The sequence below is a fragment of the Kangiella sp. M94 genome (assembly GCF_054926195.1).
Genome location: NZ_CM142903.1, coordinates 627801 through 685471 on the forward strand (window position 1 = coordinate 627801; position 57671 = coordinate 685471).

The window sequence follows — 57671 nt, forward strand, 5'->3', positions numbered from 1 at the left end:
AGCCTGAATTTTGCAATTTGAATATTTCAGCAGCTTCATTTGTGGTTGTTTTGAAAGCAAATAACTGATGGTAGCTGTCGAGGTAGCTCTTTCCAATGAAGGTTTCCCCGGATGGTGATATGACAAAGTTATTAAACTGACTATTAGTGAATATTTCGTTGCTTTTAACTAATTGGGCATTTGCACTTACTGTGAACAAACAAAGTGCGATGAAATTTAATATGGACTTATATATCATTATTCTTCTCCCTGAATGTTTTTTATATAATCAAAAAAGTCATCTCTAGGACCGTCTTTGGCATAGACGACAGGATACCTGCTCATGAGAGAAGGGTAATTTTCTTGTAGAAAAATTAAGGCCTCTGTTGACTCGTTTTTAGTTTGAACTTTATATCCAGAACCGATTCTATCAATATTGAAGTGCCCTATGTAATTGATTTTATTAGGCACTATATTTACTTTCCAGTTTTCGTCCCTATCACTTCCCAGGTTGATGTAGTTATGGCGGTTATAGATTTTTGTGCGAATAATATCGTAAGTTCCTGCAGGCATTGTGGTTACAACAAAGTTATGCTTTTCATCATATAATTTATGCTCAATAGCGACCTTTGTTGGGCCGTTAAATATTAAGCTATGGATTGCAGTGTCAGATTCATAAGCGATGACAACAATTCCTTTGCCTTCGGCAGGATTTAGAGTTGAGTTGTCTTTAAATTGCTCTAGTTTGGTTGCGCAGCTTGTTATCAATAACGTAAGTAGTAGTGTAGAAATAGCGATAATTCGCTTCATTATTATCCCCTCCATTTTATTATATTGGTATACCCAAAATGTGGAAGTATACATAAAGTAGCGATGCTTGTTGAGCGTTTATAGCAATAAAGACAGCTAGAATTAGCCTCGCTCGGTGTATTCAGGCATAGCGTTTTGATTCGATATAGTTATAATGGGCAGTCTTATTATTTTTACTATTTCGACATAATTATAAGGGTATTTCATTGAGTTCTATTACTGTTGGCCAGAAGCGCGTTCTGTCTGGGATGCGACCTACCGGCCCTTTGCATTTGGGACATTATCACGGGGTTTTAAAGAATTGGGCGCAAATGCAGCATGAGTATGAGTGCTTTTTTATGGTTGCCGATTGGCACGCTCTTACTACCAATTATGATGATACTGCTAGCATTGAAGAATATGTGTGGGATACCGTGTTGGATTGGTTGGCTGCGGGTATCAGCCCAACAGCTGCGACGATCTTTGTGCAGTCAAAAGTTCCTGAGCATGCTGAATTACACTTATTATTGTCGATGGTGACGCCTTTGGGGTGGCTGGAACGTGTTCCGACCTACAAAGAGCAGCAAGAAAAGTTACAAAACAAAGACTTATCCACTTATGGCTTTCTTGGCTATCCATTACTGCAGGCCGCTGATATTCTGGTTTACCGTGCTGGTAATGTGCCGGTTGGCGCGGATCAGGTGCCGCATGTTGAAATGACCCGTGAGGCAGCTCGACGTTTTAATCATTTCTATGGTAAAGAGCCTGGCTTTGAAGAGAAGGTAACTGAAGCCATTAAGAAGATGGGTAAGAAAAACGCTAAGCTATACAATAGCTTGCGAAAAAAATTCCAGGAAGAAGGAGAGCAGTCGGCGCTTGAAACAGCACAAGCCTTGGTCGAGTCACAGGCCAATATATCGATTAATGATCGCGAGCGTTTATACGGTTACCTGGATGGTGAGGGTAAAGTTATCTTACCAGAGCCTCAGGCGTTACTAACCCCTGTGTCAAAAATGCCCGGCCTGGATGGTCAAAAAATGTCCAAGTCGTATGGCAATGCTATTGCCATGCGCGAACCTCGTGAATCAGTGGAAAAGAAAATTAAGACCATGCCGACAGATCCTGCGCGAGTGCGTCGTACCGACCCTGGCACTCCAGAAAAATGTCCGGTATGGGAGTTCCATAAGATATATTCTTCCGATGAAGTTAAAGACTGGGTGCAGAAAGGTTGTACAACTGCGGGTATTGGTTGTATTGATTGTAAAGGCCCAGTGATTGATGCCGTGTGTGCTGAGCAGCAGGCTTTTGTTGAACGTGCCAAAGAATACCAGGAAAGCCCTGAAATCGTCCGTAACATTGTTTCTGAGGGTTCGGAGCGAGCGCGTGACGTGGCGCGAGAAACCATGGATGATGTGCGCCAAGCCATGGGTTTGTCCTATAAATAGGCGTATAAATAGTCTTGTGAATAACATGATAAATAAGGTAATTGAGAAGAATCTATGAGCGAACCAAGCAGCGAACAGCTTTCGAATGCCAATGAGCATTCAGCCGAAGCAGGGCATTTGCAGGAAGAAATGCCTTTTGCGCTGATTGATGGTGAGCAACTCGCAGATTTTCCAAAGGATCTTTATATTCCTCCCGATGCGCTCGAAGTCTTCTTAGAGGCTTTTGAAGGGCCGCTCGATTTATTGCTTTATCTTATCAAGCGTCAAAATGTGGATATTCTTAATATTCCGATTGCTCATATCACTGAGCAATACATGGAATATGTTGAGTTAATGAAGGTTCTGCATCTTGAGCTGGCTGCCGAATATCTGGTGATGGCAGCTATGCTGGCTGAAATTAAAAGTCGGGTGCTATTGCCTCGTCCCAAAGATGAGGACGATGATGAAGATGATCCTAGAGCTGACCTCATTCGCCGTTTGCAGGAATACGAGCAGTTTAAGCAGGCCGCTGAAGATATTGATGAGTTACCGCGCATGGGGCGCGACAACTACGCGGTCAGTGCTAAAAAGCCAGAATTGAATATTGTCAGACCTGATCCTGATGTGGATATGAAAGAACTTTTATTGGCTTTGCGCGATGTTTTACGCCGCGCCGAAATGTTTACCAGCCATCATATTCAGTTTGAGGCCCTGTCAGTCAGAGAGAAAATGGGCTTTGTTCTAGAGCGTTTATCGGCACAGAGCTTTTGTGACTTTTCGCAGCTCTTTAATGTTGAAGAAGGCCGCATGGGTGTGGTGGTGACTTTCCTGGCGATTATGGAGCTGGCGAAAGAATCTTTACTGGAAATTATTCAAACCGAAGGTTACGGACCTATTCATGTCAGAGCTAAGATTAGCTCTGGGCTAGAAGGCGAGGATGCTTCGGAATCTGTTGAGGACAAGTTGGCTGATATAGAACCAACGGTCGATTAATTGGATTAATTGTGAGTATGAATCAAGAAAAAATCGTTCGTATTGTTGAAGCTTCGCTTTTAGCTGCCGGTAGCGCCTTGTCGAAAGATAAGATACTGGAGCTTTTTGCTGAAGATGAAAAAATTAAGCCGGACCAAATAAAGTCTGCGCTTGAGCAGCTACAGCAGGAAGCGGAGGGTAGAGGTATCGAATTGGTGGAAGTGGCTAGTGGTTTCCGGTATCAGGCTCGCCAGGACTATGCTGAGTGGATTGCTCGTCTTTGGGAAGAACGCCCTGCCCGTTATTCGCGTGCATTACTGGAAACTCTTTCACTGATTGCTTACCGCCAACCAACTACGCGAAGCGACATTGAGCAAGTGCGTGGCGTTAGCGTGAGTTCGTCAATTGTTAAGACTTTACTTGAGCGAGAGTGGATTCGTGTTGTAGGGCATCGTGATGTACCCGGAAAGCCAGCGCTTTATGCCACTACTAAGGGGTTTCTTGATTACTTTAACCTGAAAAGCCTTGATGAACTGCCATCATTATCCGAGTTGAAAGACTTGGATAACCTGAATCCAGAGTTTAAGTTTGATGGTGATGATGAGTCGGAAGCTTCTTCTGACTATTCAAGTGAATCTGAAGGGCGTGATGACAGATCGTCAGATCCCAATACTGACGGATCAGTGCCAAGCGCTCCAGAGACTGTTGAATCAGACACTGACGATCCTGAGACCGTTGATCCAGACGCTATCAATCCCGAGGTTATCGATCCTGACTCTGGTGAAGAAGGCTACGAAGGCATAGAACAGGCTGATGAATCGATTGAAGATGATCGTCATCCAGAAGGGATTGAGACTGTTGAAGACGATCAAACAGATTTTGACGGTACTGAACTGGATAGCACTGAGTTCGAAGACACAGATGACGATGACTTTGAAGATGAGAGCTCTGACACAAATTCAGAACAAAAAGCAACTTATCCGGTTCATTAATTAGGCTAACTGATAATTAGATCTAAGTTTTTCATATTTCTAAAAATTATAATAACCGAAAGTTTTACAGCCACTTTCAAAGATGCTAGTGGCCATGTAAGCCAAGTCGGGGGATACATTGAACATTATAAATAGATTGCGCACATTGGTAGACCATCGCCAGATTAGTGGTTTAGGGCGCAGTGAAGATTCCAATAATCAACAAGTTTTAAAGCAAGGTTCTGACGGCAGTTTGACCGTTGAACGTCGCACTAAGCGTCGCCGTAGCGCAGCTCCCGGCAGTAAAATTCTTGTCATTGATGACTCAAAGACCATTCAAGTTGCTTTACGCAAAATGCTTTTGCAAAATCACTATGATGTACACCCTGCATTGGATGCTGAGAAAGGAGTGGAAGTTGCATTACGTGAAAAGCCTGATCTTATCTTCCTGGATATCGTCCTTCCTGGCATGAATGGTTTTGCTGCATTACGTCAATTGCGTAAAGATCCACGTACCCGTGATATTCCTGTAATCATGATCAGTGGAAATGTTCAAGCAACTGAAACTTATTATGCAGAACGCATCGGAGCTGATGATTTCATGCGCAAGCCCTTTAATCGCCTTGAAGTATTCAAGCGAATAGAACGATTGCTGGATGAAGACTGTGTCTTAAGACGCACTGGATTTAGAGCAAAAGCCGCTGTTTAAGCGGCTTTTTTGTTTATGGGCTAAAATCTTAACTGCTATTCTTAATGATTTCCTGATATTCCTCGACTGATCCCTTTCTAGCCCTTAAAATGCGGCTATATTCTTGAAGTGGTAACATCATGTCTGAAAAGCTACAGAAAATTCTTGCTAATGCCGGTCTTGGTTCTCGTCGCGAGCTTGAGAAATGGATTGAAGACGGGCGCGTTAGTGTCAATGGGTCGATCGCTAAGCTCGGCGAGCGAGCGACTGCAAACGATACGATTCGCGTTGATGGTCGTATCATCACGATTAAATCTCCAGAAGAAACCTATACACGAGTTCTGGCCTATAATAAGCCATTGGGCGAGGTTTCAACTATGAAGGATCCGGAAGGGCGAGCTACTGTTTTTGATAATCTACCGAACACCAGTTTTGGTCGCTGGATCAGTATTGGGCGATTGGATATTAACACGACAGGACTCTTATTATTCACCAACAACGGTGAACTGGCTCATCGCTTGATGCATCCTTCTTATCAAGTCGAACGTAAATATGCGGTTCGTGTGCACGGCGAAGTGACCCCAGAAATGATTGCCAACCTGAAAAAAGGTGTCTTGATTGAAGGTGATATGTGTCAGTTTACTTATGTTCAAGATAAGGGTGGCGAAGGCGCCAACCATTGGTACGAAGTTGGTCTTGCGGAGGGTAAAAACCGTGAGGTTCGTAAGCTATGGGAGTCTCAAGGCGTGGAAGTTTCGCGGTTAATGCGGGTCCAATATGGACCTATCGCCCTGCCACAGCGTTTAAGTCGTGGTCGTTGGATGGATTTGGAGGAGCAGGAAATTATTGATTTGGCTCAATTGGTTCAATTAGAGGTTACTCCTCGTCGCGCTCACCCAGAAACCCAAAAGCGTCAGAAAAAAAACATCTGGAAGAAACGTTAGCATTTTCCTTTCATCATATTAGCGGTTGGACTTGTGCCAGAACGAATTCAACCGCCATTAAATTGTCATAGAGTCCCCTAGTCTTAATAGCTTTTAAAGGATATTATTGAGAGGTTAGAGCCTAATTAGACCACTCAAGGAAAGCTATGGGATCCGCCGCAGACAAGTCATCTACTGTTACTTTAGACGAGAAGCCACAAGAGTCGGCTTTGTCGATGGATGATTTGAACAAAATGTCTTTGAACCTTCCGGAATATTATCTTAATCGCGAATTGAGCTTGCTGGCTTTTAATTGGCGGGTTTTACAGCAAGCACTCGACCAATCAATTCCTCTGCTGGAACGGATGCGGTTTATTTTCATTTGCAGTAATAACCTTGATGAGTTTTTTGAAGTGCGAGTAGCTGGGTTGCGACATAGCCTGGCTCGAGGTGAAGCCCGTTTTGGTCTCAATGGTCTTTCGACAGAAGAGGTACTACGTCAGGTAAATGAGCAAGCTCACAAACTGGTTGAAGAGCAGTATCGAATCTTCAATCAAGAGTTATTGCCGCGACTTGCTGAAGAAGATATTCACTTCTTATCGCCTAAGCATTGGGATGATGAACAATACAAATGGCTGAAGAAATACTTTAAGCAACAGGTTACCCCGGTCATCAGTCCGATCAGTCTTGATCTGACTCATCCATTTCCTCGTCTGGTTAATAAAAGTTTGCACTTCTTATTGCACTTGCATGGCAATGATGCATTTGGTCGCGATCTTGAGTTTGCTGTATTGCACATGCCGCGTTCTTTACCTCGAATTATTGAACTGCCTGAAAAAATCGGTGGTAGTGATGGGCATAACTTTGTCTATTTATCGGCGATCATTTCCGAATTTGCAGAAGACTTATTCCCTGGCATGGAGATAAGCGGCTGTTACCAATTTCGATTAACTCGTGATAGTGATTTACTACTAGAGGAAAAGGGAATCGAAGATTTAGCTAGCGCGCTGAAACGCGAACTACAGTCTCGCAATTTCGGAGCTGCGGTCCGTCTGGAAGTTGGAGAATCTTGCCCCAACAAAATCGTCAATTTTTTATTACAAAAATGTAATTTAACGGCAGACGATTTATATCGTGTTAATGGGCCTGTTAATTTAAATCGATTAATATCGCTTCCTGACTTGGTGGAGCGGCCTGATTTAAAGTTTGCTGGTTTTACGCCAAAGGTTCCTGATGATATTCACCGTCGTGGAGTTTTTGATGTGGTATCAGAACGAGATGTACTTTTACATCATCCGTATCAAAGCTTTCAGCCAGTGATTGACTTTGTTCGTCAGGCGGCTAGCGATCCAGAGGTGCTTGCGATTAAGCAAACATTGTATCGAACTGGTAGCCAATCTGCGATTGTCGAAGCTTTAATTGAGGCCGCTCAATCGGGTAAAGAAGTGACTGCTGTGGTGGAACTACGTGCTCGTTTTGATGAAGCCTCTAATATTGAGCTGGCCCAGAAATTACAAGAGGCTGGAGTGTTGGTCGTTTATGGGGTTGTGGGTTATAAAACACACGCCAAAATGACGTTGATAGTGAAACGAGATAAGAAGCACTTAACACGTTTTGTTCACCTTGGCACCGGCAATTATCATGCGGGCAATGCACGGCTTTATACGGATTACAGTTTATTAACCAGTGACCCTGAAATTTGCGAAGATGTGCATAAAGTTTTTCAGCAGCTCACAGGAATGGGAAAGGTATATCAGCTGCATAAATTGTGGCATGCACCTTTTACACTGCATGACAATATTATGAAGTCCATTCAGACAGAAACAGAGAATGCATTGGCTGGCAAGAAAGCAGCAATTATCATTAAAATTAACTCACTGACCGACCAGTCATTAATCGAGGCGCTTTACCGAGCATCAATTGCTGGTGTAACTATTAAATTGATTGTGCGAGGTGTCTGCTGTCTGCGACCAGGTATTGAGAGTGTCTCAGAAAATATTGAAGTGATTTCTATTATTGGACGTTTTTTAGAACATTCTCGAGTGTATTATTTCTATGCAGACGGAGAAGAGCATGTATATGCAGCGTCTGCTGATTGGATGGAGCGTAACCTTTATTATAGAGTTGAAACTTGCTTCCCAATTTTATCTAAGTCAGCAAAGCAGCAAATGATAAAAGAGCTCAAGCTGATGACGTCAGAAAAAATTCAGAGTTGGCATTTGCATGCTGATGGGGAGTATCGTTTTAGTGATATCAAGAATAGTAAAAAATTACATGATCTTTTGTTAGCAAAATTGTCCTGACTAAAAGAAACTGTCGTAAGCTAACCTTAACTAGTTTCTTCTATAGCCCAGTTTAATTGAATGTTATGGTACTCAAGATAGGCCTTCTCTTTACACAGTTCAGCCAATAGCAGTTGATGTTTATAGGCCCACTGTTTTGGTATATGAATGGTCAGTTGGTTGTTACTTTTAGCTTCAAACTTCAATCCAGAAATATCAACATGATCGCGTTTAATATTCAATAGAATGGCGAGGCGTAACACTTGAGTAATAGCGAGTAATGCTTTGGCTGGATCGTATTTATTATCAAATTGTTCGAGAAATAGCTTCTTTCGTTGGTTAGCAATGATTGCTGCCAAGGACTCTTTTGTTTGCTCACTAAATCCGGGCATGTCGCCATATTGAACAATATAGGCGCTATGCAGTCGTAATTTCGAAAAGCTGATCGACAAACCGATTTCATGCAATAGGCAAGCCCAGTCCAGATAGTTTTTATAAATCGGATGGTTAATTTCCCATATATCAGCTATCTGATCAAAAATATGCTGGGCTGAATTTTTAACCTGAATCGCGTACTCCTGATCAACATTGAAACGACTCATCAGTGATAGTGCAGTATGATGTCTGTTATCGTTCCCTTTTAGCTCCTCTGCTAGCTCAATTAAAATCCCTTCACGTAAAGAGCCATTGGCTACATACATTTTATCAATATTGAGTTCTTGAAATAGCGCAATAAGAATTGCCAATCCGACAGCAAAGGTGTTTTGACGACTAACCGATAAACCACTAAAAGTTATCTGATCGACATGACCCATTTGTATGAGTTGGTCTTTAATTAATTGCAAATGGGTAGGCTTGATAAAACCTTCATCAAAGCCTAACTCAACTAAGACCTTATAGATCGCTTCAATACTGCCGGAAGAACCCAGGCAATGCTCCCAGCGTGAGGACAAGTAACGTTTTTCGATGCGAGAGATTTCAGCCGCTGCGGTGAGAATAGCATTATTGAAATGTTTTTCGTTGATCTCACCATTAGGAAAGTAGCGTTGGTAGGTTACACAACCGATAGATAAGCTATCCAGATTAATTGGTTCGAATTTATCACCTAAAATAATTTCGGTACTACCGCCGCCGATGTCGACTACCAAGGCTGTTTCAATATCGGGATGGTTATGAGACACCCCTTCATAAATCAAGCGAGCCTCTTCTTTGCCGGGCAAAATTTCAATGGGGTTATTAAGAATGACTTCTGCGGGCTCAACAAAAGCTTTGGCATTTTTAGCCTCACGCAGTGTGTATGTTGCTACGACTTTAGTATATTGAGCTGGAATGTTTTTTATTCGTTCCTGAAACAGCTTGAGGCAGTTTAAACCACGCTCAATGGCTTCTTGCGAGAGAAAGTCGTTGTCATCGAGACCATTGGCGAGCTGAACTTTTTCCTTCAGGCGGCCAATAACACGAAATGAATGGCCATCGTATTCTGCAATGGCCAGATGGAAACTATTTGAGCCTAGATCGATTGCGGCATATTGAACGGTTTGTGCCAGTTCTGCAGCCTCAAACTGTTCCTTGATAGCATTCTCTGTCAATCCCGCGTAATTCAAATTAACGATTTCCTGTTAATTACTTTATAAAATCTCTAGCATTGATAGCTTGTCCTGATTTGGGGCACGCTTCACGATCCATCAGCCACAGATAAGCTGGCATCAGGTCGGCTGGAGTTGGTAATGTATTCGGATCTTCACCAGGATAAGCATTGGCTCGCATTTTCGTGCGGGTTGCACCCGGATTGATACTGTTTACTCGAATTTTGGCGCTTTCCAGTTCGTCGGCTAGCACTTGCATCAGGCCTTCGGTTGCGAACTTGGATACCGCATAAGCTCCCCAATAGGCTCGGCCCTGGCGGCCAACGCCGGAGGAAGTAAACAGAATCGAAGCATTGTCAGATTTGCGAAGTAATGGAATACAGTATTTGGTTAATAAAAATTCTGCGTTGACGTTGACTTGCATGACTCGAAACCAGGTTTCTTCATCAAAATGTTCAATGGGTGACAACAAACCTAAATCACCCGCGTTGTGCACTAAAGCATCAAGACGGCCAAACTCTTTTTCAATAACTTCAGCAACCTGTTGATACTGTTGCGGGTCATTGTTTTGTAAGTTCACTGGAAGGAAAGCAGGTTGTGGGTAGCCAGCAGCTTCAATTTCATCGTAAACCTTTTCCAATTTGCGCGTGTCACGAGACAGGAGAATGACTGTGGCCCCATATTTGGCATAGGTCATGGCAATTTCTTTGCCAATACCAGCAGTTGCACCAGTGACTAGAATCACTTTATCTTTTAACAAATCGGGTGCGGCTTGATAATCTTGCATGAAAACTTCTTACGATAGATTGGTTTAAGGAATTCAGGTATTCTACCTTACTTAATGATTAACGAATAGCCCACAGTAGCAGGCGAAAATAAGGCTTAATGCATTATGGCAAAACGAATCGCTTTAGTTGAAGACGAACCCATTTTACAACAAAATTACAGCATGGCTTTGAAGAAGGCTGGTTATGAGGTCATGGTTTACGGTACCAAGAAAGAGGCCAACACAGCCTTTAGTACGCGTCTTCCTGATCTGGTTTTGCTGGATATAGGGTTGGGGGACGATCCTGAAGCGGGCTTTGAGGTTTGTCGTAGTTTGCGTCAGCAATCATCGCAGTTGCCAATTATTTTCCTGACTGCTTTAGATAGTGATTTCGACATTATTTCGGGCTTACGCTTGGGAGCTGATGATTATTTAACCAAAGACATCAGCATGCCGCACTTATTAGCGAGAATATCAGCGTTATTTAGGCGTCTTGACAGCATTAACTCGCCTGGTGCGGGCAATAATGTACAGACGGTGGGTGACCTGGAAATTGATAATGAAAGGCTAGGCCTTAGTTGGAAAGGCTCTGCGGTTGATTTGACCGTTAGTGAGTTTTGGATTGTTAATGCATTGGCACAAAAGCCCGGGCATGTTAAGAACCGAGATCAACTGATGCAGGCGGTTAAAGCAGTCGTCGATGACAGCACTATTACTTCTCATATCAAGCGTATTCGTCAGAAGTTCCAACGAGTTGATCAAGAGTTTGATGCCATTGAAACGGTTTATGGTATGGGGTATCGCTGGAATCATCGTTAATGAATTCATTGTCTTTAACAGGTCGTTTACTACTGCTGAGTTTTGTCTTTATCCTAATTCCGCTCATAAGCTGGTTGTTATTAGTAAAGTTTGAGAAAGACATAGAGCGTAATGCCTTGGCTCAAAGTAAAGAGCAGGCGCAAATCCTTGCTGGCTTTGTCAATCAATTGCTGCAAACCGATAAAGCTCTTCAGCAAAAATTTCTCAATACAACCCAACAAAAACAGTTTCCCATAGCGCTGAAAGAAACCGCAGTCTTAGTCGATGGATTTGCGGATGAATGGTATCCCTATCAGTCGGCAACCAGCAAAATCCGAAATTTTGGTCAGGATGCCAAGCTGACATTGATTGAAGATAAAGATTACGTATATGGGTTGTTTGAGGTGGAGGATAATTCTATTGCCTATCGCCAGCGCCTGGATATCGCTGACCTTTCGGACAAAATAACTTTGGTGCTTGGCTCTTATCAAATGCAGTTTATTCCACAGGCTCCAGGTAAGGTCCCTGCGTTACGACAAACAGCCGACGGTTATCGAGAGGTGACTCCGGTTTATGCGGTTTGGCAGGAGCGTACCGAAGGTTATCAGTTGGAATTTCGTATTCCACAAAGCTTGGTCGGTAAGACCCTCTCGGCTGAGATTACCGATATAGATCATACGCAAAGTGGTGTGCAGCTTCAGGGGATTTACTCTTTTACTGACTTTGAGTCGGTAAGTTTGCATAGCCGTTTACAAAGTGGTGTTCTGAGCTTACTTGAGCCGGAGTTATATCGTTTAACCCTAACTAACATACAGGGTGAAGTTTTATACCAGTTTGGCCAGCTCCATACAGACATACGAAAAAATTGGCGTAATCGCATATGGTCATCCGCAATTGATGGCAATACTACCGATAGCTTGCTTGGCAAAAAAAGTGTATCAACCGTGGGCCTTGATCTGGCTTTTACCGGTAGAACACAAAGCAAAACGGTCAATGCAACTGAACTGTCTGCTTTCTCTAGAGTGTATAAGCCACTATACAATAGCCAGCAACTGGTGGGGGTGATGATTCTAGAATCTTCACCCATCAATGAAAAACTACAACTACGAGACTTCTGGTTACGGTTCTTATTGTTGCTGGGGCTAGTCTGGAGTCTTTTCGTCTGGTGGCTGGTCAAACAAACTCGGCGCTATAGTCAGCGCATTATCGAGTTGCGAGATTTGACGGAAGGGTCCATCAATGAACAAGGACAAATTCGCTATGTCATTGATATGGATGAACAATTTGATGATGAAGTGTCAGATATGACCAATAGCTTTTCAATTTTGACCAACCGTCTAAAGCAGTATCATGATTATCAGGAAAAGCTCGTTTCTCGTCTGAATCATGAGTTAAGAACTCCTATCGCGATTATTCGAAGCTCATTGGATAATATCCATCGGGAACATTTATCAGTAGACGAATTGCAATTGATTGATAATGCTCAATCGGGCGCAGAGCGTATGAGCCAGACCATTAGTCGTTTGAGTGAGGCCAATAAATTGGAGCAGGCGGTTCGGAGTGCCGACAAAGAACCCTTTGATATGGTTCCAGTTTTGAAAGACTTGATCGTGGCGTACCGAATCAACTGGCCAGAGCATACTTTTGAGCTGACAAAGGAACTTGAGGAGGCTCGTATACTTGGCTCTAAAGATTTGTTTGTGCAGATGTTGGATAAGTTGATTTCTAATGCGGTAGATTTTGATAATAAGTCAAAACCTATCACTATCTCGCTTAGACGTAGAGAGCGCCAATTGGTGCTAAGCGTTAGTAATGCTGGCCCACTAATTGCCAAAAAGAACCTGCATGATGTGTTCAGTTTGATGCATTCAAGCCGTAAGCACAGCAACCAGCATTTAGGTTTGGGCTTATATGTTGCAAGATTAATAGCCAGTTTTCATGCTGCCAAAGTGTATGCTGAAAATGAGCTTGACCAATCTGGTGTCTCCATTAATATCGTCTGGAGAAATAAACATTTTACCGCATCTCCTTAAGGTATTATGATGGGGATGAGGGTAGGTTATGGAATTTGAATCGATTAAAGTCAATCATTTAACATCAATTCAACAGCTTGCAGTAAGTATAGCGAAAGCTGCTGACTTACAGGAGTTGCTTGATGGTATCGTTGAGCATATATTTTCTCAGTTACAAAGTTTTGATTGTGCATTATTTCTTTATGAATCTTCCCATCAAGAGCTTATCTGCTATTCCTATCGTAAACGAGGGGTAAGCGAGCAAGAGTCCTTCAAACTTAAAACCGTAAAAATCGGTTCAGGTATCATTGGCCATACAGCCAAAAAGAAGCAAACCATACGGGTTGATGATACGGATCAAAGTAATATATTCGTTCAGGACTTACAGAAAAACTATTCAGAGTTGTGCGTGCCGATATTATTGGATGATGAGCTGATTGGGGTGATTGATATGGAGCATCCTGATAAAGCTTTTTTCACCGAGGATGATGCTCGTTATGTTGAAACCATCACCTCTATGATCGCCTATCTGATCAAGCAACATCAAACCAATGAAAAATTGCACCTGACTATCGAAAAATTGAAATTCGATGAGAAGAAATTGCGTGATAATGAATTGTTTTATCGCAATTTAATGGAGCAGGCCAGTGATAGTATATTCATCCATGATCAATCAGGAAGGTTTTTGGATGTTAATCAACAAGCCGTCTTAACTTTAGGTTACTCTCGTGAAGAGTTGCTTCAGATGCGAGTCAAAGATATTGATGTTGAAAATGGACTAAAAAGCACTAGCGGTGCTGATTTTTATAGAAGTTTACGACCAGGTGAACCAGTCATTGTTGAAGGCAAACACCAGCGCAAAGATGGAAGCGTTTTTCCGGTTGAAGTTAAAGTAGGATTGTTAAACGATAATAATGTTATTGCTGTAGTCCGCGATATTTCAAAGCGCCAACAAGTAATGAAAGAGCTGGATACCTCGAAAAGGTTCATGCAGGATATTATTAATACCTCCCCTGATGTGATTTATGTATTTGATTTTGCACAAGATGTCATCATAGATGGTGCTGATCGCTTTTCACGCTACCTTGGCTACGAGGACACTATCTTCAATAGTTGGACTGAAGTATTGCATATTGTCCATCCTGAAGATCTGAGTCTTATACAAAAACGTGCTGATAATGTCATCAAGTCACAAGCTGATGAGTTGATCAAATCTGAAGCACGCTTTAAGAATGCACAAGGGGAGTGGGTCTGGCTTAAAAACCATTGTAAGGTAGTGAAGCGCAACGAGCAGGGTAAGCCCCTGATTGAAGTTGGTACCATCACCGATATTACTCACCGAAAAGCTATAGAGCAGCAGCTCATCAATAAAGAGGAGTATTATCGTGCATTGGTAGAGAATGCTTTCGATGGCATCGTTCTTTATGATGAAAAGGGACGAGTTCAGTTTCTCTCAAACAGTGTCGAAAAACTCCTGGGTTATAGAGCAGAAGATGTCACGACAAAAACTGGTATAGACTTTATTTTTCCTAGCGATCAGGAGCTTGTTCGAAAGGCTTGGCGCTGGGTAATGGCGCATCCTAATCAAATATATCGCATCCCTGATTATCGTTTGGTAAAGAAAGATGGTGGTATTATCTGGGTTGAGAATACGTTAATTAATTTGCTCAATGATCCAGTAGTCAATGGCGTGATTAGTAACTTCAGAGATATTAGCCACAAGAAAAGTGCTGAGCAATCGATTTATAAAATTTCCAATTACGATACCTTAACTGAATTACCTAATAGACATTTTTTACGCCAACAAGTTGAGCGTCAGATACAAAAGTCTAAAAAAGAACCGCAATCCATCAGTCTGGTGTATTTTGATATTGTTCAGTTGAATAGCATTAATAATGCAATGGGGCACTGGGTCGGTGATCAAGTCTTACACTATGTCGCACGAATCATACGAGAAAATCTGGACGAGTTTGATTTAATCGCCCGCTCTGGTAATGATGAATTCGCTGTAGTTCTGACTCAGCAGGAACCATTCGAAATATCACAGGTTGTTGAACGGATACTTTCAACATTTGAAAATATCATACGCATTGGCGATCTCGATTTAAAAGTCTCCTTGAGGGCTGGCATTGCACGCTTCCCGGAAGACGCTGATAGCGCTGAGGATTTATTGAGTCGTGCTGAAATTGCTGTTGGCCGTGTCAAGGGTCTGAGTACCCAATATACTTTTTTCCAACCGCAAGATAGCGATAGTATTCGTTATCGTATCAATCTGGAACGTGAGTTGGTACAGGCTATTGATGATGAATCACTGGAATTGTTTTATCAGCCCAAAGTGTGTTTAAGGACTGGTGTTATTGAGTCGGTAGAGGCTTTGTTGCGTTGGAATCATCCCGAAAGTGGTTATATTTCTCCTCAGACAATTGTCAATATTGCTGAAGCTAATAGCTTGATCTACAAACTAACCAGTTGGGTAGTTGAAAATGCGATTAAGCAGATTAAAGATTGGTCACAAAAAGGATTGAATACGCGAATTGCTGTTAACTTGTCTGCACGAGATATTCAGCGAGCAGGATTTGAAGCTGATATTCGGCAGTCACTGGAAAAATATCAGGTCGATAGTACCTTGCTTGATATTGAAATTACAGAGAGTGCTGCGATGGCTGATATGGAGCACTCAGTACAGACATTACGCCAGTTATCTGACCTTGGCATTGGCATTAGTCTTGATGATTTTGGCACTGGTTATTCGTCAATCAGTTATCTGGCAAGTTTACCTGTTGATTTAGTGAAAATTGATCAGACTTTTATTCAAGGCCTCAAACAGGCATCGGTTCAGGCTGTTAAAGATAATCAGCTTATTATCAAAAACATTATTCGCTTGGCGGAAAGTTTCAAATTAGTGTCTTTAGTGGAAGGTATTGAAACTATGGAGCAGTGTCGTCTGTTGCAAAAATATAATTGTGACTTAGGGCAGGGCTTTTTATTCAGTAGGCCGAAGTCAGCAAAAGACATTGAGCCACTGTTGCGCAAGGGTTACATTGACATGGACATGTTTAAAATCGCTAAACCCAGCGTTAACGATTAAGTAGCAGGCTTTTCAAATCAGTTGAATCTTTCACCGTAGCGTCTGCTAGCCATTCAAGAATTATATCTTCTGGTTGAATATAACCATACTCGGCAACTACTGTTTTCATTCCGGCAGCGCGACCTGCCGCGATATCACGCCAGGCATCACCAACATAAACCGATTGAACCGGCTTGACCCCAGCTTGCTGTGCAGCAGCAAAAAGCGGGTTTGGATGAGGCTTGGTGGGCTTGACGGTGTCGCCACAAACCAGCGCACTGCAAGAGTGCCGTAGGTTCAAGGCTTCGAGTAGTGGTATGGTTAAAAATTCAGGTTTGTTGGTAGCAATGCCCCAGGCAATATTGGCTTTGTGGAGGTCTTCGAGCAATTCTTGCAAGCCATTAAAAAGCACAGTGTGCACAGCGATATTTTCTGCATAAATATTCAGGTACTGTTTTCGAAACTCATCAAACTCTTTGTGCTGTGGTTCTAAGCCGAATCCAATTCTTAACATGGCAGCAGCGCCATGCGAAACAAATGGACGAATTTCTGAAAAAGGGAGCGGCGGCTTGCCATGGACCTCACGCTGAATATTTAATGCCAAGGCCATATCTGGCGCAGTATCTAATAAGGTGCCATCTAAGTCGAAGAAAACTGCGCGCGGTTGGGTACTCATTGATATGCTCACTATTACTCTGGTCGAGTATGAACCAAGTAGTTCACATCAACATTATCGCTAAGCCAATACTTTTTGGTCAGCGGATTGTAATGCATACCAGTAATGCTGTGGAAAGGAAGTCCTGCTGGACGACTCCATGCTTCTAGTTCCGATGGACGAATAAACTTCTTAAAGTCGTGCGTACCCTTAGGTAGCATTTGTAAAAGATATTCAGCACCAACAATCGCAAACAGGAAGCTTTTCGGGTTACGGTTTATAGTTGAGAAAAACACATGACCATCTGGCTTAACCAGCTTGCGGCAGGCTTTAATAATGGAGGATGGGTCGGGAACATGTTCGAGCATTTCCAGACAGGTCACCACGTCATACTCGCCAGCATGTTGTTCAGCAAACTCTTCGGCGGTGATTTTTTGATAATCAATTTGCAGCCCTGACTCAAGCATGTGTAGTTTGGCGACTTCAAGCGGCATATCGCCCATATCGATACCGGTAGCTTGAGCACCTTCTTTGGCCATTGCTTCGGTTAAAATGCCGCCGCCACAACCAATATCTAACACCTTCTTACCCTGCAAGCCGTTGGCGTTATCTAGAATGAACTGTAAGCGTAGTGGGTTAATATCGTGCAGCGGCTTAAAGTCGCCTTCTTTATCCCACCAACGCGAAGCCATCTGTTCAAATTTGTTAATTTCGTGTTGATCGACGTTGGCTTGCTGTTCAGTTGTTTTACTCATGATTAGGCTTGACCTTGAATTGCTTTTTTCCAGTGGTTAGCTCGTTGAATCAGTTCATCAATATCGATTCCAACTAGCTGTTGATTGTTGAGTTTTATCTCGCCATTAATCCAGACATGGCTGACCTGTTCTCGGCCAGCAGTATAAACGATTTGTGAGACGGGGTCATAAACCGGTTGTGACTCAATGGTGTTTAAGTTGATGGCGGTTAAGTCGGCTGCTTTGCCGACTTCAATGGAACCGATAGTGTCTTCCTGTCCTAACGCTTTAGCGCCGCCATAAGTTGCCGCATGCAGAATATCGTGCGCTGAGCAGGCCTGAGCCGAGCCAGTAAAGACTTTGCCCAGCAAGGCAGCGGATTTCATCTCTGCGAGCATATTTAAGTCATTGTTACTGGCGTTACCATCGGTGCCAATCGCTATATTGACACCAGCAGTCATCAGCTCTTGCACGGGGCAAATGCCGCTGGCGAGCTTCATATTGGATTGAGGGCAGTGCGCTACCGATACACCGTTTTGTACCAGCAACTCTATTTCACCTCGTTGCATTTGTGTCATATGTACTGCAATCAGGTTTGGGGTAATCAACCCAAGCTCCTGTAAACGCTTGATAGGGCGCTTACCAGTGGCCTTTAAGGCTTCTTTAACTTCGTGCGCCGTTTCATGCACATGCATGTGGACAGGAATGCCCAGTTCATTACTTAAAGTGGCGATTTTCTTGAGCGGTTCATCCGAAACGGTGTAGGGCGCATGTGGGGCGAAGGCAAATTGAATCATATCGTGATGCTTGTAATCATCACGCAGTTGCAGGCCTTTTTTGAGATAATCCTCTGGGCCATTACCCCACACTGAAGGGAAATCAAACATCAACATGCCTACCGTTGCACGCATCCCCAGATTATGGGCGACTTTGGCGGTCATATTCGGTTGGAAATACATGTCATTAAATGTGGTGGTACCGCAGCGAATCATTTCGGCAATTGCCAGCTTAAGGCCATCTTCACAAAATTCATCACTGACCCACTCTCGTTCAGCGGGCCAGATATGGTTTTCAAGCCAAATCATCAGCGGCAAGTCATCGGCCAAACCTTTGAACAGGCTCATGGCTGCGTGAGTGTGGATATTGACTAAGCCGGGAATAAGAGCATGGTCGGTGAGTTGATAGTGATGATCAGTCGCGTATTTCGATAATACTTCAGTAGTTGGTATCAGCTCGAGAATGATGCCTTTGTCCACCACAACAGAATAATCGTTGAGAATTTTGTTTGATTTTTGACCATCGCGACTGACGGGAATGACCCATTTGGCGCTAATGATTTGTTCAACAGTTTGACTCACAGTCAGCTCTACAATATTTCAATGACTTAGGGTTGATGATTATACCTAACAAGTGACAAAAGCTCACCTTTTAGTCAGTTTGTTTCATCGAGAGTGAAAAGCACGTCAAAGTCCAGCCATGGCGGGGCTTTTAGCTGGATATTTAGTGGAATAAAATTAGCTTGAAAGAGGGCGTTGTGTTACAATTTTGCGCTTAAAAACATAAACCATACTGTTTGTGATAATTAATTATAACTATCAGATTTTAAAGGGTTTTTACAATGGGTGAACTTGCCAAAGAGATCCTCCCGATCAATATTGAAGATGAACTAAAAACTTCCTACCTTGATTATGCAATGAGTGTCATCGTCGGACGTGCTTTACCAGACGTCCGCGACGGTTTAAAACCGGTTCACCGCCGTGTTTTATACGCCATGAACGTGCTTGGAAATGACTATAATAAAGCCTACAAAAAATCCGCTCGTGTAGTGGGTGACGTCATCGGTAAATATCACCCGCATGGTGATACCGCCGTTTACGACACTATCGTGCGTATGGCTCAACCTTTCTCCTTACGCTACATGCTGGTCGATGGTCAGGGTAACTTCGGTTCGATTGATGGTGACTCGGCAGCTGCAATGCGTTATACCGAAGTCCGCATGGATAAATTGGCCCATCAGTTATTGGCCGATCTGGAAAAAGAAACCGTAGATTTCGAAGACAACTATGACGGTTCCGAATCAGAGCCAACGGTTCTTCCCACGCGCGTTCCTAATTTATTGATCAACGGCTCTTCCGGTATCGCTGTCGGTATGGCGACCAATATTCCCCCTCATAACTTAACGGAAGTTATTGACGGTTGTCTGGCATTGATTGATAACCCTGATATTACGATTCCTGAGCTGATGGAATACATTAAAGGCCCAGATTTCCCAACCGCCGCTATTATCAATGGTCGTGCTGGCATTATTGATGCTTACCATACTGGACGCGGTAAAATTTACCTGCGTTCACGTAGCCACGTCGAAACCGATGATAAATCAGGTAAACAATCTATCGTTGTGACGGAGTTGCCTTATCAGGTCAACAAGGCGCGTTTGATCGAGAAGATTGCTGAGCTGGTCAAAGAAAAGAAGATTGAAGGTATTACCGGTTTGCGTGACGAGTCTGATAAAGACGGTATGCGTATGGTGATTGAGTTGCGTAAAGGTGAAGTGCCGGAAGTGGTACTTAATAACCTGTATGCACAATCGCAAATGCAGAATGTTTTTGGTATCAACATGGTGGCGTTGGATAACAACCAGCCACGCTTGTTTAACCTGAAAGACGCTATCGATGCTTTCGTCACTCACCGACGTGAAGTGGTCACAAGACGTACCATTTTTGAATTGCGTAAAGCGCGTGAAAAAGCTCACGTGTTAGAAGGTTTAGCGATTGCTCTAGCCAATATTGATGCAATTATTGAGCTAATCAAAGAGTCACCAACACCGAAAGAAGCGAAAGAAGGATTGATGGCTCGCGGCTGGGAGCCAGGTCAGGTTAGCACTATGTTAGCGCGTGCAGGTACCGAAGCCTGTCGTCCCGAAGAGCTGGCTGCCGAGTTTGGTTTTCACGATGGTTTCTATAAGCTTTCTGATGCGCAGGCGCAAGCCATTCTTGATTTGCGTTTACACAAGCTGACTGGTCTTGAGCACGACAAAATTCTAGGTGAATACAAAGACTTACTAGGTCTTATCGAGGAGTTGTTGCGTATTCTTATGAGCACTGAACGTTTACTTGAAGTGATTCGCGAAGAGCTTGAAGAAGTAAGAGAAAACTTTGGTGATGAGCGTCGCTCAGAAATTCTTGATAGCAAATTAGATTTAACCATTGCTGACTTGATCACCGAAGAAGATGTTGTGGTGACTTTATCGCACGAAGGATATGTGAAATATCAAGCCTTGTCAGAATACAAGGCGCAGCGTCGCGGTGGTCGTGGCAAGTCTGCAACCAAGATGAAAGACGAAGACTTCATTGAAAAATTATTAGTCGCTTCGACACATGACACGATTCTTTGTTTCTCCTCAACCGGTAAAGTTTACTGGTTGAAAGTGTTTGAATTACCGAATGCCGGTCGTGGCTCACGTGGTAAGCCGATTGTTAACGTCTTGCCATTGGAAGAGAATGAAAGAATTAACGCTATCTTACCAATTCGTGAGTTTTCTGAAGATAAGTTTGTCTTTATGGCAACCGCGAACGGTACCGTTAAGAAAACATCGTTGGAACAATTCTCGCGTCCTCGTTCGAACGGTATTATCGCGCTGACAATTGCTGCTGATGATGAGTTGATCGGCGTAGTAGAAACTGATGGCACTAACCACATCATGATGTTCAGTGATGCCGGTAAAGTGATTCGTTTTGATGAAGCAAACGTGCGTGGCATGGGTCGTACGGCTCGCGGTGTGCGCGGTATGAAATTACCTGAAGGCGCCAAAGTTATTCAGATGATTGTTGCCGAGGAAAATGGTTCGGTATTAACTGCTACTGAAAATGGTTACGGTAAACGTACTGCGATGGAAGACCATCCACTGCGTGGTCGTGGCGGTCAAGGCGTGATCTCAATTCAAATGAGTGATCGTAATGGTGCAGTTGTCAGTGCGGTTCCAGTGATTGATGGCGACGAAGTTATGCTGATCAGTAAAGGTGGAACTCTGATTCGAACCGGTGTTGATGATATTCGCATCATGGGTCGAAATACCCAGGGCGTTCGCTTAATTAAGTTAGATGATGGTGAAACATTAGTCGGCCTACAACGTATCGTTGAAATCGAAGATGATGAAGATGAACTTGAAGGCGTTGAAGCTGTTGAAGCCTCCGACAATGCAGATAATCTTGACGAAGTTGATGGCCAAGAGGCTGCTCGAAAAGAGACCGATGAAGACGAGTAAGCTGATAAAGCTTACTCACCCTTTTCCAAAGAAGTAGAGATCTCAACGATATGAATCGCGGTTATAATTTTAGTGCTGGCCCAGCCGCCATACCGACCGAAGTGCTTGAGCGTGCGCAAGAAGAGCTTTTAAACTGGAATGGTCATGGATGTTCAGTGATGGAATTTGGCCATCGCACGCATGAGTTTGAACAGCTTCTTGAGCAAACTGAAGCCGATCTTCGAAAGCTACTCAATGTCCCAAATCACTACCGCGTATTATTTATGCACGGTAGTGCTTCTCACCAATTTGCTATGGTTCCCATGAACTTCCTGGCACCGGATGATACCGCAAACTATCTGGAGCAAGCCCATTGGTCTAAAAAAGCGATTAAAGAAGCTCAGGGCTTTGGCAACATCCATGTTCAGCAAGGTTTTCAGCAAACAGAAGAAGGCTTAGCGATTGTCCCTGAGTCCGAATGGCAATTGGATGAGGCTGGAAAATATCTTCACTTTACCTCTAATGAAACCATTGTCGGAGTACAGTTCAAAAAGGAACCCAAAGCATTTGCCGGAAAGTTAGTGTGTGACATGTGTTCCGATATTCTGTCTCGCCCGATTGATGTCGAGAAGTACGCTTTAATTTACGCTGGTGCACAAAAAAATATCGGACCATCGGGTATGACGGTGGTGATTGTGCGTGAAGATTTATTCGAACAAATGCAAACCCATCGTGTGCCTTCGCTATTTCAATATCCATTGATGGCAAAGCATAAATCCTTGTTCAACACACCTCCAAGCTTTGGCATCTATCTGGCCGGCCTGGTATTCGAATGGTTACTAGAGCGAGGTGGAGTCGAAGCGATTGAAAAATCAAATCAACAGAAAGCCCAGCTACTTTATGATGCGATTGATGCCTCTGATTTTTATCATTCGCCCGTCGCAAAAGATTCGCGCTCGATAATGAATGTGGCTTTTACGTTAAAGGATCACAGTTTGGATTCAGCCTTTTTACAGCAGGCACAAGAGCAAGGTCTGCTTGCCCTGAAGGGGCATCGCGATTTTGGCGGTATGCGAGCGAGTATCTACAATGCAATGCCATTAGAGGGAGCTCAGGCTCTGGTAGATTTTATGAAAGAATTTGAGCGCAAAGTTTAAATTCAACTGAGCATAAAAAAGGGCGACTGCCAGTCACCCCATAAATATCTTATTGTGTAGGGGCGAACTGCGTTCGCCCTGTTGATGCATAATGATTGTGTTAATCATTAATTCCCAGTAAGTCAAAAAAGAACGCATATTCCATTGCGGTTTGTTCAAGTCTCTTAAATCGACCTGACGCTCCACCATGACCTGCTTCCATATTGGTGTGGAAAAGCAGTTTGTTGTCATCCGTTTTATAGTCACGTAATTTAGCAACCCATTTCATCGGTTCAAAATATTGAACCTGTGAGTCATGTAATCCGGTGGTGACTAACATGTGTGGGTAGTCTTGGGCTGTGACGTTATCGTAGGGTGAGTAAGACAACATATATTCATAAGAGTCTTTATTGTTTGGGTTGCCCCATTCGTCATACTCATTGGTGGTTAACGGAATGGATTCGTCAAGCATGGTGGTTACCACATCCACGAAAGGCACATGAGCAGCAACACCTGCGTATTTTTCTGGAGCCATATTAATGACGGCACCCATCAATAAACCACCGGCACTGCCACCTGCGATAAAGACTTTATCTTTGGCTGCATACTTTTGATTAACTAAACCATCGGTAACATCAATAAAATCATTAAATGTGTTGATTTTATTGAACATTTTCCCATCTTCATACCATTGACGTCCAAGCATCTGACTGCCACGAATATGAGCAATGGCAACCACAAAGCCGCGATCAAGCAGTGATAACCAATTGGAGCGGAAGTTGGCATCCATGGTTGCGCCGTAGGAACCATAACCGTATTGATATAGTGGACTGGTGCCATCCTTTTTAAACATATCTTTACGATAGACCAAGGACACAGGAACTTGCACACCGTCCCTGGCTTCAATGAATAAGCGCTCACTCTGATAGTCGTTACTGTCGAAGTCCCCTAACACTTTGTCCTGTTTAAGCAAAGTACTTTCACCAGTGACCATATTGAAGTCATAGATCGAGTCAGGGGTGGCTAAGCTAGAGTAGGTATAACGTAAAGTGTCGCTATCAAAGTTTTTGTTAGTAGAAAAACGTGCGGCGTAGGCGGGATCATCAAAGTTCACAGATTTAAAGCTACCATCTTCAATGTTCATGACACGAACACTGGTTAAGCCGTTGCTGCGTTCAGTTAAGGCAATAAAATCTTTAAAGGCTTTAACGCCGGTAATTTGTGTGTCCTCGCGATGTGGAATCACTTCTTCCCAGGCAGAAAAGTCATTGTGTTTACTTTGATGCACTTTCATCAAACGGAAATTCTTGGCCTCTTTATTGGTTTGCACATAAAAATGTTCACCCGATTTGTAGGTCGAATATTCATGTCCGGTTTCTAATGGGTAGAATTTTTTGAACTCACCTTCAGGCGCGTTAGCATCAAGAATACTCTCACCTTTGGTTTCAGTGCTGTAGTGTCCAATCTTTATGAAGCTGCCATCCAATGACTTGGTTAGCCCAGTGTAATAACTGGTATCGCTTTCTTCGTAAACTAAAACATCGTCAGTTTGCTCTGTGCCTAGTTTATGACGGAAAACTTGGTAACCCAATAGTGTTTGCGGGTCTCTGCGGATATAAAAAATGGTTTGGTTATCATTGGCCCAAACAACTCCACCGTCAGTCTCTTCCAGTGTGTCTGGCAATAGTTTACCAGTAGAGAGATCCTTAAAGCGTAGAGTGTAGACACGGCGGCCAATACTGTCGTCTGAATAAGCTAAGATAGTGTGATCGGGGCTGACTTCAGTGGAGGCTACATTAAAGTAATCATGGCCTTTAGCCAGCTCATTCACATTAAGCAGAATTTCTTCATCGGCTTCCAGCGAACCTTGTTTACGTGCATAAATAGGATATTCACTATCTTCCTCAAAACGAACATAGTAGAAATAGTTACCTAAACGATAAGGAACCGTCGATTTATCTTTCTCAAGACGGCTCACCATTTCGTTGTAAAGCTTTTCCTGCAAGCTCTTGGTATCCGCCAACATAGCTTCTTTATAATCATTTTCAGCTTCAAGATGCGCCAGCATCTCAACATCTGTTCGGCTATCGTCGCGCATCCAATAATAGTTATCCACGCGGGTATCACCATGAATAGTCATTTCATGAGGTACTTTCTTAGCTACTGGTGGTTTTAATGCGTCGTCTGCTTGAGAGTCATTCATAGTGGTTTCAGTGATTGAGGTCTGTTCTACTTGAGAAGGCTCTTTGTCGCTGGTGGCGAAATATATACCGACGCCAATTAAAATAAGACTAATTAATACAAGAAGGTACTTCATTTTAAGTCTTCCTTGGTAACAGGTTATAAAAATTTTGAAGGCACTAACTATATACCATTAAATTAACGAAAATCCAGCGCAAGCTAGTGTGGTTATGTTTTAAGTCTTAAGGGGTGAAAATCTGGTGAGTTTCAAGGATAATGGCGGCCATTTCTAAGAATTGACCGAGACGCCCAAGGTTCGGGTGTATTTAAAGTTTAAGAGACTGGAGTAAGTTATGAGTTGTGATTTTATCGCTTTGGCCAATAAAGGTGTTCAGGAATTACACCCATACCAACCGGGAAAACCTATTTCTGAGTTGGAGAGAGAGTTGGGCATTACAAATATTGTCAAGCTGGCAAGTAATGAAAACCCTATTGGTATTAGCGCTAAAGCAAAAGCAGCCATGGAGAAAGAGTTTTCCGATTTGGCTCGCTATCCTGACGCCAATGGATATTACCTGAAAGCCAAGTTGGCTGAGCGCTTGGGTGTGGGCATTGGTCAGATTACGCTAGGCAATGGCTCGAATGATGTACTTGAGCTGATTGCGCGCGTATTTGTCGCTCCTGAGCATGAAGTGATTTATTCGCAACACGCGTTTGTGGTTTATCCGATTGTGACGCAAGCGATTGGCGCTAAGAAAGTAGTTATCCCGGCAAAAGACTGGGGCCATGACCTCGAAGCGACCGCCGCGGCAATTACACCGAACACACGCATGATTTTCATTGCCAACCCAAATAATCCTACCGGCACCTGGGTTAATAAAACTGACCTGAAAGCTTTTATGGACAAGGTTCCACAAGACGTGATTGTGGTGGTTGATGAAGCCTATTACGAATATGTCGAAGATGCCGAGTACCCTCAAACGATCCCATGGATTAAAGAATATCCCAACTTGATTGTGACCCGTACTTTCTCAAAGGCTTACGGCCTGGCGGGAGTTCGCGCCGGTTATGCGGTAGCCAATGAAGAAATTACTGGTCTGATTAACCGTCCACGTCAGCCATTCAATATGAACTCTTTGGCATTAGCAGCGGCAGAAGCTGTGTTAGATGACCATGCGTATCTGCAAAAAGCGTTGGATGTCAATAAATCTGGCATGCAGCAATTGATCTCTGCGTTTGATGAGCTTGGATACGACTATATTCCTTCAGTAACTAACTTCATTACAGTTGATATGAAACAGGCTGCGGGTCCTTTGTATCAGCAAATGTTGGAGCAGGGGGTGATTGTTCGTCCAGTGGGCAATTATGAAATGCCGAATCATTTGCGTATCAGTATTGGCCTTGAAGAGGAAAATGCTAAGTTTATCCGTGTCTTACGCGAAATGACTAAGTAATCATCTATGAATGCAGACAATAAACATGTGCCTGTCATTGCCATTGATGGGCCCAGTGGTTCCGGTAAAGGCACCATTAGTCAAATTCTTGCAACAAAGCTCGGCTATCATTTATTGGATAGCGGCGCCTTGTACCGCTTAACGGCTTTGTCGGTAATTCAGCAGGGGATAGAGCCTGAAGACATCAAAGCGGTTGCGCAGGCGGCTTTGGAGCTGGATGTGGTATTTGAGCCACAACCTGATGGCGAACAGAAAGTTTTACTAAATGGCGAAGACGTGGGTGTCAAATTACGATTGGACGAAACCAGTGCCATGGCTTCTAAAATTGCAACGATACCCGAAGTCAGAGAGGCCTTATTGACGCGCCAGCGTAAGTTTAGACAAGAGCCCGGCCTGGTGGCAGATGGGCGAGACATGGGCACAGTCGTTTTTACTGATGCCGAACACAAGGTTTTCTTGACCGCAAGCCCCGAAATACGGGCGGAAAGACGCTATAAACAGTTGATCGAAAAGGGCGTAGATGCTAACATTTCGCACCTTTTAAAAAGCATCATCGATAGAGATGAGCGTGATCGCACTCGGACTGTGGCCCCATTGGTGCCGGCAGAGGGTGCTTTTGTTATTGATAGCTCAGACTTGACCATCGATGAGGTGGTTCAGCAAATTCTTGATTTTATAGGGTTTTCTGAATAATTTTTTTACGCTAGCTTGCACGGATGAATGAGTTAGCTTAACTAACTGACCCATGACTATAGGACCATAGTGTGGTGATTTAAACAAGCCTTTGTTCGATTTCCCGGTATTCGGTTTTTCGGCAAAGATTATCAGGTACTAACGAATGAGCGAAAATTTCGCACAACTTTTTGAAGAAAGTTTAGCAAACGTAGAAATGCGTCCAGGTGCAATCATCACTGGTGTGGTGGTTGATATTGACAACGAAGTAGTTGTTGTAAACGCTGGTTTGAAATCAGAAGGCGTTATCCCACGTAATCAATTCTTGAATGATTCGGGTGAGCTTGAAGTTTCTGTTGGCGACGAAGTACAAGTTGCTTTGGATGCGGTTGAAGATGGTTTTGGTGAAACACGCCTATCACGTGAGCGCGCGAAGCGTTTTGCGGCTTGGGGTGTTCTGGAAGCTGCCCATGAAGCGAATGAAACAGTTAAAGGTGTTATCACTGGTAAAGTTAAAGGTGGTTTCACAGTTGACGTTCAATCGATTCGTGCGTTCTTGCCAGGTTCATTGGTAGACGTTCGTCCAGTACGTGATACAACACACCTTGAAGGTGTTGAGCTTGACTTTAAAGTTATCAAACTAGACCAAAAGCGTAACAACGTAGTGGTTTCTCGTCGTGCTGTTATCGAGTCTGAAAACAGTGCTGAGCGTGAAGAGCTTCTTGAGAACCTGGAAGAAGGTTCAGAGCTTAAAGGTATCGTTAAGAACCTTACTGATTACGGTGCATTTGTAGACTTAGGCGGTATTGATGGCTTGCTACACATCACTGATATGGCTTGGAAGCGCATCAAGCACCCAAGCGAAGTAGTTCAGGTCGGTGACGAAATTGACGTTAAGGTTCTTAAATTTGACCGTGAGCGTAACCGTGTATCATTAGGTATCAAGCAATTGGGTTCAGATCCATGGGTTGATATCAATGACCGTTATCCAGAAGGCGCACGCCTACAAGGTCGTGTCACTAACCTTACTGATTATGGTTGTTTCGTTGAAATTGAAGACGGTGTTGAAGGTTTGGTTCACGTTTCTGAAATGGATTGGACTAACAAAAACATCCACCCATCTAAGGTTGTTAACTTAGGTGATGAAGTGGAAGTTATGGTTCTTGATATCGATGAAGAGCGTCGTCGTATTTCTCTAGGTGTTAAGCAGTGTGTGCCTAATCCTTGGAATGAATTTGCTGCAACTCACAACAAAGGTGACAAAGTTAAGGGTAGCATCAAGTCTATTACTGACTTTGGTATCTTCATTGGTCTTGATGGCGGAATTGACGGCTTGGTTCACTTGTCTGATATTTCATGGACAGTTCCTGGCGAAGAAGCTGTACGTGACTTCAAGAAAGGCGACGAAGTTGAAGCTGTTGTACTAGCAGTTGACGCGGAACGTGAGCGTATTTCCTTAGGAATCAAACAAGTAGATTCAGATCCATTGGCTGAGTACTTGTCTGAGCATCCAAAAGGTACTGTTGTTAAAGGTAAGGTTAAAGAAGTTGATGCTAAAGGTGCATTGATTGAATTAGCTGACAGCATTGACGGTTATGTACGTGCTTCAGATATCAGCACTGACCGTGTTGAAGATGCCAGTAAACACCTAAGCGTTGGTGATGAAGTTGAAGCCAAGTTTATGGGCGTTGACAAGAAAAACCGCAACTTGAACCTTTCTATTAAGGCGAAAGATGCGGCTGAAGAAGCTGCTGCAATTAAAGAATTCAGCAACGATTCTTCTGCTCCATCAACTCTAGGTGACTTGTTGAAAGAGCAATTAGGCGACGAATAATCGCTTATTGATTGCTTTTAGTAGCATGATCCAAATCAAGCCCGGCATATGCCGGGCTTTTTTGTACCTATTAAAAGTGTAAAAAAGGTCATATAATTAAAACAGTTAGGTGCATTTTCAGGTAAAATCCACCATACTGTAAGCATAAGGTTTAACGACGTAAGGATAATGCCCATGACAAAATCGCAATTGATAGAGCGCTTAGTGGATAAAAATCCACAGCTATCAGTACGTGATGTCGAACTGGTAGTGAAATCCATGTTAGATCAAATGTCGGAATCTCTGGCTGATGGAGACCGCATTGAGATCCGTGGTTTTGGTAGCTTTTCGCTTCACTACCGTGCACCACGTGTAGGCCGTAATCCAAAAACAGGAGAGTCGGTCAGACTGGATGGCAAATATGTTCCGCACTTCAAGCCAGGCAAAGAGTTGCGTGAGCGTGTGAACGATGGTCAGGATAAACCGATAAAGCCATAACCTGTTTTGACATAATTGCTTGTGAAATAATCACTTCTGAAGAAAACGGAGAATTCCTTTGCGACAACTCTTCGCGATAATACTCTTCATCGCTTTACTGATAGTTAGCACAGTATTTGCTTTAAACAATAATCAACCTATTGTGGTTGACTATTTGTTTGGTGAATCGGAGTTAGCTCTTTCCACTCTCATTTTCTGGGTCGCCTTAATTGGTCTGGTACTGGGTATTTTGGCGATGACCATTGCGATTCTTAAACTAAGAGTTAAACTCAAACGCTGTCAGAGCAGGTTGAATAAAGCTGAGCAAGAATTGAAGAACTTGAGGACTGCACCGGTCAAGGATTCACTCTGAAATGAATGAATGGTTTTTGTATGGGGTGTTGGCGCTACTTCCCATTGCCGCATATTCTGGTTACCGTATAGGGCGTAAGCAGCGTAAAGAGCAAAAAGGTTCTTCCTCCAGCCTATCCAGTAATTACATCAAAGGCCTTAATTATCTTTTAAATGAGCAGGCGGATAAAGCGGTTGATACTTTTATAGACCTGCTCACAGTCGATACCGATACTGTCGAAACACATCTGGCTCTTGGCAACCTTTTCCGTAAACGAGGAGAGGTTGACCGCGCTATCAGACTTCATCAGAACCTAATCGCAAGACCTCAATTGAAAACAGAAGACCGTAACACGGCTTTGTATCAGTTAGGCCTGGATTACAATGCTGTGGGTATGTATGACCGGGCTGTCAGTCTGTTTAATGAGTTGTTAGCTGACCCGGAGCACAAATCAGAATCCTTGCATCAACTCCTCAATATTTATCAGCTCACTAAAGATTGGGATCAGGCTGCTAAAATTGCAGAGCAGCTGCAATCAACTATGGGTGAAGAGCAATCCAAGCCACTTGCCCATTTTTATTGTGAACTTGCTGATCAAAAGCACTCCGAAGGCGATGTAAAAGCGGCCCTGACTAATATAAAAAAAGCACTATCCATTAATGCCGACTCTGTAAGAGCCAGTATTCTGCAGGGCGATATTTATTTGCAGCAAAAGAATTTTAAACAGGCGATTAAATCTTACCAGCGCATTCTTAAGCAGGATATAGCCTTTCTGCCAGAAGCTTTGCCGAAAATTGCAGAGGCTTATAATGCGCAAAATGATCACAAAGGATACAAACACTTTCTGAATGAAAGCCTGGAACAGAACGCAGGCGTTTCATTACTCATCGAACTTTCCAAGATTGTGCAGAAGGAGCAGGGCGATAAAGCTGCAGCTCTACTGATAGGGCAATATCTGCAAGAAAAACCCTCCCTAAAAGGTCTGCATAGACTGATTTCCCTGCATATTGAGCATGCGCATGACTCTGCTAAACCAAGCCTACAACTGCTTGATGGTATTGTAGAGAAGTTGCTTGCAAGAAAACCCCGATATGAATGTCAGAACTGTGGTTTTCATGCCAAGGCGATTTACTGGCAATGTCCTAGCTGTAAAGAGTGGAGTTCTGTTAAACCCATAAAAGGTATAGAAGGCGAGTAAGAGTATGTCCGAACCTAAAATTCTGGTCGCTCTGGATTATGATAATCAGCAGCAAGCACTGGAACTAGTTGATAAATTAAAACCCGAGTTGTGTGGCTTAAAGGTCGGTAAAGAAATGTTTACCTTGTTTGGGCCTGACTTTGTTAAGGAGCTAGTTAGAAGGGACTTTAAGGTTTTTCTTGATCTCAAATTTCACGATATTCCAAATACAGTTGCTAAGGCTTGTAAAGCCGCCGCTGAGCTTGGAGTTTGGATGGTAAATGTGCACGCTTCTGGTGGAAGTAAGATGATGCATGCCGCCCGCCAGGCTATTGAACAGTGTGATAATCGCCCACTATTGATAGCTGTTACCTTGCTGACCAGCATGGACGAGGTCGCTTATAGTGAGATTGGCTTTAAGCGTGATTTACCAGAGCAGGTGGAGCATTTAGCCAGCATATCCAAATCAGCAGGTTTAGACGGTGTTGTATGCTCTGCCTGGGAAGCCAGAAGGCTAAAAGAACAACTGGGTAAGGACTTTAAGCTCGTTACTCCAGGAATTCGGCCTCCTGGCAGTGAGATAGGTGATCAAAGCCGCATTATGACCCCTGAACAAGCCATTGTGGCGGGTTCTGACTACCTGGTCATAGGTCGACCAATAACCAAGGCTAGCGATCCACTAAAAGCCCTGTACGAGATTTCTGAAAGCATTGTGAGCTAGTTGTAAATAGTACCTCCTGAGATTATTCTCCTGTCTGTCGCAAGATGACGACAAAAAGGATATTAAAAACAAGGAGATAATCATGAAAAAACTAGCTTTAATCCTATCATTAGTAATAGCTGCCAATACTCAAGTTTTAGCCGCCAAGGAAAGAGGTGGCCTATCTGCTGCTAACAGCCAAGGATCAGGACAACAGGTTTCAAGTACCGTTAATATTAATAGTGCAGATGCCAAGCAGTTGTCCAAAGTTTTAGTCGGTGTGGGAGCGAAAAAGGCTGAGGCTATAATCGAATACCGGGAAAAGTTCGGCCCTTTCAAGTCAGCTAATGAATTAACTGCTGTAAAAGGGATTGGACAGAAAACGGTCGATAAAAATAAAAGCAAGATTAAACTGTAGTTCAGAGTATAAAGCCCAAATTGTTTTGGGCTTTTTTTGTTTCACTTTTATTGTTTGGCACTTGATTGCTAACTCATCGAATAAGTAATTCAGGAAGCTTTAGGCTACTTAGAAGCCTGTTTAGATTTCAACATAGATTGCAAGGCGGGGCCTTTCAGCAAGTTTTTCGGCCAGATCAGCCCCAGAATAATGCCTTCGATGAAACCAATAATGTGGGACTCTTCTACCACAGCACCACCCAGAAACTGATCATACTCAGATTCGACACCGATAATTTGTGGTAAGAAGATTTTAACTCCCACGATGATAAGTAGTAACCCACTTAACTTAACCCCCAATCGCAACTCTGCGGTAGCGCAGGCAGCGATTAAGCCGTATAAAGCGCCCGACATGCCAACATAGTGAATAATGTGCGGAGTCCATAAGTGCATGGCAAGAATGTTAGTGAAGTAAAGAAGAAGCACCCATGCGATCCAGTAACCAGGTTTTAGTAGGGGATGAAAGATAAAACTAATCAGCCAAAGACTGGCAAGATTCATCAGAGTATGCCATCCGCCAAGGTGAACTAGATTTGCTGTTATTAATCTCCACCATTGGCCTGATTCAACTAAACCTCGATCATAAGCCATCCATAAGCTAGATTGAGGCAAAAGAAGGTAGCTAATAATGCAAATATGACTTGCAGCTAATGCAAAAGCGTATCTTTTAATAAATTGTGTCATAAAATATTTTTATCAAATGTAAAATTTAGTTCACACTTTTAATTATCAAGTCTGGCTAAAATTTGAACAGGTAAAACAGATTGCAAAAATGAGAATTGTAAAAAATTTCTTTAAAAAGCAATTAGTTACAGAGTATTCCCTATGTAATTTGTTTTTCTTAATGCTATGTGAGTAAATTCTATAGGCTTTTTTTTACGAAATCATCCAATAAAGAGGAAAATATTATGTTTGAAACTATCGCTATGATCTGCTATTTATCTATCTCAGAGCCAGTAAATTTTGAAGCACCTGTGTTTGACCAAGCACCAATTACCAGCGTATATACTGGTAGCGGTGGTGGAGAACCTGGTGAGGACCCAACTAAAGAGAAAGAGAATTGATACAAAGTATTATAAACAACTTTGATCTTAACAACTTAATGAGTGACATATTTATGATGTCACTCTTAGGTTGTGTTTTTTTACATTTACTTTTCACAAAAAATAATAGGCTCCTTACTTTCTCTATTATTCTTTTAGTAATTCAGTTCTTAAACTGGAACCTAACTTCGTTCTTATGGAGTCACGAGTTTGCCAAGTACATTTGGTATATTTCATGGATGGTTACAGATATCTTCATATTGCTTTATGTTGCTTATAAAGCCGTTTCTACGGGAAGAGTTTTAAAAGAAGAGTTTGCAGTGTCAATAGTAACTACGATTGCTATTTTGATAAATATACTAAGATTTATAGAAAGACATTACACTGATTTAGAGGTGATAGTTAGCGTACAATCATTTGCAATTAACTCAGTGAATTTCTGCATCATATTAGCTTTATTAACACCGGTGGTTAAACAGCTGGTGGTAACATTAGGAAGAAAAATCAATGGCATTACTATTTTTGGCCTACGGTTTAGTGTTAGCAGCGTTCGCAGCAGCGCTGTTTTGGCTAATCCTGAAAGCTTATCGCGGACGAATAGACGTTCCTTATGATGAGTATTCGCTTGATAGCGAATATGAGTCTAATGGTAACGTAATCGATTTATCGGCTTTTCAAAGAGCTGATATGATTGGTTTGCGCCTGCTTCAGGAATATTCACAGATAGAATCAAGCAGCCTGCCTGAGAAAGACAAGTTGCGCGAAATCCTATTGTGGAACCAAAAGCTACAAGAGTTTGAAGTAAACAATCGAAAAATCATTCAATCTCGTGGTTTTCTAAAGCCCGTTCAATTACAAAGCACTAAAGCGCCTGGTCCAGCTGGATTCACCAGAACTTAGTCGTCCTAATATCAAAGCATAAAAAAGGCCTGCAACTGCAGGCCTTTGGTTTGTCTGTCTTTCGATAACCTTATCTGTAAAGTTATTTCAAGCACTGTCCCGATTGATTACCTCATTTCAGATTTGCAATCCGAACACCAAGCTCTTCTTTACTACTATTAGCACGGTAGTTGGAAAGGATCAGTTCAGCTTTTTCTTCTGGAGAAAGGTTGATGCCACGAGTAAGAGAGAGGGACTCTACTAAGGCAATGATTTTACCTAAGGTATCGACTTCTGCCCCATAGTCCACCTGAGTGTAATATTCACTCATCGGTACTAAAGACAGACGATATCCTAGAGCTCTAGCCAGACCATCGATTTTGTGAACACCTGGATCAGATGTTTTCCCCTCCAAAATCCGATAAATAGTCGATTGGCTAATGTGAGCCTTGTGCTGCATGGAATAGTCTGTTTCACCCAGACTTTGCATGAGTTGTTTTAGTTGATCAATTATTTCGCTCATTGAGGTTTCCTAAAAAAGATGCAAATTCGGTTTGATTTGTATGCATATATGCATTATTATTTAAACCAAGTTCTGAAATGCATTCGTTAGCTATTTGTATCACAGAGTGAAACACAAATAAAGTAATGAATTGTAGTGAAGCATAAGTTTCGATTTCAGAGATACGGTTTTGACCGTAAACAGTTTTCCTTCAGCTATATGGTGGGATTTGGCCGAGACACGTTCTCGGCTTTTTTTTGCCTGAAATTAAGGGGTTAGATGCTCTTAAGGCGCTATATGTGCTCAGTGGGCATTGTAAGAGGTCATTGTATTCTAAAATGTTATAAACAGACTTCATGATGCTGGAATTGGGTAGGGAAGGCTAATCAGGTGCTTCTCAAGTCAGATTTGCTTCATTATCTACTGTTAAATGCCCGTTATTCATATTTGACTCACATCAAGTCAATTTGTAATCAATGCTAGGGGCTGGTAAACTCCGCGCTCTTTTTTGCCAGTTACCGAGTTCCCATGCTCATTAGTCCGCCATAGCGCACACTTTTTCCTAAGATAACAATCCCAGAGCGTGTTGACCTTTGTGGTTCAATTTTTGTTTAAAACAAAAGCGTACTGATCGCGACGCTCGTTATGTAGCCTAGTCATTCTAGGGTAATGACGAGCAACAAAGAGCAGGGCGCTTTTGATTGAACCCGAAGGGCAGCGTTTGTTTGGCTTTTCTACTGTGTTATCGCGTGTGGATGGAAGAGTGGCTACACCTCACACACGATGCCTTGTATAAAATCCAAACAAACAGCTGCAAAAACGAACAGCAAAGGTCAACACGCTCTAGTTATCACTCCAACTCGCCACTGGCCGCGAGTATTTCCTATTGAGTTTTTATAACGACATTATTGTTGTTCTTATTTTACGGTTATTACAATGCTACAAACTATCAAGAGAGACTGGTTCTCAAACATCAGAGGCGATCTGCTCGCCGGTTTAGTGGTTGCTCTAGCTTTGATTCCGGAGGCTATAGCCTTTTCTATTCTTGCTGAAGTAGACCCCAAAATTGGCTTATACGCCTCTTTCTGCATTGCAGTCATTATCGCCTTTGTCGGCGGTCGTCCGGGGATGATATCGGCGGCCACCGGTGCTATGGCACTACTCATGGTGACGCTGGTTAAAGAGCATGGACTTCAATACTTGTTGGCGGCAACAGTGCTGACCGGTATTTTACAGATTGCAGCAGGTTATTTACGCCTTGATGGCTTGATGCGCTTTGTCTCTCGTTCGGTGGTGACAGGTTTCGTCAATGCCTTGGCCATTTTGATTTTCATGGCTCAAGTTCCCGAGTTGATTGATGTCACCTGGCATGTTTATTTGGTTGCTGCCGTAGGATTGGCCATTATTTACCTATTTCCGTTGATTCCAGTTGTTGGCAAAGTGATACCTTCCCCACTTATTTGTATTGTGGGGCTCACCATCGCTGTGGTTGCTTTGGGTTGGGAAATTCCAAATGTTGGCAGTAAGGGTGAGCTGCCAGACACCTTGCCAATTTTCTTATGGCCTGATGTGCCACTCAACCTCGAGACGTTAATGATTATCTTCCCAACATCCGCTGCACTGGCTGTGGTTGGTTTGCTGGAGTCATTGATGACAGCAGGTATTGTTGATGATTTAACCGATACTCCAAGCAACAAGAACCGCGAGTGTAAAGGGCAGGGTATTGCCAATATCGGTGCAGGCTTGATGGGCGGCATGGCCGGTTGTGCCATGATTGGCCAGTCAGTGATTAATGTTAAGTCTGGTGGCCGAGGCCGCCTATCTACTTTTATTGCAGGTATAGTCTTAATTATATTAGTGGTCTTTCTTGATGAATGGATCAGTTTAATCCCAATGGCGGCATTGGTCGCTGTGATGGTGATGGTGTCTATCGGGACCTTCTCCTGGTCATCAATTAAAGATATGAAAAAGCACCCAATGTCGACTAATCTGGTGATGGTCGCTACCGTTGTGGTAGTTGTTATTACGCACAACCTTGCAATCGGTGTGTTCGTTGGTGTCTTGATGGCATCACTGTTCTTCGCTAATAAAATTAGTCGTTTTATGGTTATCAAGCGTCAAAGTGAACAAGGTACCATTTCGCGCTATTATGAAGTGGTAGGACAGGTATTTTTTGCTTCTGCTGAGAAGTTTGTTAACTCCTTTGATTTTAAAGAAGCTATCGAGGAAGTGACCATCGACTTAACTCACGCGCACTTCTGGGATATCTCAGCGGTCGGGGCGTTAGATAGTGTGGTGATAAAGTTTCGCCGAGAAGGTACCCAGGTCAATGTCATTGGCTTGAACGAAGCGTCGAAAACGGTTGTCGATAAGTTTAGTATTTATGATAAGCCTGAAGAAGTTGAAAAGCTGATGTCTGGGCATTAGTCTGAACTTAAGGAGAATGATATGAAAAATATAATTGCCTGTATTGACGGTTCGGCCATGTCGGCTTCAGTGTGTGATGCAGCAGCTTGGGCGAGCAATAAACTGGAAGCACCTTTAAGTCTGCTTCATGTGCTAGAAAAAACAGTCAGTCCTGAAAATGAAAACCTGTCAGGTTCGATTGGATTAGGCGCAAGAGAAGCATTGTTAGAGCAGCTTACAGAACTGGATGAGAAACGAAGCCGTATCGCATTGGAGCATGGTAAGCATATGCTGGAAGATGCGCGCCAGCGAGCTGTCGAACAGGGTGCTGATGATGTTTTCATGCAACAGCGCCATGGTAGCCTGCTTGAGTCACTGACCGAGCTTGAGTCGGATATGCGGTTGTTGGTGTTAGGCCGGCTGGGTGAAGATCATGACGTTTCTGCATACACTATCGGCTCGCAACTGGAAAGCGTCATCCGCGCAATGCATGTGCCGATTCTCATCGCTGTAGGTGAGTTCAAAGCACCGAAGAACTACCTGATCGCTTATGATGGTAGCGATACTGCCAATAGGGCCATTGACCGTGTCGCGGCCAGTCCATTACTGAAAGGATTGGAAGGGCACATTGTTATGGTTGGTGACGATAACGACAAGAACAACCAAACCCTAGACCAGGCTACTGATATTTTGAAAAAGCATGGCCACAAGGTTCAGTCAGCGTTAGTTGAAGGTGAAGTTATCGAAGCATTAAAAGCCTATCGCCATAAAGTTGGTGTTGAAATGATGATCATGGGTGCTTATGGTCACTCACGGGTTCGCCAATTCTTCCTTGGCAGCAATACTCAAACCATGATCAGCAACAGCAATATTCCTTTAATTTTGTTGCGTTAATCCTTTCCATTTACAACGCTACTTGCAGAAGCAGGTAGCGTTGTTCGTATTATTTTTCATCTACTATAAGATATAAATTCTAACTCTGGTGACATACTGGTGACATAGTGCCTATATGATTTTGATATCAGGAAGACTTTTTCGACAGACAATAAAAAAGGCCTTACATTACTGTAAGGCCTTTTGAATTTGGCTCCCCCTGCTGGACTCGAACCAGCGACATATGGATTAACAGTCCACCGTTCTACCAACTGAACTAAGGGGGAATTATTCGTCCGTCACTTTGTGTGCTGAACGGGGCGAGATAATAGACATATTTCGCTTTACGGTCAACACCCAAGTGATGATTTTTTTAAAATTAGGCCATTTTACTGAGTCTTAGAATGGCTTCTTCAAGCGTTTCCATGCTGGCGGCATAGGATAAGCGCAAGTGGCCTGGTGCTCCGAATGCTGAGCCAGGCACTAGTGCCAGATCCACTTTTTCAATCAGCAGTTCAGCAAAATCAAGATCGGATTCGCAATTATGCTTATCAATCAATCCCTGCATATTCGGGAACGCATAGAAGGTACCGTCGCTGGGTAAACAGGTGACTCCTTCGATACTGTTCAAGGCATGAACCAGGTAGTCATGTCGCTTCTTGAAAGCTTCTAGCATTGGCTTGATACATGACTGATCACCAGCCAATGCAGCGGTGGCTGCAGCCTGGCTCGGGGCCGCTGGATTCGAGGTGCTTTGTGATTGAATCTTTTTCATGGCGCCAATCAAGTCAGCCGGGCCGCCTGCATAACCAATGCGCCAGCCCGTCATGGCGTAGGCCTTGGATACACCATTCAATACTATCGTTCTATCGTAAAGCTCCGGGCAGACATTGAGAATGTTGACGAATGGCTGTTCGGTCCAAAGGATATGCTCATACATATCGTCAGTGGCCACTACAATATTGGGGTACTCTAACAGTACGTCAGCAAGGGCTTTGAGCTCTTCTTTACTATAGGCAACGCCGGTCGGATTGCTTGGGCTATTGATGACAAACAATTTAGTTTTATCGGTAATGGCGTTTCGCAATTGTTCCGGGGTGATTTTCAGGTGCTGCTCAATGGTGGTTTCAATGATGACCGGTTTGCCGCCTGCCAGGATGGCCATGTCAGGATAGGAAACCCAGTATGGGGCAGGAATAATGACCTCATCACCATCATTGATTAGAGCTTGGCAAAGGTTGTAAAAACTTTGTTTGCCCCCACATGATACAAGGATCTGGTTGGCTTGATAGTCAAGGTTATTATCACGCTTGAACTTGTCGATAACAGCTTGTTTAAGCTCCGGAGTACCATCTACCGGTGTATACTTGGTCGCGCCAGCTTTGATGGCATCAATAGCCGCTTGCTTAATATGGTCCGGTGTATCAAAGTCAGGTTCACCCGTACCCAATCCAACGATAGGCCGACCTAGAGCTTTAAGCTCTTTGGCTTTAGCAGCTACCGCAAGCGTTGGTGATGGTTTAACAAGTTTTACACGTTCGGAAAGTTGAATAGCCACCGTATCCCCTTAATTTGTTTGATCGATGTTGAGTATGCGAGAATGTCTGGCAATGATACTCCAACTTTTTCGCCCACCCAAGTTTTAGCAGTGTTGTTTTACAAGAGTGTATAAGTAAAAGTCATGAGCCAACAATTTGATATTCATTCACCGTTCCCTCCAGCCGGTGATCAGCCCAAAGCAATTAAGCAATTGCTGGAAGGTCTAGAAGACGGTTTGTCGCACCAGACTCTGCTTGGGGTAACTGGCTCAGGTAAAACCTATACTATGGCCAATGTAATTGCGCAGAGTGGTCGCCCCGCGATTATTATGGCGCCCAATAAGACATTGGCGGCGCAGCTTTATGGAGAAATGAAGGAGTTCTTCCCCAATAACGCGGTAGAGTACTTCGTTTCTTACTACGACTATTATCAACCGGAAGCCTATGTTGCAGCATCAGATACCTTTATCGAAAAGGACTCGTCGATCAATGAGCATATTGAGCAGATGCGATTATCGGCAACGCGAGCCTTATTAGAGCGACGCGATACCATCATCGTGGCTTCGGTATCTGCAATTTATGGTCTGGGTGATCCGAAAGCTTTCCACAGCATGGTGATGCACCTGAAAGTAGGCGATGCAGTAGACCAGCGATTCATTCTTAGACGTCTAGCCGAGCTTCAATACACTCGTAACGAATTTGACCTGCAGCGTGCTACCTATCGTGTGCGCGGTGACCTGATTGATATTTACCCTGCAGAATCGGAAAAACATGCAATACGGATTGAGCTGTTTGACGATGAAGTGGAAACCATTCAAACCTTTGATCCGCTAACGGGTGAAGTATTGAAGCGACTGACTCGTGTGACCGTTTTTCCGAAAAGCCACTATGTCACTTCTCGCCAAACCATACTCGATGCTATTGAACAGATTAAAGTAGACCTCAAAGAGCGGCTGGCTCAGTTTTACGAGCAGAATAAGTTGGTTGAGGCGCAGCGACTTGAGCAGCGGGTTAAGTTTGACATTGAGATGATGCAGGAGCTGGGTTATTGCTCAGGCATCGAAAACTACTCACGTTACCTGTCTGGAGCACAGCCCGGCGAACCGCCACCTTGTTTATTGGATTATTTACCGCCTGATGCGTTGATGATTATCGATGAGTCGCACGTGACTGTGTCCCAGATTGGCGCCATGTATAAAGGTGATCGCTCGCGTAAAGAAACTCTTGTTAATTACGGCTTCCGACTGCCAGCAGCGTTGGACAACAGACCCTTGAAGTTCGAAGAATTCGAGCGGATTACGCCGCAAACCGTATTTGTTTCAGCAACACCGGGAAAGTATGAAGAAGAAAATACGGGACAAATAGTTGAGCAGGTAGTGCGTCCGACTGGTTTGATTGATCCTGAAGTGGAGATCCGCCCGGTAGGAACTCAGGTGGATGATCTACTGTCGGAAATCCATCTTCGTGTTGAGAAAAATGAGCGCGTCCTGGTAACAACATTAACTAAACGTATGGCGGAAGATTTAACCGACTATTTATCCGAGCACGGTGCTCGCGTCCGATATCTTCATTCGGATATCGACACGGTTGAGCGGATGGAGATCATTCGTGACTTACGCTTGGGCGAGTTTGATGTACTGGTCGGCATCAACCTGTTACGGGAAGGCCTGGATATGCCTGAAGTATCCTTGGTTGCAATACTTGATGCCGATAAAGAAGGCTTCCTGCGCTCTGAGCGTTCGCTTATTCAGACTATTGGTCGAGCCGCACGGAACTTGAGTGGTAAAGCCATTTTATATGCGGACAGAATCACTGGTTCCATGGAGCGAGCTATAAGTGAAACCAATCGCCGTCGTACGATTCAAAAAGAATACAATGAAAAGCATGGCATTACTCCTATTGGTGTCAGTAAGAAAATTACCGATGTTATGGATACCGGGCATAGCAAGAAAAGTCGCAAAGTGGCTGAAAAGCTCAGTCAGTATAAGGTTAAATCTCTTGCCGATGCGGTTAAGGAAATTGCTCAAATGGAAAAAGAAATGCTTCAGTACGCAAAAAACCTCGAATTTGAAAAAGCAGCCAAAATGCGCGACGAGATACAAAAACTGCGAGAAGCCAGTTTGGCTACCTGAATTTTCTTGCTGGGACTTACTTTGTTGTACCTATAGGAGGGTCGGCTTCACTCGGAGTCACTCCGTTCATCACCAGCCTAGGGCTCGTTAAGAGCCAAAAGCAGATTCCGTATCGGAGTACGGAATGACAAGTGCATAGAGAATGGCGTTCGCCCTCAACGTGGCCCTGTTTTGTGTTCAGAGCTTATAGGTGGAATATCAATATAGGATGGGTTAGGCCCTGGCCGTAACCCATCTCGTTTTTTGCTGCACCCAGAGAGAAGGTTTCGCTGGGATTTACTTTGTCACAGCTACTGTAGAGTAGGTTTGGCTCTCTACCTCTTGGGAGCATCATCAACTTAAAATCTAAATTATCACCTTTTCTATAGGGGCGAACAGCGCTCGCCCTCAGCCCTTTGAGTACAAAAAAGTAAACCCTTTTCACAAATCAAAAGAGGTCATTGAACCTTTGTTTAACTCCTTGCTCAGATGCTACAATGCCGAGATTGGTACAAGGTTGTATAGTCAACCTGAAAAAGAAAATTAAGCCGAGGTTCATTTGTTTCGGCTATGGTGGCTCGAATATCTAATAATATTGTTTAACTTGTTGATTTAACAAGTGAGTTTTCTGGAGTGGAAATGGCAAAAACAGTCAAGTTAAGTCTGCTTGTGTTGTTATGGTTGTTTAGTCAGCCTGCAAACGCGAGCCTGGATAAACAGAGCTTAAAGCAGTTCTTTCAGCATAAATTAGACACTATTAATGACTTCATGCAGGAAAATCATAAAAAAGCCCTGCAAACCCCCTCTCTCTTAATGACTTTTGTCGATAGTGAGCTACTCACAGTCTGGTCAGCTAAGAACACGATTCGCGCCATGTTAGGTGCCGAGCGCTGGTCCAAATTGACGGTTGAGCAAGAATCTGAGCTGATTAAAGCTTACGAAGAAACCATGCGTCGTTATTTATATGAAGTGATGCGTCAATATCAGGGCCAGATTGCAACAGTAGACTCGATTCGCTTGAATAGTAAGCAAAACAAGGGGTGGCTAACCGTTGTTCTGAACAGTTCATCACTTCCAGACCTGTCAATTGATCTAAAAATTTATAAGGAAGGCACCGCCTGGACGATTTATGACTTTAGTTTTCAAGGCATTAGCTTCATTAAAATGAAGCAGAATTATTTTCAATCTACTTTTGATGAGGTCGGGTTTGAAGGGGTTCTAACGGATTTAAACAATAAGAATGAAGAGTTCAATAAAAAGATAAAGGTCGCCAAAAAGTGAGTGGTATCGAAAAGGCTTGGTATTTAATTAACTCAAAGCCGAAACAAGAGCGAAGAGCCGAGGAACACCTTAAAAATCAAGAGATTAACTGTGTTTTGCCAATCATAGAAGTCGAGAAAATTATCCGTGGCAAAAGGCAAAAAGTTATAGAAGCATTATTCCCAGGTTATTTATTCGTTGAATTGCAAACTAACGGGCAGGATTGGGTAAAGATCCGCTCCACCCGTGGTGTGCGCGATTTTGTACGTTTTGGGGGGGTGCCGGGTAGAGTTCCTGATTCAGTTTTAGAGCATTTGAAACTGCTTGATGCAACCTATGCTCAGCCAGAAACTAATGCGCCGAGTACAGGGGATAAGGTGGTTATCACTGAAGGCCCGTTTAAAGATCTCGAGGGTATTTTTAAAATTAGTAACGGGGAAGAGCGCTCCATCGTCCTATTGACGATTTTAGGAAAAGTGACTGAAATGGAGCTTGAGAACACTAGGCTTAGAAAAGCTTAAAATGTATTTCGAAGTTAATGGTATTTGATATAGATTTGGCGGTTACATTCAACAAGCAATTGACTATAATAGCGCGCGCTTCGAGAAATTCATAAAAAACTGGGTATAACAGACTTGGTATGACTAGCGTGAAGGTGCTTTGGGAACCGAAACCCACGGGCGGTAGCGTGCTTGGAAAACATGAATAATATGGATACAAATACTTTTTTACAACAAGAATTTATTAATAAAATTAACAAGATAGCCATTGATGCAGGAAAAAAAATCATGGTTATCTATGAAAAGGACTTTGATATTTACGAAAAAACGGATCAATCCCCTCTCACTGAAGCCGATCTGGCTTCGCATCATCACATTATCAACGAGCTTGCCAGATTAGATACAGGTTTCCCTGTACTGTCTGAGGAGGCTGCTGATATTGCCTGGAATGAGCGTCAATCATGGCAGACTTATTGGCTGATTGATCCACTTGATGGTACTAAAGAGTTTATTAAGAAAAATGGTGAGTTCACAGTTAACATTGCTTTGGTACATAAGAATGAACCAGTTTTAGGCGTTGTTTATGCCCCGGCTATCGATATTCTGTATTATGCTTCAAAGGAGCTAGGCGCCTGGAAACTTGAGTCTGGAAGTTTAGAGCAAATTAACGTAGCCTCTAGAGCAGAAAAATCTATAAGAGTCGTCGGCAGTCGTTCGCATCAGTCTGCAGCTATGGCTGACTATTTAAAGAGGTACCCTGATCATGAAATGATTCCAATGGGTAGCTCTCTCAAGTTGTGCTCAGTTGCAGAAGGTAAAGCAGATTTGTACCCTCGGTTAGGGCCCACTTGTGAGTGGGACACCGCAGCGGCACATGCCGTAGTGAATGCAGCAGGTGGACGTTGCGTCATTTTTGATGAAACAACAAACTCAGAGACCGAAGAACTGACTTATAACGCAAAAGAGTCTTTATTGAATCCGTATTTTATTGTTAAAGGGCCTGTTATCAATGAATAAGTTATTGGGTAAATCATTTAGTCTAATACTTTGTATAGGAGTATTACTCACTCAATCTGTCATGGCGGCACAAGATTTATCACAAGCCAAGCAATTATGTGAGAATGCTTCCGCGCAACAAAGAGAAATGGCACGTGCGGCTGGGTATGATGTCGATGCGCTTTGTGCTTCATTAAAAAGCCAAACCACAGCTAGTAATCAGCAGCAACCTACAGTAAACCCAATCCTTCCAAGAGAATTAGATCAGTTCCCACTTGATGATGGTAGTCAAGATAAAGAGGCAAGCGATAAAGAAAAAGAAGATACTCCGCGAGTGGATCAAGAACTTGAAAAGTTTGGCTATGATCTCTTTGCAGGCTTACCAACAACTTATACTCCAGTTTCAGATATTCCAGTTCCTTCCAATTACGTCGTGGGTCCTGGCGACGTAATACAGGTTCAGCTTTACGGCAAAGAAAATAATAGTTACGAGCTCACCGTCTCTCGTAGTGGAGATATTCAGTTCCCGCAACTTGGCCCTATTAATGTTGCAGGACTTTCTTATACCGAATTAAAAGAGTCTCTAACACAACAGATCAATGAGCAATTTATTGGCGTTAAATCCAACATCAGTCTGGGAGAGTTGCGCTCAATTCAAGTTTTCGTACTAGGTGAGTCGTACAAGCCTGGCGCCTATACGGTGTCATCTTTATCGACCGTGATGAATGCTTTGTATGTCAGTGGTGGTGTTAAAGAGGTGGGTTCATTAAGAAATATTCAGCTAAAAAGAAACGGTCAGCTGATTAGTTCTATCGATCTTTACGACTTCCTATTGAGAGGCGATACAAGAGCTGATCGTCGTTTGCAATCAGGTGATGTGATTTTTATTCCTTCTGTTAAAAAGACAGCCTCGGTAGCGGGCGATGTTGTTCGTCCGGCTATTTATGAAATTAAGCATGAGAAGACAATTTCTGAATTGGTCGAGCTGGCTGGAGGTTTACTGCCTACCGCTTATGCCCAAGATGTTCGAGTTGAGCGAATTGATGATAAGAATCGAAAAACCGTTGTAGACATTAACTTGTTAACAACAGCAGGAAGGTCTGTAGCTATTAAAAGTGGTGACCATCTTAAAGTCTATCCCGTAGCAGAGAGAAATGAAAATATTGTTGAACTGTTAGGTCATGTACTTCGCCCCGGGTTGGTGGCATGGAAAGATGGTATGCGTGTAACTGATGTTATACCAGGAACTGAATATTTAAAGCAAAATGCCAATATCGATGCTGCAATAATTATTCGAGAAATAAGCTCTCTTGGCGAGTTGCAGCCGTTAAAGATCAGTTTGAGAGAAGTTCTTGAAAATCCATCTTCAGAACAAAATATTAAACTGCATCCTCGCGATAGATTAGTGGTATTAGCTAATACTGTTGATGCAGATGAGTTGAATGCTGAGATTGACGAGTATTTAAGCAAAGAAGAGAAAAAGAAAAAAGACTTAAAAGAGCAAGAGTTGTTAGATTTGAAGTCGAAGTTAACTTTAGAACTGAGAAACAATGTCTTAACCTCAATTAATCAAGAGTTAGAGAATCAAGCTAGCTTCGAGTCTCCGGCAAAAGTGGTTGCGATCGATGGTTCAGTTAAATTCCCAGGCCAATATCCTTTATCCAATGGATTAACGGTTGTTGACTTGGTCCAATTGGCAGGAGGCTTTTCTGAGTCTGCATATACATTGGAGGCAGAGATAACCAGACAAGATCTTTCCAACCCTCAACAGGCTGACATTACTCACATGGCAATTGATTTGCAACAAGAGTTCCTCGGTACTGTTAAATTTGGCTTAAAACCACATGATCGATTAACTATCAAAGCAACTCCTGAATATAGAGATATTGCGAGAGTAGAGGTGCAAGGAGAAGTAAAATTCCCTGGTCAATACACCATTCGTCGTGGTGAAACATTATCCCAGTTATTGAAGCGTGTAGGTGGTTTCAGTGAGTTTGCTCATATCAAGGCGACTGTTTTTTCAAGAAAAGAATTAAGAGAAAGAGAAGAAGAGCAAATTAAAGCGTTACAAGATCGATTGCGTCAAGAAATAGCTACAACCGAACTTGAACAATCAAATATAGGCAAGTCTGCCGATGTCAACAAGGCTAAATCATTGCTTGATGTACTTGATACGACAGAAGCGACGGGACGTTTAGTGGTGGACTTAAATGCTGTTCTAGAAGGTACCGTAACTGATGTGGTTTTACAGGATGGTGACAGGCTCATCATTCCAGCCTTTAGGCAGGAAGTGACAGTTGTGGGAGAAGTTCAGGTACCAACTTCTCATCTTTATAATCAAAATTTAGATTTTGAAGACTATATTGACCGAAGTGGTGGTGAAAAAGATACTTCTAACAGCGATGCAATTTATATCGTAAAAGCGGATGGTTCAGTAGTGTTACCGAATAAATCTGCATGGCTGACACACAATGAGGCGCAAGTGGAGCCTGGTGATACCATTGTTGTGCCACTTGATACTGATAGAGTTAACAGCTTAGATCTATGGACGAAAGTCAGTCAGATTGTTTACCAGTTAGCACTTGGTGCAGCTGCCGTAAATAGTTTCTAAACTAATAAATCCGTAGGGCAGTTCATGAACTGCCCACGATTGATAGCTTCTAGATAGTAGATATACGAATGAATAAAACACTAATAACAATACTTATACTTAGCGCGTCAATAAGCAAAGCTGAACCGTGGATAGACACTCGTGATGCTTGGTTACGTGCTGATATTGAGTTATTAGCTAGTGAAGGTATTATTAAAACGCCAACAACCACATGGCCGTTGCCATGGGCTCCGATCGTTAAAGATCTTGAAGCAGCTTCTAGAACTGAGTTAGATGAGCATGTTCTTCCTGTTTTCTTGAGGGTTAAACGCAAGGCGCGTTTTGAAACCGATACTGAAACCCATAAGTTTTTATCGGCTAAGGCTGGAAATCAGTCTAAGTTGCTACGTCATTTTGGTGATGAACGCCGTGAGAAAGCAGAAATTGCGACTCGTGTAACTGGTGTAAGTCAAAGCTTTGCGTGGAATATAGAAGCTGCAAAAGTGTATGAGCCTCTTGATGGTGAAGAGCAGCGACTGGATCATTCTTATGTTGCAACCATTTGGGGGAACTGGATTCTTTCTGCTGGTGCGCAAGAACGATGGTATGGACCAGGCTGGGATAGCTCTCTGATTCTGAGCAATAATGCACGCCCAGTTCCAGCAGTTTCAATTCAAAGGAATTACAGCGATCCATTTGAGACGCCTTGGCTGTCTTGGTTAGGTCATTGGACATTAAATGCATTTGCAGGTCAGTTAGAAAGTGACCGATTTGTCCCTCATGCAAAGTTGCTTGGTATGAGCGTTAGTTTTAAGCCCATTGATTCGCTAGAAGTGGGTTTACGTAGAACTGCACAGTGGGGAGGGCAAGGACGTCCGGAAAATGCATCCACCTTTTTTGATATGCTCATAGGCTTAGATAACTGCGATGAAGGTGACCTCGATTGTGCGAGCCAAAGTAATGAGCCTGGAAATCAGTTGGCGGGGATAGATTTTGCCTGGAGATTACCGACTGAAAAATATTTTGGCTCTGTATATGGTCAGCTTATTGGCGAAGATGAAGCTGGATATGCACCATCAAAGAAATTTTATCTGTTAGGTTATAAAAATACCTTTTCTACCAATAATTTTACGGTAAGCGGATATTTGGAATATGCAGATACTGAGAATGAGTTTGCCCCAAACGTCACTTATAACAACGGAATTTATCAAACCGGTTACCGAACGGAAGGGCGTAGTATTGGTTCGACCTATGATAATGATACTCAAAGTCTTGCGCTGGGCTTTTTAGCGACACACAAAAATGGCGACAGATATAAACTCCGTATTGCTAAAGTAGACTTAAATAGTGATAGCACAGGCACCCATACAATTAATCAAACAGGTATAAGCTTTACTCAAGTTGAGATTGAGTACCAGCACCCAACAAAATACGGTTTACTCAGTTTGGAGCTCGATGTAAAGGATAAAGTCATAGACTCATACAGTTACCAACAAAATAAATATAATATTGGCTTATCTTGGATTATGGAGTTGTAAATCGACTGTTCGGCTGGAGCGTTAAATATGCCGTGCAATACAAACAAAAGCATTAGTTAGATAAGGTCGTTATTGGGGTGGGCCCTACATCGACATGCACCATTAATTGTGAACACAAATTATGAACACAGAAAATAATCAACAAAACATACCACTTGAGAGTCATGATAATGCAATCGATCTCAAGACGCTTTTTTGCACTATCTGGAAAGGGAAATGGCTAATAATAGCGACCACATTCATTTTTGCTATAGGTGCAGTTGCAATAGCGCTATGGTTACCCAATGAATATAAAGCTACGACTGTTGTCCAGTCTAGTGATAGTGGAAGTGGTGGGAAGTTAGCATCTTTAGCAGGTCAATTTGGCGGCCTCGCATCTCTTGCTGGAATAGACTTAGGTTCAGCAGAGACATCTGATTCTGTAATTGCAATGGAGGTTTTGAAAAGCTGGGGATTTGCAGAAGATTTTATTCAGAAACATAACCTTTCGGTAACCTTGTTTGCTTCAAAGGGATGGGAACGTTCAAATAATCAATTGATTATTAATGACAGTCTTTATAACGCAGAAGAAGAGAAATGGATCAGAGATGCCCCAAAGGGAAAGAAAGTTGAGCCAAGTAGTTGGGAGCTTTATGAAGAGTATAAAAAACGGGTCTCAATTAACCAAGATAATGAAACAGGCTTAATTAGTATCTCTGTAACACATTACTCACCATTTGTTGCAAAACAATGGACTGACTGGCTGGTTGAAGATGTCAATCTTCATATGAAAGAGCGTGCGTTAAAAGAAGCAAATGAAAGTATCCAATACCTTGAAGAACAAATAGATCAAACTTCAATAGCAGAAATACGAACAGTTTTCAGCGAACTCATCCAAGAGCAACATAAGACAAGAATGCTTGCACAAGTTTCTGAGGAATATACTTTCAAGACAGTTAGTCCTGCAAAAGTACCTGAGGAAAAAAGTAAGCCCGCTAGATTCCTCATTGTGTTAATTGGAATCTTCTTTGGCTTTTTTGTTGGGGCTGCTTATTTGCTAATACGCTTATTCTTCAAAAGAATGTCTCAAGATTAGTGCGCTGATACTACAATATAATGGATAAACTAACATTCTTTCTATTATTGATTTCATCAGTAGGGAGTGTTTTTTTTCTTTTATTGGTTTCAATAAATAACAATAGGCTTGAATATTTCTCTCCTCCTGCAATATTTGCTGTACTGGTATTATTCGGTGGCTTTTTCAAAGTTATTTATCTGTATTTTGTTGATTCGAGCATAATCAATGAAGTTACAGGTGGTGAGAACGTTAGTATATTGCTCTATGGTGCTGTTGCTATTATCTTTTCGAGTATAAGCTTCGTAGTCGGTTATGTGGGTTACGAGTATCGGAAAAGAACACTCATTAGAACCGTTAAGCATAATAAGAAAAAGCCCAACTACCTGTTGATAACAATCGTTACAGTAATGGCGCTAACCATGTGCCACCTTTATTTCTCTAAAATGGGAGTGTATTACGCTATTTCAACAGGAGATGTCTCTAGTAAAAGGTTTTTATTACTGGATGATGGGGCCAAAACCTCTTTGTCCTATCTGACATGGGGCGCGGATATTCTTTTTGTTATATTTATTATTAGTTTGCTCCGTAATAAAAAAGTGCGGAAAGTTGGCATGATTCCTCTAGTACTTTTGGTGCTATCTATATTTGTCTTATTTGCGTCCAGTAATAGGATGGCCATTTTACTCTATTTGTTTACCATCTTGATTATCTATAGAGAGTTGCATAAAGAAACCTTCAAACTTCCTATAATAAAAATAGTGCTCATATTTTCAATTGTAGTAGGCGGAATGGGACTGCTCAGGCAGTCGAGTCAAACAGGTACAGATTTATCCGCAAATTCAGAAGTTATTGCAAGTTCAGCACAGCTGTTATTCAGTCATATGTTTGAAAAGCCATATTTACTTTCTTTAGATAAAACATCATTGGTAATTGTCAGAACGGGGGGCAATTACTTATATGGGCAAAGTTTCATAAGTGTATTTCTTGCTCCTATTCCAAGAGCTCTTTGGCGCGATAAGCCGAACGTTAGGGTTGGGCAATATGTTGGAAAAGAAATTTATCAGCGCTCGAATGATTCAGGTGTTCCTCCTGGGTTTTTAGGGGAGCTTTATCTGAATTTTTCTTGGGTAGGAATTTTTTTAGGTAGCCTTTGTCTCGGCTTTTTCTCGAATATTGTCTATACAAGCTGTGTAAGAGCGCGAAAAGATACCTTTGCAATAGGGCTTTATGCCATTTTTATAATTTCATTTATAACCTTATTTGCAGCAGATTTTGTTGGCGCTGTGTCACAAATGGCTCGTTTATTAATCCCGTATCTTGTTTTATTCTCATTTTTTGGAGGAGGCAAGGAAATAGTTGAAAGTTAGAATTTATGCTGGGTCTTTAAGACCTGGAGGTGGGCTAACGGTATTGGGTAACTTTGTAGATGAGCTTGCAAAAGAGGCTTCAAATGAAGTTGTGGTATATGTAGGCGCTCAAGACAGTGAAACACTAATATGGCCTGTGATCTCGAAATATAAGAATGTCACACTTAAGCGTTTTTTTCCGAGAGTCCCTTCCGCTATTCGTTACTTTTTATCTAAGCTGTCATTTTTAGCACCATCACTACTCCGTCGGAATGAGTTGTTGATTAGCTTCAATTACTATATACCAACATTCAGCAAGTTATTTGTTTATCATATTAACTTATTACACTTTCAAAAAGGTAACGTGCGGACCCTGTTGGAAAAAGTAAAAGACTTTGATGCAAAGTTGGCGTGCAGAAGGGCAGACTATAATGCATTTGAATCACAATACTTACTTGATGAGGCAAAATCTCACCAGAGTCTTAAAGTTACGAATCCCTCTATTTTATACATAGGTATTAACGAGGCTTTTCATGTTATAGAAAAGGATTCTAGCGCCGCATTGAATGAACTTTTAGTAGTATCGAGTCCACAGCCGCATAAAGATAACTATACCTGCTTGTTAACCTTGAAATATTTAATTGAACAATGTCCGGAAGTTAACTGGCGTCTTTCTATCGCAGGAGGGCAAAGGAAAGACCAGTGGGATGGGCTTATAAAGGATGCCACTCAACTAGGTGTTCATCAGCATATAGAATTATTAGGCCCATTAAACAAACTTCAATTAAATGAAAAGTTAAATCAGGTGTTATGTTTGATGACAGCCAGTAGGGTAGAATCATTTTGCATGGTTGCAGTTGAAGCCATGGCAGCTGGCTGTCCGGCTTTAGTCACAAATTTAACATCAATGCCGGAATCAGTAGGTAGTGCAGGCATTGTTGTTCCTGCTGGTGATTACAAAAGGTTCGGAGATGAGATTGTTAAAATTTATAGGCTTCCCGAACATAGAACCTCACTGGTTACTAAAGGGATAGAGCATGCTAATAAATTTACGGTAAAGGATTTTGGAAAAAGCTTAAGAAGAGTACTGAAGAGTGTTTAAGCAGCAAGTAATTCGTATTGCTATTAACTACTCAAGAATGATACTGACATTTTTGATCGGGTTATTAATAATAAAATTATTAATAACTGAAGACAAAGAGCTTTATTCTGTATATGTACTGGTTACTATGGGCTTAGGTTTGGGAGCAATGTTCCGTGAGCTATTGCGAGCATCAATCGTCCCCTTCCTCTCTCTTAAAGGTGACGCAGGTATAAATGAAAACTACTCTAAATCCTTATATTACACACTACAAGTTATACTTCTCTTCTTGGCATGTTCCTTTGTACTGTATTCGTTAAAAGACTTTTTAGAAATTTCGCCAGCCTATCAAAGTAGTTTTGATGCTTTCTACTGGGCCCGAGTAATTGGCGCCGCACTTCTACTTCTGTCTTTTCCTGCTTTGAATGTGCTTGCTTATAATAATCAGATGGTTCGGTATAATCTTTGGTTCTTATTTGAGCGAGTGGGAGAGTTTTTAAGTGTATTGCTGATTATCCCAGCAAATCTATATTTGAATTATGACGAGCCTTTGTTGGTTAACGCCACTGTGTTTCTTGCTTGGGCAATTTTTCAGTCGGTCTATTTTATTGCAATATTCCATAAAAGTCATACAAACTGCTTGATGAGGCCGAAACGCTATACAAGAGAAGAAAGGACTTATTTATTTAGACAGTTAAAGGCTAATCTGCTATTGATTATTAATATGGCGCTTTACTATCGTGCCACTTTAGTATTAATCAATATACTATTTGGTAGCTCGGTATCGGTTGTGTATGGATTGATAGTTCAATTGGCAACTTATATCAAACAAGTAGCTACAGGGCTTGTAACTGGCATTGATTCCTTTTTTGCTAAAACATACAAGAATAAAGGGGAGTCAAAACAAGCTGTTAAAATTATCGAAAGCCTAAATATGCTTATAATGCTTCCTTTTAGTACATTTGTCGTTATTGTATTTCCTTTCTTACTGAATTTTATTACTGAACAGAAATTTGATACCCCATCGCATTACATACATTATCTATTCGCACTATTTATGATTGGTATTGTCATCCGTTCTTTATCAGAGCACTGGATGGGTTTTCTATCAGGGATTGGGCACGCAAATTTGTATACCGGGAGAATTGTTATAATAGCTAGTTTGGTTACAGCATCAATTTTCGGGATTTACTACCTTAAGTTAGAGCAACCGATATTTTGGATTGGCGTTGTTTTTATTATAGGTATGGTTGCTTCTCATTTTTTCATTGTTCCTTGGCAATACTCACTTAAAACAAAAACTCGGTATGGTTCTAACATATACGAGATATTATTGTTTTCAGCTATATATACGACAATGATTATTGTTTCATTTTATATTAATAATACTGTGGCTTCTTTGGGAGTTCTGACTGTTATTTTTGCTTTGCACCTATTAACAGTATGGAAGCAGTATAATAAAAAGTTGGTGATAAGATAATGCAAGTAACTATTGCTACAATAAAATCATTGCTTGAAGGAGAGCTGTCACAACAACAAGTTGAGGCAATGCGATGCTTAGTTGAACGGAAGCTTCCTTCTTTTGTTCAAGAAATGAATGATTGCTATTCTGGAGAAGCATCCGCACTACTTATCAAGTTGTACATAACACTGGTTAGAGCCATAGAGTCAGACAGTACTGTAGATGTTCCTATGGTTAATTGCTGTCTTAACTTGCAAGATATGTGTAAAAAGCTAGAACTGGATGAGAGCGACTCTGGAATAATGTGTACTGCTGATTGTGAGCTCGCCTCAAGCCTAAAAATTATTAAGCAAAGGGATCCTCTTAGAACCAAACATTCTGAACTGCGTCTAATTAGAAATGATACGGTTGTTATACCCAGTGACTTTACCGTTACTGTATTTGCACAGAATGATAGAAGTGTTGTAGCAGCATATATTATTTCACACTTGGTAAAAAATGGGGTTAACGTCAATTTATTGGTTACCCAAAAGCGGTTCTCAAAAAGCTCAATTAGACAAGAACTTCAGCTAGGGAAATATCGTACATTCAGGCGAAGGCTCGGTAAACTTATTGAGAAGATAATACGTAAAGTAAAACCGGAGAGTGGTTACATAGAAATTCGTAATGTTGCTACTGAAGAAGGTATTAATAGTGATCTCAGTAAGCTATGTCATGACAATAAGATTCCTCTTGTCTATGTTGAAGGTTTTAATAGTGACGAATGTCATGCCGCACTTACTCGCTCTTCATCGCACTTTGGATTATATCTAGGCAAAGAAATAGTTAGGAAAAAAACAATTGAGTTATTTGAAAAAGGGATAGTTCATAACCATCCAGGAAGAATTCCGCTATATCGCGGAATGGATTGTGTAGAGTGGTCATTAATTCAAAATGAAAGTATGCATATTGGTAGCAGTATTCAACTACTTACCCCTGAGTTAGATGCAGGCCCGGTTGTATATTTTAAGGCATTAGAGTTGAAACCTTCATGGTCGATTAATGTCATTCGCAGTCGAGTATTATATCAAGGGATTGAAAATATTATTAATTTTTTTACCAATATAACTAAAGAGATAGAATGTTCGTACTATGATGCAGCTTACGGTCGTCAGTACTATGTTATGCATCCAAAACTAAAGCAATTGATAAAGCATTAAATTCTATGTTAAATAAGTTGAGAAAAATAGCTAAACGACACGAAAGAAACACGTTAATAGCCCTTTGTTATGAATTTTTTATTAGGACTTATAAGTACAGGCTTGTCAGAGGGTTGGTAAGCTTTTTTTATAGTAATAGAAGACCTAGTGCCTGTATCTTCGTCTACGGTTGTTATAACTCCGGTACAACTGTTTTGAAAGACGCGATTTCGTTAGGAACGAATTATGCTTCTATTCCTGTTGAGGGTGATTTACTGACTGATGCTTTGCCAAGCTTCGAGAAAGGAGAATGGCCAAGAGCACTATTTGGTAATGCGTATGAAGTTGAGTTATATCGTAGAGAGGGAGTAATTGATAAACAGAAGCTCTTCAAAGACTGGGCGCCTTGGGTGCGTGAAAATGAGGTTTTTATAGAGAAGTCAATCGCCAATTCTCTAAAGGTCAAGCAATTGCACGGTTTGCATGATAATTATAAATCTATTGTGGTCGTTAGAAGGCCGGAAGGTGTAATTCGAGGAATAAGAAAGCGAAGTAAGCCAGGTCTGAAAGCATCCAAGTTTCTGCAATCATCTGAATATCCTATCGATTTCTTATTAAATCAATGGTTGTATATTTATAAGGCTTTGTTAGAAGATTGTGATGGAGATAACAATGTTATCTTTGTTAATTATGAAGATTTCATTGAAAATCCTGCCTTAGTTCTTACTCATATAAAAAAGCATCTGGGTGAAAGCTGTGATGGCTTGTCATTTAGTGAGCGAAGTATTATCAATAATAATCAGCGCTTAGAGATTCTCGCTTCAAAAACTGCATCGGAATTAATTAACCCATACTTTCAGGGGGTTGATGTTGCTCTGACAGATAAGGTTGAGAATCTGTATAGGGAACTACAAGAGAAGGTATTATATGAGCGCTAAGATAGTTATCAGTTTTGATTTTGAGTTAGGGTGGGGTGTTCTAGACTCTCCGTTATGGCGTCGTAGGCAAGATGCCGGTGTCTACGAGAAGCTTAGACCCGTCATTAAAGAGTTAACCGGCTATTTTGAAGAGAATTCTGTTCGCACTACCTGGGCTTCTGTTGGGGCTATGTTTGAGCCTGGCACTGGAAATATCAAGACAGAGCATTTACCGGACGAGTATAGAAGGGATGTTGAGTCATTCTTAACTAATGCTGATAAGAAAACATGGAATGCACTAGATATTGTCGATATGTTAAAGGACAAATCAAGTATTGAAGTCGCTAGCCATACTTACTCTCATATATACGCTTCTTACCCAGGCACAAAGCTTGAGCACCAGCTAAAAGACTCTCGGTTATCGGTGGATATCCTGCAAGATGTATTTCAGCGCCAAATGAAGTCAATCATCTATCCTAGGGATCAAATAGATTATCGCAGTGAGATTTATGAAGCTTTAAAGCTGCAATATAGGATTAACCCGTCTTTCTTTAAGCAAAAAGGTGCCGTCAATCGGTTGCTACGAGGGGCAAAGTCGTTTTTTGTTGGTGTACCTCAGAGTGAAGTATATATAGGCTCGAAAATGGAGTGTGCACAAGTAGGGTCATTGTACTTTAATTGGGTTGGCGGGAAGTATGAAACGATAAAAAAACTCAATCTTTTACTTTCACTTGATAAGCTGAAAAATCAGGTGAAATCGGAGACGGGGCTATACCACATATGGCTACATCCATTTAACTTAACTGAGTCTAGTTTAGTATTGGAAGAGTTCTATAAATTCATTGGTGATTTGTTAGAACTGCAAAAGAATTATCGAATTGAGTTTCTATCAATGAAAGATGTCAGGGAGTCAATTAGGCAATAAATTAAAAACGCCTAACGTTAAGTACGATGATGGAGCACAAGTACTTTCTCTATTGAGCTACAAGAGTCCGATATCTGAAGATGTCTTGTTTGTTATAAATGATCATGATGCTAAACAGATAAATGTGTATGCATTTATTGAGTCTGTTGCATAAAGGTTTAATGTCAGAGTTTTTAACTCTTTTATACACCAGGGTTCTACTATGAGCTTTTCAAATAAAATTTTATTGATTACCGGCGGAACAGGTTCGTTTGGTAATGCTGTGCTTAAACGTTTTTTAGAGACCGATATTAAAGAAGTCCGCATATTTAGCCGTGATGAAAAAAAGCAAGATGATATGCGTAAGGCTTATAACAACCCTAAGTTAAAGTTTTATATTGGTGATGTTAGAGACTATCAAAGTGTCTTGAATGCTACGAGAGGCGTTGATTACATTTATCATGCTGCGGCATTGAAGCAAGTCCCATCATGTGAGTTTCATCCTATGGAAGCGGTAAAGACGAATGTGATTGGAACGGAGAATGTTTTAGAGGCGGCTATTCAGAATGAAGTGAAACGTGTGGTTTGCTTGAGTACTGACAAAGCTGTTTATCCAATCAACGCAATGGGTATATCTAAAGCTATGATGGAAAAGGTCATGGTTGCAAAGTCACGTAATGTTGATGAAGCAAAGACGGTTATTTGCGGGACTCGTTATGGTAACGTTATGGCGTCACGTGGTTCCGTTATTCCTTTGTTTGTGGAGCAAATCAGACAAGGAAAACCCTTAAGCATTACCGATCCCACTATGACCCGATTTATGATGACTTTGGATGATGCTGTTGATCTGGTGTTGTATGCTTTTGAGCACGGCACTAATGGAGATATCTTTGTGCAAAAAGCACCAGCGGCGACTATAGAAATATTGGCTAAGTCAATTTTGTCAATTGCGAACCAAGAAAACCATCCTATTGAAGTGATGGGAACCAGACACGGCGAGAAATTGTTTGAAGCACTGCTGTCTCGAGAAGAAATGGCTTGCGCTGAGGATATGGGTCAATATTATCGTGTGCCACCAGATCTCCGTGATTTAAACTACTCTAAGTATGTCGAAGAAGGCGATGATAAAATATCTCATTTTGAGGATTATAACTCTCACAATACTGAGCGTCTTGACGTTGAA

General features: G+C 42.1%; 48 protein-coding genes and 1 tRNA gene (2 of these 49 cut by a window edge). 37 read left to right on the forward strand and 12 right to left on the reverse strand.

Translation table 11 applies throughout. The annotated features are described in order from the left end of the window. A protein-coding gene (locus ACYTXU_RS02985; RefSeq protein ID WP_462208246.1) for an alpha/beta hydrolase family protein crosses the window boundary here: on the reverse strand, positions 1 to 238 show its start. 1916 nt of this gene lie to the left of the window's left edge; the window shows 238 of its 2154 coding nt (coding positions 1–238); its start codon is at positions 236 to 238; its stop codon lies off the left edge, out of view. Beyond that, positions 238 to 789 carry a hypothetical protein gene (locus tag ACYTXU_RS02990; protein WP_462208247.1) on the reverse strand — a complete coding sequence of 184 codons (552 nt, stop codon included), beginning with the start codon at positions 787 to 789 and terminating at the stop codon, positions 238 to 240. Before ACYTXU_RS02990 ends, ACYTXU_RS02985 begins: the two co-directional genes overlap by 1 nt. 206 nt (positions 790 to 995) lie before the next feature. Here ACYTXU_RS02990 and ACYTXU_RS02995 point away from each other — a divergent pair, with 206 nt between their 5' ends. From ACYTXU_RS02995 to ppk1, 6 genes are all read left to right on the forward strand, one after another. Continuing rightward, positions 996 to 2213: a tryptophan--tRNA ligase gene (locus tag ACYTXU_RS02995; RefSeq protein WP_462208249.1), complete on the forward strand. Its 1218-nt coding sequence runs from the start codon at positions 996 to 998 to the stop codon at positions 2211 to 2213. A gap of 54 nt (positions 2214 to 2267) precedes the next feature. Beyond that, the gene (locus ACYTXU_RS03000; protein ID WP_462208250.1) at positions 2268 to 3185 is read left to right on the forward strand and encodes a segregation and condensation protein A; all 918 of its coding nucleotides are present in this window, start codon (positions 2268 to 2270) and stop codon (positions 3183 to 3185) included. Positions 3186 to 3202: 17 nt separating this feature from the next. After that, positions 3203 to 4156: an SMC-Scp complex subunit ScpB gene (gene scpB, locus ACYTXU_RS03005; RefSeq protein WP_462209347.1), complete on the forward strand. Its 954-nt coding sequence runs from the start codon at positions 3203 to 3205 to the stop codon at positions 4154 to 4156. Between the two features lie 232 nt (positions 4157 to 4388). Then, a complete protein-coding gene (locus ACYTXU_RS03010; RefSeq protein ID WP_462209349.1) occupies positions 4389 to 4844 on the forward strand; it encodes a response regulator in 456 nt (151 codons plus the stop codon). A gap of 119 nt (positions 4845 to 4963) precedes the next feature. Then, complete coding sequence (gene rluB / locus ACYTXU_RS03015) at positions 4964 to 5767, forward strand: 23S rRNA pseudouridine(2605) synthase RluB (RefSeq protein WP_462208251.1); 804 nt, start codon at positions 4964 to 4966, stop codon at positions 5765 to 5767. 146 nt (positions 5768 to 5913) lie between these two features. Beyond that, positions 5914 to 8049 (forward strand): polyphosphate kinase 1, encoded by a 2136-nt coding sequence (ppk1, locus tag ACYTXU_RS03020; RefSeq protein ID WP_462208253.1) that lies wholly within the window; start codon positions 5914 to 5916, stop codon positions 8047 to 8049. 26 nt (positions 8050 to 8075) lie between these two features. On the opposite strand, the gene ACYTXU_RS03025 is transcribed toward ppk1, so the two are convergent. Together ACYTXU_RS03025 and ACYTXU_RS03030 are read right to left on the reverse strand one after the other, a co-directional pair. Then, the gene (locus ACYTXU_RS03025) at positions 8076 to 9632 is read right to left on the reverse strand and encodes a Ppx/GppA phosphatase family protein (protein WP_462208254.1); all 1557 of its coding nucleotides are present in this window, start codon (positions 9630 to 9632) and stop codon (positions 8076 to 8078) included. 19 nt (positions 9633 to 9651) lie between these two features. After that, positions 9652 to 10401 (reverse strand): YciK family oxidoreductase, encoded by a 750-nt coding sequence (locus tag ACYTXU_RS03030; RefSeq protein WP_462208256.1) that lies wholly within the window; start codon positions 10399 to 10401, stop codon positions 9652 to 9654. Positions 10402 to 10506: 105 nt separating this feature from the next. Here ACYTXU_RS03030 and pdsR point away from each other — a divergent pair, with 105 nt between their 5' ends. Genes pdsR through ACYTXU_RS03045 form a run of 3 tightly spaced genes read left to right on the forward strand, consistent with a single transcriptional unit; the run spans position 10507 to position 16278 of the window. After that, positions 10507 to 11199 (forward strand): proteobacterial dedicated sortase system response regulator, encoded by a 693-nt coding sequence (gene pdsR, locus ACYTXU_RS03035; RefSeq protein WP_462208258.1) that lies wholly within the window; start codon positions 10507 to 10509, stop codon positions 11197 to 11199. Then, positions 11199 to 13211, forward strand: coding sequence for an ATP-binding protein (locus ACYTXU_RS03040; protein ID WP_462208260.1), 2013 nt, complete (start codon positions 11199 to 11201; stop codon positions 13209 to 13211). Before pdsR ends, ACYTXU_RS03040 begins: the two co-directional genes overlap by 1 nt. A gap of 28 nt (positions 13212 to 13239) precedes the next feature. Then, positions 13240 to 16278: an EAL domain-containing protein gene (locus ACYTXU_RS03045; RefSeq protein WP_462208261.1), complete on the forward strand. Its 3039-nt coding sequence runs from the start codon at positions 13240 to 13242 to the stop codon at positions 16276 to 16278. Here ACYTXU_RS03045 and ACYTXU_RS03050 read toward each other — a convergent pair. Genes ACYTXU_RS03050 through ACYTXU_RS03060 form a run of 3 tightly spaced genes read right to left on the reverse strand, consistent with a single transcriptional unit; the run spans position 16268 to position 19004 of the window. Beyond that, positions 16268 to 16933 carry an HAD-IA family hydrolase gene (locus tag ACYTXU_RS03050; protein WP_462208263.1) on the reverse strand — a complete coding sequence of 222 codons (666 nt, stop codon included), beginning with the start codon at positions 16931 to 16933 and terminating at the stop codon, positions 16268 to 16270. The genes ACYTXU_RS03045 and ACYTXU_RS03050 overlap by 11 nt on opposite strands. A gap of 14 nt (positions 16934 to 16947) precedes the next feature. Then, positions 16948 to 17667 (reverse strand): bifunctional 2-polyprenyl-6-hydroxyphenol methylase/3-demethylubiquinol 3-O-methyltransferase UbiG, encoded by a 720-nt coding sequence (gene ubiG / locus ACYTXU_RS03055; RefSeq protein WP_462208264.1) that lies wholly within the window; start codon positions 17665 to 17667, stop codon positions 16948 to 16950. A 2-nt stretch (positions 17668 to 17669) separates the two neighbouring features. Next, positions 17670 to 19004 (reverse strand): TRZ/ATZ family hydrolase, encoded by a 1335-nt coding sequence (locus ACYTXU_RS03060; protein WP_462208265.1) that lies wholly within the window; start codon positions 19002 to 19004, stop codon positions 17670 to 17672. 260 nt (positions 19005 to 19264) lie between these two features. On the opposite strand from ACYTXU_RS03060, the gene gyrA reads away from it, so the two are divergent. Together gyrA and serC are read left to right on the forward strand one after the other, a co-directional pair. Then, positions 19265 to 21910 (forward strand): DNA gyrase subunit A, encoded by a 2646-nt coding sequence (gyrA, locus tag ACYTXU_RS03065; RefSeq protein WP_462208267.1) that lies wholly within the window; start codon positions 19265 to 19267, stop codon positions 21908 to 21910. A gap of 50 nt (positions 21911 to 21960) precedes the next feature. Continuing rightward, the gene (gene serC, locus ACYTXU_RS03070; RefSeq protein ID WP_462208268.1) at positions 21961 to 23046 is read left to right on the forward strand and encodes a 3-phosphoserine/phosphohydroxythreonine transaminase; all 1086 of its coding nucleotides are present in this window, start codon (positions 21961 to 21963) and stop codon (positions 23044 to 23046) included. A 100-nt stretch (positions 23047 to 23146) separates the two neighbouring features. Here serC and ACYTXU_RS03075 read toward each other — a convergent pair whose 3' ends face one another. Next, a complete protein-coding gene (locus tag ACYTXU_RS03075) occupies positions 23147 to 25342 on the reverse strand; it encodes a S9 family peptidase (RefSeq protein ID WP_462208269.1) in 2196 nt (731 codons plus the stop codon). Between the two features lie 217 nt (positions 25343 to 25559). On the opposite strand from ACYTXU_RS03075, the gene hisC reads away from it, so the two are divergent. The 8 genes from hisC (at position 25560) to ACYTXU_RS03115 (ending at position 32269) form a co-directional block, all read left to right on the forward strand. Then, positions 25560 to 26660: a histidinol-phosphate transaminase gene (gene hisC / locus ACYTXU_RS03080; RefSeq protein WP_462208270.1), complete on the forward strand. Its 1101-nt coding sequence runs from the start codon at positions 25560 to 25562 to the stop codon at positions 26658 to 26660. Between the two features lie 6 nt (positions 26661 to 26666). Next, complete coding sequence (gene cmk, locus ACYTXU_RS03085) at positions 26667 to 27353, forward strand: (d)CMP kinase (RefSeq protein ID WP_462208271.1); 687 nt, start codon at positions 26667 to 26669, stop codon at positions 27351 to 27353. A 145-nt stretch (positions 27354 to 27498) separates the two neighbouring features. Next, a complete protein-coding gene (gene rpsA / locus ACYTXU_RS03090; protein ID WP_462208273.1) occupies positions 27499 to 29166 on the forward strand; it encodes a 30S ribosomal protein S1 in 1668 nt (555 codons plus the stop codon). A 174-nt stretch (positions 29167 to 29340) separates the two neighbouring features. Next, positions 29341 to 29643 (forward strand): integration host factor subunit beta, encoded by a 303-nt coding sequence (ihfB, locus tag ACYTXU_RS03095; protein WP_462208275.1) that lies wholly within the window; start codon positions 29341 to 29343, stop codon positions 29641 to 29643. A gap of 58 nt (positions 29644 to 29701) precedes the next feature. Then, on the forward strand, positions 29702 to 29995 hold the full coding sequence (locus tag ACYTXU_RS03100; RefSeq protein ID WP_462208277.1) for a LapA family protein: 294 nt from the start codon (positions 29702 to 29704) through the stop codon (positions 29993 to 29995). Between the two features lies 1 nt (position 29996). Further along, a complete protein-coding gene (gene lapB, locus ACYTXU_RS03105) occupies positions 29997 to 31172 on the forward strand; it encodes a lipopolysaccharide assembly protein LapB (protein WP_462208279.1) in 1176 nt (391 codons plus the stop codon). 4 nt (positions 31173 to 31176) lie between these two features. Further along, positions 31177 to 31872, forward strand: a complete 696-nt coding sequence (pyrF, locus tag ACYTXU_RS03110; RefSeq protein ID WP_462208281.1) for an orotidine-5'-phosphate decarboxylase — start codon at positions 31177 to 31179, stop codon at positions 31870 to 31872. 82 nt (positions 31873 to 31954) lie between these two features. Further along, positions 31955 to 32269: a ComEA family DNA-binding protein gene (locus ACYTXU_RS03115; protein WP_462208282.1), complete on the forward strand. Its 315-nt coding sequence runs from the start codon at positions 31955 to 31957 to the stop codon at positions 32267 to 32269. A gap of 104 nt (positions 32270 to 32373) precedes the next feature. On the opposite strand, the gene rrtA is transcribed toward ACYTXU_RS03115, so the two are convergent. Beyond that, complete coding sequence (rrtA, locus tag ACYTXU_RS03120) at positions 32374 to 32991, reverse strand: rhombosortase (RefSeq protein WP_462208283.1); 618 nt, start codon at positions 32989 to 32991, stop codon at positions 32374 to 32376. Positions 32992 to 33215: 224 nt separating this feature from the next. Here rrtA and ACYTXU_RS03125 point away from each other — a divergent pair, with 224 nt between their 5' ends. Further along, positions 33216 to 33371 (forward strand): hypothetical protein, encoded by a 156-nt coding sequence (locus tag ACYTXU_RS03125; RefSeq protein ID WP_462208285.1) that lies wholly within the window; start codon positions 33216 to 33218, stop codon positions 33369 to 33371. A 486-nt stretch (positions 33372 to 33857) separates the two neighbouring features. Next, complete coding sequence (locus ACYTXU_RS03130) at positions 33858 to 34250, forward strand: hypothetical protein (protein ID WP_462208287.1); 393 nt, start codon at positions 33858 to 33860, stop codon at positions 34248 to 34250. A gap of 112 nt (positions 34251 to 34362) precedes the next feature. Here the strand turns inward: ACYTXU_RS03130 and ACYTXU_RS03135 are convergent, their stop codons facing one another. Then, positions 34363 to 34752: a helix-turn-helix domain-containing protein gene (locus ACYTXU_RS03135; protein WP_462208288.1), complete on the reverse strand. Its 390-nt coding sequence runs from the start codon at positions 34750 to 34752 to the stop codon at positions 34363 to 34365. Positions 34753 to 35667: 915 nt separating this feature from the next. On the opposite strand from ACYTXU_RS03135, the gene ACYTXU_RS03140 reads away from it, so the two are divergent. Continuing rightward, positions 35668 to 37158: a SulP family inorganic anion transporter gene (locus tag ACYTXU_RS03140; protein ID WP_462208290.1), complete on the forward strand. Its 1491-nt coding sequence runs from the start codon at positions 35668 to 35670 to the stop codon at positions 37156 to 37158. Between the two features lie 21 nt (positions 37159 to 37179). Next, a complete protein-coding gene (locus ACYTXU_RS03145) occupies positions 37180 to 38031 on the forward strand; it encodes a universal stress protein (RefSeq protein WP_462208292.1) in 852 nt (283 codons plus the stop codon). A 190-nt stretch (positions 38032 to 38221) separates the two neighbouring features. Here ACYTXU_RS03145 and ACYTXU_RS03150 read toward each other — a convergent pair. Beyond that, positions 38222 to 38297, reverse strand: a tRNA-Asn gene (locus tag ACYTXU_RS03150). Positions 38298 to 38389: 92 nt separating this feature from the next. Continuing rightward, positions 38390 to 39568 (reverse strand): pyridoxal phosphate-dependent aminotransferase, encoded by a 1179-nt coding sequence (locus ACYTXU_RS03155; protein WP_462208294.1) that lies wholly within the window; start codon positions 39566 to 39568, stop codon positions 38390 to 38392. 123 nt (positions 39569 to 39691) lie between these two features. Here ACYTXU_RS03155 and uvrB point away from each other — a divergent pair, with 123 nt between their 5' ends. The 14 genes from uvrB to ACYTXU_RS03225 all read left to right on the forward strand — a co-directional run. Next, positions 39692 to 41680, forward strand: coding sequence for an excinuclease ABC subunit UvrB (uvrB, locus tag ACYTXU_RS03160; RefSeq protein ID WP_462208296.1), 1989 nt, complete (start codon positions 39692 to 39694; stop codon positions 41678 to 41680). Positions 41681 to 42298: 618 nt separating this feature from the next. Further along, positions 42299 to 42940 carry an MlaC/ttg2D family ABC transporter substrate-binding protein gene (locus tag ACYTXU_RS03165; protein WP_462208298.1) on the forward strand — a complete coding sequence of 214 codons (642 nt, stop codon included), beginning with the start codon at positions 42299 to 42301 and terminating at the stop codon, positions 42938 to 42940. Then, complete coding sequence (gene rfaH, locus ACYTXU_RS03170) at positions 42937 to 43440, forward strand: transcription/translation regulatory transformer protein RfaH (protein WP_462208299.1); 504 nt, start codon at positions 42937 to 42939, stop codon at positions 43438 to 43440. Before ACYTXU_RS03165 ends, rfaH begins: the two co-directional genes overlap by 4 nt. Positions 43441 to 43629: 189 nt before the next feature. Next, entirely contained in the window at positions 43630 to 44436 is an 807-nt protein-coding gene (gene cysQ, locus ACYTXU_RS03175; RefSeq protein ID WP_462208301.1) for a 3'(2'),5'-bisphosphate nucleotidase CysQ, read from the forward strand. Beyond that, a complete protein-coding gene (locus tag ACYTXU_RS03180; protein ID WP_462208302.1) occupies positions 44429 to 47026 on the forward strand; it encodes an SLBB domain-containing protein in 2598 nt (865 codons plus the stop codon). The genes cysQ and ACYTXU_RS03180 overlap by 8 nt, the downstream gene beginning before the upstream one ends. A 68-nt stretch (positions 47027 to 47094) precedes the next feature. Next, on the forward strand, positions 47095 to 48543 hold the full coding sequence (locus ACYTXU_RS03185; protein ID WP_462208304.1) for a capsule assembly Wzi family protein: 1449 nt from the start codon (positions 47095 to 47097) through the stop codon (positions 48541 to 48543). Positions 48544 to 48664: 121 nt separating this feature from the next. After that, complete coding sequence (locus ACYTXU_RS03190; RefSeq protein ID WP_462208305.1) at positions 48665 to 49618, forward strand: Wzz/FepE/Etk N-terminal domain-containing protein; 954 nt, start codon at positions 48665 to 48667, stop codon at positions 49616 to 49618. 20 nt (positions 49619 to 49638) lie between these two features. Beyond that, positions 49639 to 50967, forward strand: a complete 1329-nt coding sequence (locus ACYTXU_RS03195) for an O-antigen polymerase (RefSeq protein WP_462208307.1) — start codon at positions 49639 to 49641, stop codon at positions 50965 to 50967. Beyond that, positions 50957 to 52048, forward strand: coding sequence for a glycosyltransferase (locus tag ACYTXU_RS03200; protein ID WP_462208308.1), 1092 nt, complete (start codon positions 50957 to 50959; stop codon positions 52046 to 52048). The genes ACYTXU_RS03195 and ACYTXU_RS03200 overlap by 11 nt, the downstream gene beginning before the upstream one ends. Beyond that, a complete protein-coding gene (locus ACYTXU_RS03205; protein WP_462208309.1) occupies positions 52041 to 53507 on the forward strand; it encodes a hypothetical protein in 1467 nt (488 codons plus the stop codon). The genes ACYTXU_RS03200 and ACYTXU_RS03205 overlap by 8 nt, the downstream gene beginning before the upstream one ends. After that, positions 53507 to 54688 carry a formyltransferase family protein gene (locus ACYTXU_RS03210; protein ID WP_462208310.1) on the forward strand — a complete coding sequence of 394 codons (1182 nt, stop codon included), beginning with the start codon at positions 53507 to 53509 and terminating at the stop codon, positions 54686 to 54688. Before ACYTXU_RS03205 ends, ACYTXU_RS03210 begins: the two co-directional genes overlap by 1 nt. A gap of 194 nt (positions 54689 to 54882) precedes the next feature. After that, positions 54883 to 55605, forward strand: a complete 723-nt coding sequence (locus ACYTXU_RS03215; protein WP_462208312.1) for a sulfotransferase — start codon at positions 54883 to 54885, stop codon at positions 55603 to 55605. Further along, positions 55595 to 56509 (forward strand): polysaccharide deacetylase family protein, encoded by a 915-nt coding sequence (locus ACYTXU_RS03220; protein WP_462208313.1) that lies wholly within the window; start codon positions 55595 to 55597, stop codon positions 56507 to 56509. Before ACYTXU_RS03215 ends, ACYTXU_RS03220 begins: the two co-directional genes overlap by 11 nt. 202 nt (positions 56510 to 56711) lie before the next feature. Beyond that, a protein-coding gene (locus ACYTXU_RS03225; RefSeq protein WP_462208315.1) for a polysaccharide biosynthesis protein crosses the window boundary here: on the forward strand, positions 56712 to 57671 show its 5' portion. 78 nt of this gene lie beyond the right edge of the window; only the first 960 of its 1038 coding nucleotides appear in the window; the start codon lies at positions 56712 to 56714; its stop codon lies off the right edge, out of view.

Bases quoted from the DNA above. Each gene is read 5' to 3' on its own strand.
- ACYTXU_RS02990 (WP_462208247.1), bottom strand. From the start codon at position 789: ATGAAGCGAATTATCGCTATTTCTACACTACTACTTACGTTATTGATA.
- ACYTXU_RS03000 (WP_462208250.1), top strand. From the start codon at position 2,268: ATGAGCGAACCAAGCAGCGAACAGCTTTCGAATGCCAATGAGCATTCA.
- scpB (WP_462209347.1), top strand. From the start codon at position 3,203: ATGAATCAAGAAAAAATCGTTCGTATTGTTGAAGCTTCGCTTTTAGCT.
- rluB (WP_462208251.1), top strand. From the start codon at position 4,964: ATGTCTGAAAAGCTACAGAAAATTCTTGCTAATGCCGGTCTTGGTTCT.
- ppk1 (WP_462208253.1), top strand. From the start codon at position 5,914: ATGGGATCCGCCGCAGACAAGTCATCTACTGTTACTTTAGACGAGAAG.
- ACYTXU_RS03030 (WP_462208256.1), bottom strand. From the start codon at position 10,401: ATGCAAGATTATCAAGCCGCACCCGATTTGTTAAAAGATAAAGTGATT.
- pdsR (WP_462208258.1), top strand. From the start codon at position 10,507: ATGGCAAAACGAATCGCTTTAGTTGAAGACGAACCCATTTTACAACAA.
- ACYTXU_RS03040 (WP_462208260.1), top strand. From the start codon at position 11,199: ATGAATTCATTGTCTTTAACAGGTCGTTTACTACTGCTGAGTTTTGTC.
- ACYTXU_RS03045 (WP_462208261.1), top strand. From the start codon at position 13,240: ATGGAATTTGAATCGATTAAAGTCAATCATTTAACATCAATTCAACAG.
- ACYTXU_RS03050 (WP_462208263.1), bottom strand. From the start codon at position 16,933: ATGAGTACCCAACCGCGCGCAGTTTTCTTCGACTTAGATGGCACCTTA.
- ubiG (WP_462208264.1), bottom strand. From the start codon at position 17,667: ATGAGTAAAACAACTGAACAGCAAGCCAACGTCGATCAACACGAAATT.
- gyrA (WP_462208267.1), top strand. From the start codon at position 19,265: ATGGGTGAACTTGCCAAAGAGATCCTCCCGATCAATATTGAAGATGAA.
- serC (WP_462208268.1), top strand. From the start codon at position 21,961: ATGAATCGCGGTTATAATTTTAGTGCTGGCCCAGCCGCCATACCGACC.
- ACYTXU_RS03075 (WP_462208269.1), bottom strand. From the start codon at position 25,342: ATGAAGTACCTTCTTGTATTAATTAGTCTTATTTTAATTGGCGTCGGT.
- hisC (WP_462208270.1), top strand. From the start codon at position 25,560: ATGAGTTGTGATTTTATCGCTTTGGCCAATAAAGGTGTTCAGGAATTA.
- cmk (WP_462208271.1), top strand. From the start codon at position 26,667: ATGAATGCAGACAATAAACATGTGCCTGTCATTGCCATTGATGGGCCC.
- rpsA (WP_462208273.1), top strand. From the start codon at position 27,499: ATGAGCGAAAATTTCGCACAACTTTTTGAAGAAAGTTTAGCAAACGTA.
- ihfB (WP_462208275.1), top strand. From the start codon at position 29,341: ATGACAAAATCGCAATTGATAGAGCGCTTAGTGGATAAAAATCCACAG.
- lapB (WP_462208279.1), top strand. From the start codon at position 29,997: ATGAATGAATGGTTTTTGTATGGGGTGTTGGCGCTACTTCCCATTGCC.
- pyrF (WP_462208281.1), top strand. From the start codon at position 31,177: ATGTCCGAACCTAAAATTCTGGTCGCTCTGGATTATGATAATCAGCAG.
- ACYTXU_RS03115 (WP_462208282.1), top strand. From the start codon at position 31,955: ATGAAAAAACTAGCTTTAATCCTATCATTAGTAATAGCTGCCAATACT.
- rrtA (WP_462208283.1), bottom strand. From the start codon at position 32,991: ATGACACAATTTATTAAAAGATACGCTTTTGCATTAGCTGCAAGTCAT.
- ACYTXU_RS03125 (WP_462208285.1), top strand. From the start codon at position 33,216: ATGTTTGAAACTATCGCTATGATCTGCTATTTATCTATCTCAGAGCCA.
- ACYTXU_RS03130 (WP_462208287.1), top strand. From the start codon at position 33,858: ATGGCATTACTATTTTTGGCCTACGGTTTAGTGTTAGCAGCGTTCGCA.
- ACYTXU_RS03135 (WP_462208288.1), bottom strand. From the start codon at position 34,752: ATGAGCGAAATAATTGATCAACTAAAACAACTCATGCAAAGTCTGGGT.
- ACYTXU_RS03140 (WP_462208290.1), top strand. From the start codon at position 35,668: ATGCTACAAACTATCAAGAGAGACTGGTTCTCAAACATCAGAGGCGAT.
- ACYTXU_RS03145 (WP_462208292.1), top strand. From the start codon at position 37,180: ATGAAAAATATAATTGCCTGTATTGACGGTTCGGCCATGTCGGCTTCA.
- uvrB (WP_462208296.1), top strand. From the start codon at position 39,692: ATGAGCCAACAATTTGATATTCATTCACCGTTCCCTCCAGCCGGTGAT.
- ACYTXU_RS03165 (WP_462208298.1), top strand. From the start codon at position 42,299: ATGGCAAAAACAGTCAAGTTAAGTCTGCTTGTGTTGTTATGGTTGTTT.
- cysQ (WP_462208301.1), top strand. From the start codon at position 43,630: ATGGATACAAATACTTTTTTACAACAAGAATTTATTAATAAAATTAAC.
- ACYTXU_RS03180 (WP_462208302.1), top strand. From the start codon at position 44,429: ATGAATAAGTTATTGGGTAAATCATTTAGTCTAATACTTTGTATAGGA.
- ACYTXU_RS03185 (WP_462208304.1), top strand. From the start codon at position 47,095: ATGAATAAAACACTAATAACAATACTTATACTTAGCGCGTCAATAAGC.
- ACYTXU_RS03190 (WP_462208305.1), top strand. From the start codon at position 48,665: ATGAACACAGAAAATAATCAACAAAACATACCACTTGAGAGTCATGAT.
- ACYTXU_RS03195 (WP_462208307.1), top strand. From the start codon at position 49,639: ATGGATAAACTAACATTCTTTCTATTATTGATTTCATCAGTAGGGAGT.
- ACYTXU_RS03210 (WP_462208310.1), top strand. From the start codon at position 53,507: ATGCAAGTAACTATTGCTACAATAAAATCATTGCTTGAAGGAGAGCTG.
- ACYTXU_RS03220 (WP_462208313.1), top strand. From the start codon at position 55,595: ATGAGCGCTAAGATAGTTATCAGTTTTGATTTTGAGTTAGGGTGGGGT.